Genomic DNA, 48,783 nt, shown 5'->3' with positions numbered 1-48,783 from the left:
CGGCGAAGCCGCGCCCCGCCTCGCCGGCGCGCGCCGCCTCGATCGCCGCGTTGAGCGCCAGCAGGTTGGTCTGCTCGGCGATGGCGCGGATCACGTCGAGCACGCCGACGATGCCCTGCACATCCTGCTGCAGCCCCTCCAGCGACTCGCCGCTGTCGCGCAGCTCGCCCACCAGCCCGTGGATCTGCTCGATGCTGCGGTCCACCACCTGCTTGGCGGCTAGCCCCTGCTGATCGGTTTCCCGTGCGGCTTCGGCGGCACGCTGGGCACTCATCGCCACCTCGTTGGCGGCGGCGGACATCTCGTTGATCGCGGTGGCGACCTGGTCGGTCTCGTGGCGCTGGTCGGCCATGGCCTGTTCGGAACGCTGTGCCTGGCTGGCCACCGCGCCGACCAGCCCGGTGAGCTGGGTAGTGGTGCCGGCGACCTGCTGTACCAGCGAATGGATCTTCTCGACGAAACGGTTGAACGAGCCGGCCAGCTCGCCCAGCTCGTCCTGGCTGGTGACCGGCAGGCGCTGGGTCAGGTCGCCGTCGCCCTCGGCCATGTCGTCGAGGTTGTGCTTGATCCGCAGCAACGGACGCAGGATGGCGTTGCTGAACAACACGGCGAGGCCGGCCATGATCAGCAGCAACAACAGCGCGGCGCCGAGCATGATCATGGCCAGGCCGTCGATGCGCTGCTGGAAGACCACGCGGGCCGCCTGCACATCGCGCTCGACGTCGTCCAGGTTCAGCGAGGTGCCGAACGCCAGGCTCCACTTCGGCAGGTACTCGGCATAACCGACCTTGGGCACCAGCGCGTCGCTGCCGGGCACGGCGAAGCTGTAGTCGACGAAATGGCTGCCGTTCTGCCCCGCCTTGACCAGCTCGCGGATCGCGTAGACGCCCTCGGGGTCGCGGAAGTCGGCGAAGCTTTCGCCGATCCGCTCACGGCTATCGCCCTGGAACACGCGCACCGACCTGTCGTCATAGCCCCAGAAATAACCCTCGCGTCCATAGGCCAGGCGCTCGAGAATCCCCACCGCCTCGTCGCGGGCCTCCCTGTCGTTGGCTGCGGAGCGCTCGTAGATGGGGGCAATCGCGTTGCGTGCCAGTTCGACGTAGTGCGCGAGCTCCGCGCGCCGGTCCTGGATCAGGCTTGCCCGTGTCTGCGCTTCCTGCTGGTCGGCCAGGTCCTGCAACTCGACGACCGCAACGCTGCTGAGCACGATGGCCAACAAGAGAATCGGCCCGAGAGCAAGCAGCAGCAGCTTCACGCGCAGACGTAAGGAGGACAACATGATGGACATAACCCCTATTAATGCATGGATAAGTAGTGCCATTGTGCCATTGACTACATGATCCTAGAAGGCTATGCACCACTGACGAAAGTCTGGTGCGAAGCGCGCTCCAGCCGCTCGGCACCATGAACTCGACACCACGAAAAAGCCCCGCCGAAGCGGGGCTTTTCGCATGCGGTACGAACCCGGGTGGCTTACGACTTGTGGCCCAGCTTGCGCAGCTCTTCGTCACGCAGCTCGCGCCGCAGGATCTTGCCGACGTTGGTGGTCGGCAGGCTGTCGCGAAATTCGACGGTTTTCGGTCGCTTGTAGCCGGTCAGGTTGTCATGCATGTGCTGCATCACCTGTTCCTTGGTCAGGCTCTCGCCCGGCTTGACCACCACGAACAGCTTGATCGCCTCACCGGACTTCTCGTCGGGGATGCCGATGGCCGCGCACTGCAACACGCCGGGCAGCGTGGCGAGCACGTCTTCCAGCTCGTTCGGGTAAACATTGAAGCCGGAGACCAGGATCATGTCCTTCTTGCGATCGACGATGCGCAGGTAGCCATCCTCCTGAATCACCCCGATGTCGCCGGTCTTCAGCCAGCCATCGGCGCTGAGGATCTCGTCGGTGGCTTCCGGGCGCTGCCAGTAGCCTTTCATCACCTGCGGGCCACGCACGCACAGCTCGCCGATAGAGCCGATCGGCAGATCGTTGCCGTCATCGTCGATGACCTTGCAGTCGGTGGAAGGCAGCGGGATGCCGATGGTGCCGATCTGGATCCTGCCGACGGGGTTCACCGAGACCACCGGGCTGGTTTCGGTCATACCGAACCCTTCACAGATGTCGCACCCGGTGACGGCCTTCCAGCGCTCGGCGGTGGCCAGCTGCAACGCCATACCACCGGAAACGGTGAGCTTCAGCGCGGAGAAGTCCAGCTTGCGGAAGCCCTCGTTGTTGCACAGGGCGACGAACAGGGTGTTGAGGCCTACGAAGCCGGTGAAGCGGTACTTGCCCAGGTCCTTGATGAAGGCCGGCAGGTCGCGCGGGTTGCTGATCAGTACGTTATGCGCGCCGATCAGCATCATCGCCATGCAGTGAAAGGTGAAGGCGTAGATGTGGTACAGCGGCAGCGGCGCCACCATCACCTCGGAGCCTTCGCTCAGGGTGCTGCCCATCAACGCACGATTCTGCAGCATGTTGGCGACGATGTTGCGGTGGGTCAGCATGGCGCCCTTGGCCACGCCGGTGGTGCCGCCGGTGTATTGCAGCACGGCGACGTCGCTGCCGTTCGGCGCCGCCTCCCGTACCGCCTTGCCACGCCCCAGGGCCATGGCATCGTTGAAGCCGACGGCTTTCGGCAGGCTATAGGCCGGCACCATCTTCTTCACGTGCTTGACCACGGCGTTGACCAGCATGCGCTTGAGCGGCGGCAGCATGTCGCCGACCTCGGTGACCACCACGTGCCGGATGCCGGTCCTGGGCAGCACATCCTCGGCCAGGTGCGCCATGTTGGCCAGGCAGACCAGCGCCTTGGCGCCGGCATCGTTGAACTGGTGCTCCATCTCCCGCGCGGTGTACAGCGGGTTGGTGTTGACCACGATGAGCCCGGCACGCATGGCGCCGAAGACCACGATCGGGTACTGGATCAGGTTGGGCAGTTGCACGGCGATACGGTCGCCGGGCTGAAGATCGGTGTTGTGCTGCAGGTAGGCCGCGAAATCGCCGGAAAGCTTGTACAGCTCACCGTAGGTCAGGGTCTTGCCGAGATTGCTGAAGGCCGGCTTGTCCGCGAAACGCTCGCAGGATTGTTTCAGCACAGCCTGGATGTTCTGGTATTCGTCGGGATCGATCTCGCGTGCGACCCCCACAGGATATTTATCCTTCCAGAAGTTATCGGTCATGAACCCCACTCCTAAACGACAGCTTTTACTGCGCAAATGGCAGCTGTTTTGTTGTGATTTGTTAATTTTTGTACTGCTATCCGGGCAGAAAGCGATCCGAGGTTAGCAGCTTTGCATCGGAGCGAATAGAGTCCGAACAGGCAATAATCGACATAAAGTGACCGGAATAAAACTTGCGGTCACCACATACCTTCACCCGGCCGAGGCCCACGCGACGGCGCCATCAGGCGATGTCGCGCAACTCTCGACGCAGGATCTTGCCGACCGGGGTCATGGGCAGCGAATCCCTGAACACGTAGTGCCTGGGCATCTTGTAGCCGGTGAAATTCTCCCGGCAGTAGGCCTGCAGCTCTTCCTGGGTCAGACTCGGGTCACGCGCGACGACGAAGAGCTTGACCGCCTCGCCGGACCTCTCGTCCGCCACGCCGATGGCCGCGCAACTGGCGACCTTCGGATGCGCCATCACGACGTCCTCGATCTCGTTGGGATAGACGTTGAAACCCGAGACGATGATCAGGTCCTTCTTGCGATCGACGATCCGCACGAAGCCGTCCTCGTCGATCACCGCGATGTCGCCGGTCTTCAGCCAGCCATCCTCGTCCAGCACCTCGACAGTGGCCTCGGGACGCTGCCAGTAGCCCTTCATCACCTGCGGCCCCTTGACGCACAGCTCGCCGCGCTCGCCGATCGGCAAGGCGTTGCCGGCGTCGTCGACGACCTTCACCGTGGTGCCCGGCACCGGCAGGCCGACGGTGCCCAGGCGCGAATGCTCGCCATGCGGGTTGGCGCAGACCACCGGCGAGGTTTCGGTCAAGCCATAACCCTCCACCACCGTGCAACCGGTCATGCTCTTCCAGCGCTCGGCCACCGCCGAGACCAGCGCCGTGCCGCCGGAGTTGGTGCCCTTGAGCCGGGAAAAATCGATTTTCCTGAAGTCCGGGTGCGACATCAGCGCGACGAACAGGGTGTTGAGGCCGAGGAAGGTGGAGAACTGCCAGCGCTGCAGCTCCTTGACGAAACCGTCGATGTCACGCGGGTTGGTGATCAGCACGTTGTGGTTGCCGGTGGCCAGCATGCACATGCAGTTCACCGTGAAGGCGTAGATGTGATACAGCGGCAGCGGCGCAATCATCACCTCCTGCCCTTCGCGGATGATCGGATGGCCGTGCTCGTCGAGCTGCTGCATGTTGGCGCGGACCTGCAGCATGTTCGCCACCAGGTTGCCGTGGGTCAGCATCGCGCCCTTGGCCACGCCAGTGGTGCCGCCGGTGTACTGCAGCACCGCCACGTTATCGAGCCCCAGCGGGGCGGGCCGGTGGCTGAAACGCGCGCCCTCGCGCAGCAGGTCCCTGAAGGCGGTCGCCTGCGGCAGACTGTACGATGGGACCATCTTCTTCACGTGCTTGATGGCCGCATTCACCAGCAGCCCCTTGAGCGACGGCAGCATGTCACCGATGCGGGCCTCGATCAGGTGTTCGATCTCGGTATCGGCCAGTACCTGCTGCACGTGATGCCCGAAGGTATTGAGGTAGACCAGCGCGCGGCGCCCGAATCCTGGAACTGGTGACGCATCTCCCGGGCGGTGTACAGCGGGTTGGTGTTGACCACGACGAGGCCGGCACGCAGCGCGCCGAACACCGCGATGGGGTACTGCAGCAGATTGGGCATCTGGATCGCGATGCGATCGCCCGGCTGCAGGTCGGTATGATGCTGCAGCCAGGCGGCGAACGCCGCGGAGTAGCGTTCCAGGTCAGCGTAGCTGAGGGTGACCCCCATGTTGCTGAAGGCGGGCCGGTCCGCGTGGGTCTTGCAGGCGCGCTCGAACACCTCGATCACCGAGCGATACGCGCCCAGGTCGATATCGTTGGGCACGCCGGCGGGGCGTTTGTCGTTCCAGAATTCAGGCTGCATTGTTATTGGCCTCGTTTACCTGAGAGTGGCGGGCTGTCACGAACTTATCAGTTCGGCGTTACCGCGCAACAGCGAGGCGGCGTAATCACTGACGTGAATCTTCCACCACGCCTGCCCGCGTCCGCCGTCGGGGCTCGCCGCCCGCATGCGCTCGCAGTGAAACGGCAACAGCCCCTACAATGCAGCGCAACGCGCAGGCAAAGCGATACGGATGTCCGCGCACCACGCATTCGAACCAGCCGGGCGCACAGCCCAGCGATCCGGCACCAGCCCCGAGGAAACTCCATGAGCACCATCAGCAATACGCCCTACTCCGCACTGGAAGTCGGCCAGAAAGCGAGCTTCGAGAAGACCGTCGGCGAGCGCGACATCCAGCTTTTCGCAGCGATGTCCGGCGACCGCAACCCGGTGCACCTGGATGCCGAGTTCGCCGCCGGCACCCTGTTCAAGGAGCGTATCGCCCACGGCATGTTCAGCGGAGCCCTGATAAGCGCCGCCGTGGCCTGCACCCTGCCGGGCCCGGGCACCATCTACCTGGGGCAGACCATGAAGTTCACCCGCCCGGTCAAGATCGGCGACACCCTCACCGTACGCCTGGAAATCCTCGAGAAGCTGCCGAAGAATCGCCTGCGCATCGCCACGCAGGTGTTCAACCAGAACGATGAGCAAGTGGTCGATGGCGAGGCGGAAGTGCTCGCCCCGCGCAAGCAGGAAACCGTGGAACTGAAGGAATTGCCGCCGATCAGCATCGGCTGAGTTCATCAGGCATGCTCGCCATGCCTTGCGGCATGGCGGTCCGAGGAAGGGACAAGGCCGAACAGCTGCAGGAGAGGGCCATGCCCGCGAAGTATCCGCATGCTGAATGTTCGCGGGCACGGCCCGCTCCTACGGGAGCCGTGCATCCGCAACATTGCAAAAGCAAAAAAAAGGCGACCAGAGGTCGCCCAAATGCCTTGCGTGCTCTTTGTATCTGTCGGGATCAACCCTTCTTCTTGTGCGAATCCCGCCAGATGAAATAACCGACACCACCGAAGAAGGCGATCATCAGGCCGACCGTGACCACCCCAGCGAGCACTACACTATCGACAAACATGAGACCTACCTCCGTAACCATTTCAATGTCCGATGGCTGCAAGTTAAACCTGCTCGGCCCTGAAAAAATTGACCGGGGTCAATGGCCGGAAAATGCCGGCTGCAAGGGCATCCAACGACTGATCTGGATCAAGGAAACAGGGCTGTTCGGGGCAGTTTGACGCAGGCGGGCCGGCCTGCTCAGAAGCAGAACGCTTCACGGGGAAAGAAAACAATCGCGAAAAGGAATGAAGCGGCGCCGCAAGGGTGCTCCGCTCACCGCGATAAGGCCTGGATTCAGCGCTTCTTGGACTTGCCCTTGCCTTTCTTCTTCGGCTTGCCCAATGGCAACGCCTGCTCGAAGGCCTGGCGCATCTCGTCGAGGCGCTTGTCGTTCAGGTCGTGGATGCGCTTGCTGCGTTCGGCGTTGAAGTCGATCAGCTTTTCGTCACTGCTCATGGTTCGGACTCGGATGGATCAGGCGAAAGGTCAGGTTCAGCCGCGGCGTCAGCACCTGGCGCGTGCGGGCGATCTGGTGCTGCCAATGATGCTGGGTCGCCCCGCCCATGACCAGCAGCGAACCATGGCCGAGTGCGAGGGAATGCTCGATGCGGCTGCTGCCCTTGCGCCGCAGATCGAAACGCCGCACCGCCCCCAGGCTCAGCGAGGCCAGCAACGGTTCGCACCCCAGCTCCGGCTCGTCATCGCTGTGCCAGCCCATGGCATCCTGCCCGTCACGGTACAGATTGAGCAACGCGCCATTGAACCGTCCGTCGACTTCGGCCTGCAGGCGCCGGCGGATTTCCTCCAGCAGCGGCGTCCACGGCAGCGGCTCGTGCAGCAGGCCGGAATAGCGATAACGGGCCTCGGCATCGCCATACCAGGCCACCAGCCGCGGCACCGCCAGGGTACGGCCGTAGACCCGCACCTGCGGCTGCTCCCAGGGGGTTTCGGCGATCAGGCGGTGCAGCCAGGCGTCGGCCGTTGCGCGATCCAGCCAGTGCGGCAGGTAACGCAGGCAGGCATCGGGCAGGTCGATCGCAACGGGTTGCGCGGTGAGCCTGGAGGGCAACGACGACTCAGACTTCGACATCCACCCAAAGCCCCTGGCGCGGCAGCTCGTCCAACTCTGCCTGATCGTCCTCGGCCGTCTCGCCCGTGGCCAGCTCCTCGGGCGTATAGCCGCGACGCTGCCGCCGCCGCTGCTCGTCGCGCAGCATCTGCTCGGCCTCCTGCGGGTGGCGTCGATCGAGGCTGACGGCACTTTCGCCGGAGCTCGGCTGCACCGGCGTCACGGGGGCGATGTCCGGGCGCGGCTTGACCACGTCCTGCTGGGCAGTGACCTGGATAACGCCTGATGGAATGGGTGGCAGCATGCGCGTTTCCCTCTTGAGCGCTTGATCGGCCGGACACCGTTCAACTTTAGCAGGGCCGCTACACTTCAAGCGGGCCCGTATCGGACGTCGCTCTCGCCACGACGTTCCGTTAACATAGCCGGCTTTTTTCACAGCGGGAGGCAGCATGGCGCAGCAGTATCTACCGGGGCAACGCTGGATCAGCGACAGCGAGGCGGAACTCGGCCTCGGAACCATCCTGACCCAGGATGGGCGAATGCTCACCGTGCTCTATCCCGCCACCGGTGAAACCCGCCAATACGCGACGCGCAGCGCCCCGCTGACCCGCGTACGTTTCGTCCCCGGCGACGAGATCGCCCACTTCGAAGGCTGGAAGATGACCGTACGCGAGGTCGAGGACGTCGACGGCCTGCTGGTCTACCACGGCCTGGCCGCGCAGAACGAAGCCCGCAGCCTGCCGGAAACCCAGCTGTCCAACTTCATCCAGTTCCGCCTGGCCAGCGACCGTCTGTTCGCCGGGCAGATCGATCCGCTCAACTGGTTCAGCCTGCGCTACTACACCCTGCAGCACCAGAGCGCCCAGCTGCAGTCCATGCTGTGGGGCCTGGGCGGGGCGCGGGCGCAACCGATCTCCCATCAATTGCACATCGCCAAGGAAGTCGCCGACCGCATCGCCCCGCGCGTGCTGCTGGCCGACGAAGTGGGCCTGGGCAAGACCATCGAGGCCGGCCTGATCATCCACCGCCAGCTGCTTTCCGGCCGTGCCAGCCGCGTGCTGATCCTGGTCCCGGAGAATCTCCAGCACCAGTGGCTGGTGGAGATGCGCCGCCGTTTCAACCTGCAGGTGGCGCTGTTCGACGATGAACGCTTCATCGAGAGCGACGCCAGCAACCCCTTCGAGGATGCCCAGCTCGCCCTGGTCTCGCTGGACTGGCTGAAGGACGACGAGCGCGCCCAGGACGCCGCCTTCGCCGCCGGCTGGGACCTGCTGGTGGTGGACGAGGCGCATCATCTGGTCTGGCACCCGGAAAACGCCAGTGCCGAATACCGGCTGGTCGAGCAACTGGCCGAGGTCATCCCCGGCGTGCTGCTGCTCACCGCCACGCCCGAGCAACTCGGCCAGGACAGCCACTTCGCCCGCCTGCGCCTGCTCGATCCCAACCGTTTCCATGACCTGGAAGCCTTCCGTGCCGAGAGCAGCAGCTACCAGCCGGTGGCCCGCGCGGTGCAGGAGCTGCTCGACGACGGCCGCCTGTCGCAGGAAGCGCACCAGATCATCCACGGCTTCCTCGGCGCCGAAGGCGAAGCCCTGCTCGCCGCCGCCACCGACGGCGACACCGCGGCCAGCGGCCGGCTGATCCGCGAGCTGCTCGACCGCCATGGCACCGGGCGCCTGCTGTTCCGCAACACCCGCGCCGCCGTGCAGGGCTTCCCCGAGCGCCAGTTGCATCCCTACCCGCTGCCCTGCCCGGCCGAATACCTCGAGCTGCCGCTGGGCGAGCACGCCGAGCTGTACCCGGAGGTGGCCTTCCAGAGCCAGCAGGACGACGGCGAGGCGGGCAACCGCTGGTGGCAGTTCGACCCACGCGTCGAATGGCTGATCGACACCCTGAAGATGCTGAAGAAGTACAAGGTGCTGGTGATCTGCGCCCACGCCGAGACCGCGCTGGACCTCGAGGACGCCCTGCGCGTGCGCTCCGGCATCCCTGCCACGGTGTTCCACGAAGGCATGAGCATCCTCGAGCGCGACCGCGCCGCCGCCTATTTCGCCGACGAGGAATTCGGCGCCCAGGTGCTGATCTGCTCCGAGATCGGCAGCGAGGGCCGCAACTTCCAGTTCAGCCATCATCTGGTCCTGTTCGACCTGCCGGCCCACCCGGACCTGCTCGAACAGCGCATCGGCCGCCTCGACCGCATCGGCCAGCAGCACCGCATCCAGCTGCACGTACCGTATCTGGAAACCAGCCCGCAGGAACGCCTGTTCCAGTGGTACCACCAGGCGCTGAATGCCTTCCTCGCCACCTGCCCCACCGGCAATGCCTTGCAGCACCAGTTCGGCCCACGCCTGCTGGCGCAGCTGGAAGAAGGCGACGACGATGCATTCCAGGGCCTGATCGACGAAGCCCGCGCCGAGCGCGAGCGCCTGGAGAGCGAGTTGCACAGCGGCCGCGACCGTTTGCTGGAGCTCAATTCCGGCGGTGGCGAGCAGGGCAAGGCGCTGGTGGACGCCATCGAGGAGCAGGACGACCAGTTCGCCCTGCCGATCTACATGGAACAGCTGTTCGACGCCTTCGGCATCGACAGCGAGGACCATTCGGAAAACGCCCTGGTGCTGCGCCCCAGCGAAAAGATGCTGGACGCCAGCTTCCCGCTGGGCGACGACGAGGCGGTGACCATCACCTATGACCGCGAGCAGGCCCTGGCCCGCGAGGACATGCAGTTCCTCACCTGGGAACACCCCATGGTGCAGGGCGGCATGGACCTGGTGCTGTCCGGCTCGATGGGCAACACCGCGGTGGCGCTGATCAAGAACAAGGCGCTCAAACCCGGCACCGTGCTACTGGAACTGTTGTTCGTCAGCGAGGTGGTGGCGCCGCGCGCCCTGCAGTTGAGCCGCTTCCTGCCGCCGCTGGCGCTGCGTTGCCTGCTGGACGGCAACGGCAACGACCTGGCCGCCAAGGTCGCCTTCGAGACCCTCAACGACCAGCTCGAAAGCGTGCCGCGCGCCAGCGCCAACAAGTTCGTCCAGGCCCAGCGTGACGTGCTGGCGGCGCAGATTGCCGCCGCCGAAGCCAAGATCGCGCCGCGCCATGCCCAGCGTGTCGCCGAGGCCCAGCGCCGGCTCGAAGCCGACCTGGACGAAGAACTGGCGCGCCTGGTGGCCCTGCAGGCGGTCAACCCGAGCGTGCGCGACAGCGAGATCGACGCCCTGCGCAAACAGCGCGAGGAAGGCCTGGCGGCGCTGGACAAGGCGGCCCTGCGCCTGGAAGCAATCCGGGTGCTGGTCGCCGGCTGACACCAAAAAGCCCAAAAGCATCGCCCCGAGGTCGGGCCTCCCACAAAAGCGGCAGGTGCACACCGAACCCAGTGGGCACGCCCCCGCGGCGATGCAGGCCGAAGGACTGCTAGCTTGAAGCCTGAAGCTCAAAAAGCATCGCCCCGGGAGCGAGCCTCCCACAAAAGCAGCGCCTGCATACCGCCCCTCCTGTGGGAGGCGCGCCCTCGCGGCGATTGCAGGCCGAAGGACTGCCCGAAGCCCGGAGCTTAAAAGCAGCCCCGCTCGGCGCGGGCGATGCGCCAGTAGGCCTCGATACGCGCCACCAGCGCCTTCGGCGACTCGGCATAGAGCCGCCAGCCGCCGGCGAAGGCGGACGCCTGCAGCTCGGCGCGACGCGCCTCGATCAGCGACGCGATCCGTTCGCACGTCGCCGGCTCGCCGAACAGTGCCGGCTCGGTTTCGAGCAGCCGGTGCATCATCGCCAGGTCGTGATCGTCGCCCAGGTCGTCGGCCAGGCGCTTGAGCAGCCTGCAGCGGCAGTCGAACATCCCCGGCCAGCACGGCGCGAGCAACTGGCTGTGATACCACTGGTCCTTCACCCGCTTGCGCCATTCGTGCAGGCATTCGTCGCTGGGCTCGCGCTGTGCTCGGGCGAGATCCCGGCGCCCCTCGCGATAGCTGCGCCCGAGCCCTGCCTCCAGCAGCGCGAAACCCTTGCCATCGAGCGGCCAGTCGTCTACCCGCACGGCCAGTTCGCGCAGTCGTAGCAGCACCTGCTCGATGTCCGTTTCGAGCGAGCCGCCCACGACCGGCTCGGCTCGCTGGGCCAGACGCTGGCGCGCCTGCTGTAGCGGATCGCGGGCGAAGAAGCGTGGTGCGCCTCGGCCAGCGCATCCCAGCTCTCCAGCATGGCAGCGGCTTCGCGCGATTCGGCCAGCGCACGGCCAAGATCGCGCACGCAGCGGTTCTCGCGCGCGAAGGTAGCGCCCAGCGGCTCGCGCACCAGCCGCAAGAGCGCACGCAGTTCCTTGAAGCGTTTGCGCGCCTGATGCACACCCTCGGCCCGCTCCGCAGCCGGTAGCGCCAGGGCCCGCATCGCTTCACTGATGCGGTCCAGCGCCGCCTTGCGCACCTCCTTGGCGGCGTTGCGACGGGGACGAATTCGATAGGCCATGATGACTCCCTGCACGAAGGTCGCTGCGGCCCGGGATTCACAGGCTAAGCCCGCCTTCGACGGGACAATGTGAAGTCTGTGTGACAGCGGATTTCGCCGCTGGCCGTCTCAACCGTAGCGCTTGCGCGCCTCGATGGCCAGGCCGCTACCGATGCTGCCGAAGCGGTTGCCCTCGACATGCCGCGCCCGTGGCAACAGCCTGGCGACACTCTGACGCAGCGCCGGGATGGCGCTCGAGCCGCCGGTGAAGAACACCGTGTCGACCGCGTCGTGGCGCACGCCGGCATCGACCAGCAGTTGTCCGACGCTGATCCCGATGCGCTCGAGCAGCGGCGCGATGGCGCCCTCGAAGGCGCTGCGGCTCAGCTCGACGCGCAGTCCCGGCTCGATGCGCTGGAAGTCGATGGGATAGCACGCCTGCTCGGTCAACTCGATCTTGCCCTGCTCCACCTGCATCGCCAGCCAGTGCCCGGCGCGCTGCTCGATCAGGCGGAACAGCCGGTCGATGCCGGTGGGATCGACGATGTCGTAGCGCATGCTCTGCAGCGCCCGCTGCGAAGCCGGTGCGTAGACCGCGTTGATGGTGTGCCAGGTGGCCAGGTTGAGGTGGGTGCTGGTGGGCATCGGCGCATCGCTCTTCATCCGGCTGCCGTAGCCGAACAGCGGCATCACGCCCTGCAGGCTGAGCTGCTTGTCGAAATCGGTACCGCCGATGTGCACGCCGGTGGTCGCGAGGATGTCCGCCTGGCGGTCGTCGACGCTGCGCCGCTCGGGCGACAGCCGCACCAACGAGAAATCCGAGGTACCGCCGCCGATGTCGACGATCAGCACCCGCTCTTCCCGCTCGATGCGCGACTCGTAGTCGAACGCCGCGGCGATCGGTTCGAACTGGAAGGAGACGTCCTGGAAGCCGATCTTGCGCGCCGCGGCAGCCAGAGTATCGGCCGCCTCGCGGTCGGCCTGCGGGTCGTCGTCGACGAAGAACACCGGCCGTCCCAACACCACCTCCTCGAACGGTCGCCCGGCCGCGGCCTCGGCGCGTTGCTTGAGGGTGCCGAGGAACAGCCCGAGGATGTCCTTGAACGGCATGGCGCTGCCGAGCACGGTGGTCTCGCTCTTCAGCAGCTTGGAACCCAGCAGGCTCTTGAGCGAGCGCATCAGCCGGCCTTCGTAGCCCTCCAGATATTCGTCCAGCGCCTGGCGGCCATAGACCGGCCGGCGCTCCTCAGTATTGAAGAACACCACCGAGGGCAACGTCGGCTGTTCGCCTTCCAGCACGATCAGCGGATCGACGCCCGGCCGCCACCAGCCGACCGTGGAATTGGAGGTGCCGAAGTCGATGCCGCAGGCGCGGGCGGGAGAGGCGTTTTGCATGGAGGGTACCGGACTGCCGAAAAACGGCCGCGCAGTGTAATGGAGGTCGCGCGCGGATGCAGGCCGATCGTCGTGTGGGCTGCGAGATAGATGGACCCGGGGCCTCGCAGCCATAGGGATTTGAAAGCGCCCCCGACAACGCCCTAGGCCGGCACCGCCTCCGCCGCTGGAGCATCCGCCGCCATGCCGGCGGTCATCCGCTGCGAATCCCGGCAGAACGTCCGCGATGCCTGGAACAGGAACACCATGGTCAGCAGCAACGACGCCGGGATCAGGTACATCGCGCCATGCAGCCCTTCGGCGCGGAAGGCTTCGCTCATCTCGCCGGCGCCGGCCGCGAGCATCGCCGCCTCGGCGAAATGGTCCGAGAGCAGCCCCACCACCACCGTGCCCATGCCGCCGCCGAGCAGGTACAGCCCGGCGAAGAACAGCGCCATGGCCGTGGCCCGCAGGCGCGGCTCGACCACGTCCTGGATCGCGGTGTAGACGCAGGTGTAGAAGTTGTACGAGAACAGCCAGCCGATGCTGAACACCGCGACGAAGATGCCGACCTCGATACGCCCCGCCAGCAGCGCATAACCGGTGGCGAGCGTGGCGATCAGCATGCTCGCCGCGGCGAACACCAGCCGGCCGCGGGCGAAACGCTGATGAATCCGGTCCGCCACCCAGCCGCCCAGCGTCAGCCCGACCAGCCCGGTGAGCCCGACGATCACGCCGGTGGCCACCGAGGCCTCCACCAGCGGCACCGCGTGATAGCGCATCAGCAGGGGCACCATGAAGGCATTGCAGGCATAAGTGGCGAAGTTGAAGGCCAGCCCGGCCAGCACCAGCCACCAGAAGGTACGGATCGCCAGGACCTTGCGCACCGGCTGGCTGACCGGCGCCTGGGATACCTTGACCGCCTCGGCGGCGCCGCGCTGCGGTTCCCTGACCAGGAAGATGAACAACGCCAGCACCAGCCCCGGTACCGCGGCGATGAAGAACGGCGCGCGCCAGCTGCCGAATGCCTCGACCATCGAGCCGATGCTGAAGAACGCCAGCAACAGGCCCAGCGGCAGGCCCAGCATGAAGATGCCCATCGCCCGGGCGCGCTTGTGCGCCGGGAACAGGTCGCCGATCAGCGAGTTGGCCGCCGGCGCGTAGCTGGCCTCGCCGATACCGATGCCCATGCGCACCAGCAGGAAGCTCCAGAAGTTCCAGGCCAGCCCGTTGATCGCGGTCAGGCCGCTCCAGGCGGTCAGGCCCCAGCCCATGATCCTGCGCCGCGAACCGAGGTCGGCCATGCGTCCCAGCGGTACCCCGGCCAGGGCGTAGACGATGGTGAACGCGGTGCCGATCAAGCCCAGCTGGAAGTCGTTGAGCCGCCACTCCAGGCGAATCGGCTCGGCGATGATCGCCGGGATGGTGCGGTCGAAGAAGTTGAACAGGTTGGCCAGAAACAGCAGGAACAGCACGCGCCAGGCGTTCGGGGCTTGGGTGGAAGGCTGCATGACGTCGGTCTCGATTGTTCTTATATGCCGGCCGCAGACCAGCCGGGACTTGCCTGAACTCTAGAACCAGCGCTGCCCGCCGTCTGCGAATATCAACCTGGCTTATGCCGCGCGATGGCTCTCAGCGCGCCTGCCATGCCGGCAGCCAGCCTAGGCTGGCCTGGGTGCCCGCATCTCCTGGCCGGTATTCGGCGCCCAGCCAGCCCGGGTAGCCGCTCGCCTGCAGAGCCTGCAGCGCCGCCGCGAAATCCACTTCGCCGCTGCCCGGTTCGCCACGCCCCGGGCAATCGGCGAACTGCACGTGGCCGATGCGCCCGGCCAGCCGTTCGATGCAGGCCGGGATATCCAGCCCCTGGCGGGCCATGTGGTAGAAATCCAGCTGCGCCAGGCAGTTGGGATGATCGACCCGTTCCAGCAGCACCGCGAGTTCCTCGGCGCTGTTGACCAGGAAGCCGGGCATGTCCAGCGGGTTGATCGCCTCGCAGAGCACTCGGATGCCGAGCATCTCGAAGGCCTCCGCGGCCTTCCACAGATTGCGTTCGAGGGTGGTCAGCGCTTCTTCGCGCCCGATGCCCTCGGCCAGCCGCCCCGGCAGCACGTTGACACAGGCCGGGCGGGCCATCAGCGCATAGGTCAGTGCCTCCTGCAGCGCGGCGTCGAACGTCTCCTGGCACTGGGGTACGGCTGCCAGCCCCGGCCCGCCCTGCATCAGGTCGCCGGCCGGCAGGTTGATCAGTACCAGCGGCAGGCCGGCACGCTCGAGCAGCTCCTTCAGGCGGATGGCCGGCAGCTCGTAGGGGAACTGGATTTCCACGCCATCGAAACCGGCCGTGCGGGCGGCGAGAATACGCTCGGCGAGCGGCAGTTCGCTGAATAGCAGCGACAGATTGGCGGCGATCTTCACAGGCTGCCCTCCCGATACAGTTGCACCAGCGTCGCCGGATCGCACTCCAGGTTGCCCTGGCTGCCGTGCAGGCGCATCAGTTGCGCCGCCAGCCCGCTCAGCGGGGTTGCCGAACCCTGTTCGCGGGACAGCTTCACCGCCGTATCCAGGTCCTTGAGCAGGGTGCGCACATGCCATTTCACCGGTTCGAACTCGCTCGCCGCCATCTGCGGGGCGAGGATCTGCAGCGGCCTGGAATCGGCGAAACCACCGGCCAGTGCCGGCGCCAGCAGGCTGGCGTCGACCCCGGCGCGCTCGGCCAGGGCCACCACTTCGGCGATCACCAGGGCGTTGCAAGCGACGATCATCTGGTTGCAGACCTTGCTCACCTGCCCGGCGCCGACATCGCCCATGCGGGTCAGGCGCTGGCCCAGGTGCATCAGCACCGGACGCACCCGCTCGATGTCCTCGACCCGGCCGCCGGCCATGATCGCCAGCGTGCCGGCCTCGGCACCCGCGGTGCCACCGGACACCGGCGCATCCACCCAGCGCATGCCGCAGCGAAATTCCAGCTCGGCGGCCATGTCACGGGTCGCGGTCGGCTCCAGGCTGGAATGATCGACCAGCAGCTTGCCGGCCCTGCCGCCCTCGGCGATGCCCGCCTTGCCGAACAGTACCTCGCGCACCGCCGCGGTGTCGGCCAGGCACAGCAGCACGATATCCGCCTCGGCACAGAGCTCGGCCGGCGTCGCCACCACCCGGGCACCGAGTTCGACCAGCGGCCGGCATTTGCCGGGCGAGCGGTTCCACACCGCCAGACGATACCCCGCCGCCAGCAGGCGGCGGCACATCGGCAGGCCCATCAGGCCAATGCCGGCGAAGGCGAGAGTGGGCAGGTCGGACATGGGGCGGCTCCTTTGCGAACGAAGGCGCTGATTCTAGCCCTGCCGGGGCCGGCTCGGCCAAGGCGGTGGCGCTCATTCGTAACGCATCAGCCCTGGGGCAGGTCGACCAGCAGCGGCCCTAGCAGAAAGGTGGCCAAACGGGCTTCGGTGAGTACCTTTTCTGCCAGGGGCAGCACCGGCGCATGCCCCTCGACAGGCTCGGCGCACAGTATTTCGACTTCCCTGAACGAATAGCCGTCCGCCCACACGATGGCCGCGCGGCCCGATACGATGTCCTTCACGTTCGCGTCCTTTCCACTGGGGATGTCCATAAGAAATGGCACTTTGACAATATCCGGCCATTACAGAGTGCTTAGGTGTAGGCGCGAAAAAAAGTTCCGGTCATCGGCGGTGCTCGTGCGGGTATCTGCACGAGCCCGCTCGCTGGCGATCATGGGCAAACGCGCCTTGCAGACAACCCACTGGCACGACAATGGCGCGGCGCTTGCCGCAGCCTGGCCAACACCCACTATAATTCGTGCGCTTTTTCCGCTATTGAACCGGAGAACCCTCAATGCTGAAGCGCACCCTGCAGCCGTTGCCGGCCTTGCCGTATTCCTGTCCGTTGCCACCACCCAAGCAGCCGAAACGCTGCGGGTTTCCGCCATCCCCGACGAAGCGCCCACCGAACTGATCCGCAAGTTCAAGCCCCTGGGCGAGTACCTGGAACGAGAACTGGGCATGCCGGTGAAGTTCACCCCGGTTTCCGACTACGCCGCCGTGGTCGAGTCCCTGGCCTCCGATCGCCTCGACCTGGCCTGGCTGGGCGGTTTCACCTTCGTGCAGACCCGCCTGAAGACCGGCGATGCGATCCCGCTGGTGCAGCGCGAGCAGGACGAGCAGTTCACCAGCAAGTTCATCACCGCCGATCCCGACGTGCAGTCGCTGGCGGATCTGAAGGGCAAGACCTTCGCCTTCGGCTCGGTATCCTCCACCTCCGGCAGCCTGATGCCGCGCTACTTCATGCTCAAGGATGGCATCGAGCCGGAGAAATTCTTCAAGCGCATCGCCTACTCCGGCGCCCATGACGCCACGGCCGCCTGGGTCGAGGCCGGCAAGGCCGATGCCGGCGTGCTCAACGCCTCGGTGTGGGACAAGCTGGTCGCCGCCGGCAAGGTCGACACCGACAAGGTCCGCGTGATTTCCACCACGCCGCCCTACTACGACTACAACTGGACCGTGCGCGGCAATCTCGATCCGGAACTGGTCGAGAAGCTCAAGGCGGCGTTCCTTGCGCTCGATCCGGCCAACCCCGAGCACAAGGCGATCCTCGACCTGCAGGCCGCCAGCCGCTTCATCGAGACCAAGCCGGAGAACTACCAAGGCATCGAGCAGGCCGCGCGCGCCGCCGGCCTGCTCAAGTGACGTCCGGTCCTCGCCGCACATGAATGCCCTGGAAGCCGTCCCCACGGCGCAAGACCATCGCGTCGCCGGGTCCTGGCCGGCGCTGAAGCTGTCCGCCGTGGGACACAGCCACGCCGGCGGCCAGCCAGCGCTGCGCGGGATCGACCTGCAGATCATGCAGGGCGAACGGGTCGCCATCATCGGCCCCTCCGGCGCCGGCAAGACCACCCTGCTGCGCCTGCTGGCCACCAGCCTCAAGCCCGACCAGGGCCAGCTGGAGCTGCTCGGCCAGCAGCCCTGGAGGCTTTCCGCCGGCGCCCGCCAGCGGTTGCGCACGCGCATCGGCCTGATCCACCAGGCACCGCCGCTGCCGCCGCGGCAACGGGTGATCACCGCCGTGCTGGCCGGCCGCCTCGGCCAGTGGTCGCTGCCCAAAAGCCTGCTCAGCCTGATCTATCCGCTGGACCGCCAGGGCGCCGCCGAAGCGCTCGGCCGGCTGGACCTGGCCGACAAGCTGTACATGCGCTGCGACCAGCTTTCCGGTGGCCAGCTGCAGCGCGTCGGCATCGCCCGCATGCTCTACCAGGCGCCAGAGCTGATCCTCGCCGACGAGCCGGTTTCGGCCATGGACCCGGTGCTCGCCGCCTATACGCTCGGCGTGCTCAACCGCGAGACGCAACGTCGCAACGCCACGCTGCTGGCCAGCCTGCATGCGGTGGAACTCGCGCTGGAGCATTTCCCACGGATCGTCGGCGTGCGCGACGGCCGCATCCTGTTCGACAAGCCCACCGCACAAGTCAGCCCTGACGAACTCGCTGCGCTGTATGCCAACGAGCAGCTCGAACGCGAGCCGGTACAACCGGCGCTCGTGCAGCAGCTGAACATTCCACGATGCTGAACCCCGCTCTCGTCCAGCGCGACCCTGCCGCCACTTCACGCCTGCTGCTGACATTGCTGGCCGTGGCACTGCTATGGCCGGGCCTGGGCCTGAGCGAGCTGGACCTGGGCGTGCTGTTCGACGGCAGCAACGCCGACACCATGGCAGCGTTCCTCGCCGGCTTCTGGCCGCCGGAACATGGCGGCGAGTTCCTCGCTCTGCTCTGGCAGGCGACGCTGGAAACCCTGGCCATCGCCACCGCCGGCATGACCTTGGCCCTGGCCGTCGCCATGCCCTGCGCGCTGCTGGCCACCCGTGCGCTGTCGCTCTCGGCGCTCAGCCGCGGCGGCCGGCCGGCCTGGTGGGCGCAGACGCTGCGCTGGCCGGTGCGCGGGCTGCTGATCGTCTTGCGCAGCTTCCGGAAATCGTCTGGGCGCTGCTGTTCGTCCGCGCCGTGGGCCTGGGGCCGACCGCCGGCGTGCTGGCCATCGCCATCACCTATGCCGGCATGCTCGGCAAGGTCTACGCGGAGATCTTCGAGTCGGTCGACCCGCTGCCGCCCGTGCCCTGCTCGGTGCCGGCGCGTCGCGCCTGCAGGCATTCTTCTACGGCGTGCTGCCGCAGGCGACCGCCGAAATGCTTTCCTACACGGTCTATCGCTGGGAATGCGCGATCCGCGCCTCGGTGGTGATGGGCTTCGTCGGTGCCGGCGGGCTCGGCCAGCAGATGGACCTGTCGATGCGCATGTTCGCCGGCGGCGAAGTCGCCAGCATGCTGCTGACCTTCCTGCTGCTGGTGCTGCTGGCCGACCTGCTCAGCCGGCTGCTGCGCTGGAGGTTCGCATGAAGCTGCTGTCGCGCCTGCTGATCCCCGGCGCGCTGCTGGCGGCGGTCATCGCCGCCTTCGCCTTCCTGCAACTGGAGACCAGTGCCCTGCTCAGCCGCGAAGGCCTCGGGCAGATGGCTGGCTATGCCGCGGGCTTCCTCGCGCCCGACCTGTCGCTGGCGCATCTGCACGCCATCGCTTACGGCGCGCTGGAAACCCTCGCCATGTCGGCCATCGGCACGCTGCTGGCGGCATTGCTCGGCCTGCTGCTGGCACTGCCCGCCGCCGGGCGCTTCGGCGTGATCCTGCAGGCGGCCTCGCGGCTGCTGCTCAATGCGCTGCGGGCGATTCCGGAGCTGGTCTGGGCGGCGCTGATGGTGCTGGCCGCCGGGCTGGGGCCGAATGCCGGCACCCTGGCGCTGGCCCTGCATACCGCCGGCGTGCTCGGCCGGCTGTTCGCCGAAGCGCTGGAAAACACCCCGCCCGCACCCGGCGAGGCACTGCGGCTGAGCGGCGGCGGACGCATCGCCGCGTTCTGCTACGGCACCCTGCCGACGCTCTGGCCGCAGCTGGTGGCCTATACCCTGTATCGCTGGGAGAACAATATCCGCATGGCCAGCGTGCTCGGCTTCGTCGGCGCCGGCGGGCTGGGCAGATGCTCTACATGAGCCTCAGCCTGTTCCAGGAAGCCCAGGCCTCGACGGTGATCCTCGCCATGCTGGCGATGGTGCTGGCGGTGGATGCGTTCAGCGGCTGGGCCCGGATGCGCTGGGTGCGCAGCCGATAAAAGGTGCTGCACCGCCTCGCCAAGGCGGCTGTCGCGCAGGCGCCGCCAACTTCGCCGCCAACTTCGCCGCACGAGGCGCTCATCTCGTCGAGCAAAGCCCCCTCTGCATTTAGCAACTGACCGCTGCCCGAATGGCGCCGCTGCGACCATACGCCGCCGTCCCTCTTCAGTGCAGTGCCGGTTCCCCGCCGCGCCTACCAACACCATGGCTGACAGAACAACCTCGGCAACGGGCATGCAGCCGATCCGCGGCCCGAGCGGTTCGCGAGCGTTGACTTTTGTGAAACAGTTCACCGAACATCCATTGATGTCACTTTGAAATCATCAGGGATCGATCGCGTGCCAGCCTTCTTTCGCAAGTTCTCCGCGCTGGCCAGCTTCGGCGGGTTGTTCGTCATTCTTCTCGATCCCTTCGGCCTCACCAGCGCGACCGAGGCCGCGTCCGCCCGCCTGCTGAACCAGCTCCTGGCCAACGGCTACGAAACCAGCGCCAGGCAGCGGATCGCCGTGGTCCTCATCGACGATGACTACCTGCGCCAACGCGACAGCCACTGGCCGCTGCCCTATGCCGAGCAGAGCAAGCTCTTTCGCCAGCTGCTGGCCTACCGCCCCGCCGCGGTGATGGTGGATCTGATGTACAGCTACGACCATTCGCGCGGTCGCAACAACGACAGCAGCCAGTTGCTGGGCAACGTCTTCGAGCGCTACCGGGCCGCGGGGATTCCCCTGTACCTGGCCAGCACGGGGGCGGCGCAAGCCAGTACCCTGCCCGAGCTCAGCGCCGCCAGCCGCCCCGCCCTGGTGGGCTGGAGCGGCTACCAGGACCAGTACCCGTTGGCTGCGGAAACGGCCGAAGGCTGGCTGGACACCGCCGCCTTCGCGCTGTACCGCGTCCATTGCAGCCAGCATTCTTGCGACCCGCTGCCGGATACGCCGCTGCTGGCCGCCACGAAACCGCCGATCGCACTGCAGTGGGGGCGTGGCCCGGCGCAGGAGCAGCGCCACGTGAGTGACATCAGCCAATGCCCGGCGCAACCAGGCCCCTGGCGCCAGACCCTGGAGCTGATACTGCGGGCCATCTTCTGGCGAATCAGCAGCCCCAGCGAAACGCTGTGCCCCTATCACCTGACCATCACCGCCAGCACCCTGGCCACGACCGTGCCGGAAGAACAGGCGATGCTGCGCGAACTGCTGGCCGACCGCCTGGTGCTGGTTGGCGCGGCCATCGAATCGGCCGAGGACCTCGCCCTCTCTCCCGTCCACGGCCAGTTGCCGGGCGTCTATAGCCATGCCATGGCGCTGGACAACCTGATCCAGTACGGACTGGATTACTTCAGTGCGCCGCCCGAAGTCTTCGGCACCGAGATCGACGTGCTCGACCTGTTCGAGATGGCGTTCGTGCTCTTCGTCCTCTGGTTCGAATCGCACCGCACGGATACGCACGCCCGGCAGCAGCGCATCACCATTCCTCTCTGCGCGGTCGTGTTCCTGCTCGCGCTCAGCTGGCTGCTCTACACGCTGCGAATCACCCCCGTGAACGTGCTCGGCCTTCTGTTGCTGACCGTCCTGCTGCTGCCTCGGCAGCGGGAGACCAGCCATCGCGCCGCCCCGGCACCCAATTCCCTCGTGAAAGGAGTCCCCCATGCATAAACCCTTCGCCCTGCTCTGTGGGCTGTTGTTCAGCGGCATCGGCCATGCGGCCGAATTGGCCGTGGTGCAATACGTCAGCGATCCGGTCGCCCTGCTGGACGAAACCGGCCGGCTCCTGCACAAGCAGCCGCGCGCCGAGCTACCGCCCCCGCCACTGGCGGCGCTGCAGTGGAACGAGGAGCTGGAACTGGTACAGGTCGAGATCGGCGGCCAGCGCGTCTGGCTCGACGGCGTCGACGTTCGGTTGAACGAGGGCAAGACCGTTCCCATGCCGTGCGCCAGGCTGCCCAGGGGCAAGGCCGAAAGCGCCACCAACCTGTCCACCATCGGGTATGGAGCCGGCTGTGAGAAACCCTGACGTAAAGACCTTCATGCTGGCCATGCTGGTGTTCGCACTGCCCGGTTGCGCCACGCTGCAGGGCGCCCCGGAAGCACTCATCAACCTCGCCGGCAAAAGCACCCAGAGCAACTTCCAGGGCAAGTACCTGGAACAGGAGGACGTGCGCCAGCACTTCGCGCTCGATCGCCAGCACGGCCAGGATCTGCGCCTGAGCTACGACGGCCGCGGCCTGCCGGCCAACGAGATCCGCCAGCAGAACCTGGTGGTGATTCCCGCCCTGCAATCCTATTTGCAGGGCATCGTCGTGCGGCTCGGCAAGGGCTGGCCCGGCGAACTGCCGACCCTGCAGGTGAAAGTGATCGACAGCTACACCTTCGGGCCCTCGGCCGATCCCTACGGCAACCTGTTCGTGCCCCTGGGCATGCTCGAAGGCGTGGAGAGCGAAGACGAGATCGCCGCCATGCTGGCCCATGAAATGAGCCACGTGCTGCTGCGCCATCATGACCGGCGGCTGGCCTTCGACCAGCAACGCGAACTGCTCACCAATATCGCCACCACCACCGTGATCGCCGCGACGCTGGCCGACACGCGACTGCAGCGTGGTGCCTCGCAGTGGACGCTGATCAGCAAGGACCCGCTGGCGACCCAGAAGATCATCGGCGACACGGTGCTCTACACCACCCTGGCCAATACCTTCTCGGACAACGTCTGGAACACCGCCTGGGGCCGCGTCCAGGAAGACCAGGCCGACCTGCTCGGCACCGACCTGCTGGTCAAGGCCAACTACGCGCCACGGGGCGCGAGCCACAGCCTGCAGCGGCTCGAGGACTTCCAGGGCAAGCAGAAGCCGGTTCTCGGCAGCTTCCTCCAGGCCCGCAAGGGCGCCATGCAGGACTCGCTGAAGCAGCTCGACCTCAACAGCTTCACGCAGGAGATCAACACGTTCGTCAATCAAGGGCTGGCGACCACGGCCAGTGCCGTGGGCGAGCACCTGACGCGCTCGCACATGTCCGCGCAGCGCCGTGATACCGATCTGCGCCAGTACTTGCAGCGCGAGTACGACGAGCAGCGCTACAGCCGGGTCGACAAACGCAACTGGCGCAAGGTCCGCGACAACCCGACGGTGAAGGCCTCGCTGGAAGCCTACCGCAACGCCTACGGCGCCAACGAGGCCCTGGGCCAGAAGAACCTGAAGGATGCCAGGACGCTCGCCCAGCGCGCGCTTCGCTCACCGGTGGCGAACCAGCCCGGCATACGCCGCAGCCTGTTCAACGTGCACATGGCCGCCGGTGAGAAAAGCCAGGCATTGGCCCAGTTGAAAGCCATCGGCGACTGGTCGCTGGCCGGCCCCGGCGTTTACGAACAACTGATCGGCTATCACCTGGGCAGCGGCAATGCGGACGCGGCGCTCGCCGCCATCGAGCAGGCCGAACGCCACCTGGGCTCGGAGGAGCTGTTCATCGTCGAGAAGATGCTGGCCAACAAACTGAAGCGCAACGAAAACGAATTCCGTGCGCTCGGCGAGAAATGCAAGGAAATGCCCAATCGCAAGGACGTGTGCAAAAAAGTGGCATGAGCGCCGTGGGCGAAACGGCTGGCCGTAGCCAAACGCCCCGTTTCAGTGCAGAGCCGGCTTCGCGCCGCGCTCCTGCACCAGCACCCAGGGCGCGACCACCACGGCCCAAAGGTCCGGGTCGCGGGCCTGCCAGTCCTGGGCCCGTTCGACGTCCATCTTCGACAACTGCCCACTGGCCAGCCAGGCAGCGACTTTCGCCCGATCGTCCTCGGCTACCGCAAGCGCCACTTCGATCAGGTCGAAATCGTCGGCCACCTGCAACAGCGCGCCACGAGCGAAGAAAGGCTGCAATTCCTGCCAGGTTATCGCCGCGGTTTCGCCCAGCAGCTTGGCATAAAGAGTGCTTGCGTCGTCGGTCATGGGACTCACCAGAACTAAAGGGCGCCATGATACCCGCGCCCCGGATCCCATCAAACGGTTGAATCTGCCGGCTGTGCAAACGGACAAGACACTTCTACACTGTGCCGGTACAGTTGCCGGAGCGTTATCGGGGATGTTCGCTTCTTAACGGCACTCCGGCCCGCAGGATTCAAACAATAACGATGCAAGTGGAGCACTTATGAAGACCAAGCAGCGTCTTTCGAAAATCTTCCTGGCCATGGCTCTGACCGGTGCCGCCAGCTACACCCTGGCCGCCGACACCATCCGTATCGGATTGGCAGGCCCGGTGACCGGGCCGGTCGCGCAATATGGGGACATGCAATTCATCGGGGCCGAAATGGCCATCGAGCAGATCAACAAGGCCGGCGGGGTGAACGGCGCACAACTGCAGGGCGTTCGCTACGACGATGCCTGCGATCCGAAGCAGGCCGTGGCGGTGGCCAACAAGATCGTCAATGACAACGTCAAGTTCGTTGTCGGCCACCTCTGCTCCAGCTCCACTCAGCCGGCATCCGACATCTACGAGGATGAAGGCATCCTGATGATTACCGCGGCGTCCACCAGCCCGGACATCACCTCGCGCGGTTATGAGCTGATCTTCCGCACCATCGGCCTCGACAGCCTGCAGGGCCCGACCGCCGGCAACTTCATCGCCGACCACATCAAGCCGAAGAATGTCGCCGTGATCCACGACAAGCAGCAGTACGGCGAAGGCATCGCCACTGCCGTCAAGCAGACCCTGGAAGGCAAGGGCATCATGGTCGGCATGTTCGAAGGCATCAACGCCGGCGACAAGGACTTCTCCTCGCTGATCGCGCGCCTCAAGCGCGAAGGCGTGGACTTCATCTACTACGGCGGCTACCACCCGGAACTGGGCCTGCTGCTGCGCCAGTCGAAAGAGAAAGGCCTGAACGTACGCTTCATGGGCCCGGAAGGCGTCGGCAACTCGGAAATCTCCGCCATCGCCGGCCCGGCCTCCGAAGGCCTGTATGTGACCCTGCCGAAATCCTTCGACCAGGACCCGCGCAACAAGGAGCTGGTCGAGGGCTTCAAGGCGAAGAAGCAGGACCCGAGCGGTCCGTTCGTGTTCCCAGCCTACGCCGCCGTCCAGGTGATCGCCGAAGGCATCGAGAAAGCCGGCAGCACCGACACCGACAAGGTGGCCGAAGCGCTGCGCAGCAACACCTTCGACACCCCCACCGGCGTGCTGGCATTCGACGAGAAAGGCGACCTGAAGGACTTCAACTTCGTCGTCTACGAATGGCACCAGGACGGCACCAAGACCGAAGCCAAGTAATTTCCATCAGCCTGACGAAGCCCACACTCGCTTGTGGGCTTTGTTTTAGCGGGCGGCCCTGCCACAAGCACCGGGCCGCCTTGCCATACCTGTAACCTTGACGAGCGGCCTGAACAGCGGGCCCGCCTCGAACCGGAGCCGTGCGCGATCCGCAGGGCGCCGTACCGCAGTGGCGCCGCGCCAGGGTGTGCGGTGCGTTCGAAGTGGGCAGTGCAGCCGACCGGAATTGGAATTGCAGGACTTCGGAGAGCAGTGATGCCTGAGCTTTACCACTACCTACAACAGCTGATCAACGGGCTCACCGTTGGCAGCACCTATGCGCTGATCGCCATCGGCTACACGATGGTGTACGGCATCATCGGCATGATCAACTTCGCCCACGGCGAGGTGTACATGATCGGCTCGTATGTCGCCTTCATCGCCATCGTCGGCCTGTCCATGATGGGCCTCGACGCGCTGCCGATCCTGATGATCGGCGCCTTCGTCGCCGCCATGATCGTCACCAGTGCCTATGGCTACAGCATCGAGCGGGTCGCCTATCGCCCGCTGCGCGGCAGCAACCGGCTGATCCCGCTGATCTCGGCGATCGGCATGTCGATCTTCCTGCAGAACGTCGTGCTGCTGGCCCAGGACTCCAAGGACAAGGCCATCCCCAACCTGATGCCGGGCAACCTGGTCATCGGCGAGAGCACCATGAACGGGGTGACCATTTCCTACATGCAGATCCTGATCTTCGTGGTCACCTTCGCCGCCATGTACGGCCTGACCCTGTTCATCTCGCGTTCGCGCCTGGGCCGTGCCTGCCGCGCCTGTGCCGAAGACCTGAAGATGGCCAACCTGCTAGGCATCAACACCAACAGCATCATCGCCCTGACCTTCGTCATCGGCGCCGCGCTGGCCGCCGTGGCGGCGGTGCTGATCAGCATGCAGTACGGCGTGATCAACCCGCACATCGGCTTCCTCGCCGGTATCAAGGCGTTCACCGCGGCGGTGCTCGGCGGTATCGGCAGCATTCCCGGCGCCATGCTCGGTGGCCTGGTGCTGGGCGTGGCCGAAGCCTTCGGCGCCGACATCTTCGGCGACCAGTACAAGGACGTGGTGGCCTTCAGCCTGCTGGTGCTGGTGCTGCTGTTCCGCCCCACCGGCATCCTCGGCCGTCCGGAGGTGGAAAAGGTATGACCCTGCACCTGCGTACCGCCTTCTTCAGCGCCCTGCTGGTCATCGCCGTCGCGGTGCCGGTGTTCGGCCTGAAGCTCACCACCGTCGGTATCCGCGTGGAAGTCCACGGCGCCGACGCCAATACCTTCTGGATCATCGCCGCGGGCGCCGTGGCCATGTTCTTCTGGCAGTTGTTCCGCACCCGCCTGGCCGCCGGCTGGGCCGCCAGTCCGAACCTGCCGAGCATTCCGGCCGGCGCCGGCAGCTTCCTCACCCTGCCGTCGACCCAGCGCTGGGTCATCCTGGCCTTGGTCCTGATCGCCCTGGCCTGGCCGTTCTACGGCTCGCGCGGCGCGGTGGACATCGCCACGCTGATCCTGATCTACGTGATGCTCGGCCTCGGCCTGAACATCGTCGTCGGCCTCGCCGGCCTGCTGGACCTGGGCTACGTCGGCTTCTACGCCGTGGGCGCCTACACCTACGCGCTGCTGTCGCACTACTACGGTGTCGGCTTCTGGACCGCACTGCCGATCGCCGGGGCGATGGCTGCGCTGTTCGGCTTCCTGCTCGGCTTCCCGGTGCTGCGCCTGCGCGGCGACTACCTGGCCATCGTGACCCTCGGCTTCGGCGAGATCATCCGCATCCTGCTGCGCAACATGACCGAGATCACCGGCGGCCCCAACGGCATCAGCGGCATCGACAAGCCGACGCTGTTCGGCCTGTCCTTCGATCGCCGCGCGGCCGAAGGCATGCAGACCTTCCACGAGTACTTCGGCGTCGCCTACAACTCGGTGAACAAGGTGATCTTCCTCTACCTGATCGCCCTGCTGCTGGTGCTGTTGACCCTGTTCGTGATCAATCGCCTGCTGCGCATGCCCATCGGCCGTGCCTGGGAAGCGCTGCGCGAAGACGAGATCGCCTGTCGCGCCCTGGGCATGAACCCCACGGTGATCAAGCTCTCGGCCTTCACCCTCGGCGCGTCCTTCGCCGGTTTCGCCGGCAGCTTCTTCGCCGCGCGCCAGGGGCTGGTGTCGCCGGAATCCTTCACCTTCATCGAATCGGCGATCATCCTCGCCATCGTCGTGCTGGGTGGCATGGGCTCGCAGCTGGGCGTGATCCTTGCGGCTATCGTGATGATCCTGCTGCCCGAGCTGATGCGCGAGTTCAGCGAATACCGCATGTTGATGTTCGGCGCCCTGATGGTGCTGATGATGATCTGGCGTCCGCAGGGCCTGCTCCCCATGCAACGCCCCCACCTGGAGTTGAAGCAATGAGCCGCCCGATTCTCGAAGTACGCGGCCTGACGATGCGTTTTGGCGGCCTGCTGGCCGTCAACCAGGTAGGCCTGACCGTACACGACAAGCAAGTGGTCTCGATGATCGGCCCCAACGGGGCCGGCAAGACCACCGTATTCAACTGCCTGACCGGCTTCTACCAGCCGACCGCCGGGGAGATTCTCCTCGACGGCGCGCCGATCCATGGCCTGCCCGGGCACAAGATCGCCCGCCAGGGCGTGGTGCGCACCTTCCAGAACGTGCGCCTGTTCAAGGACATGACGGCGGTGGAGAACCTGCTGGTGGCGCAGCACCGGCACCTGAACACCAACTTCCTCGCCGGCCTGCTGAAGACCCCGGCGTTCCGCCAGAGCGAGCGCGAGGCCATGGACTTCGCCGCGCACTGGCTGGAGCAGGTGAACCTGACCGATATCGCCAACCGTCCAGCCGGCACCCTCGCCTATGGCCAGCAGCGCCGCCTGGAGATCGCCCGCTGCATGATGACGCGCCCGCGCATCCTCATGCTCGACGAGCCGGCAGCCGGCCTCAACCCGAGGGAAACCGAGGACCTCAAGGCGCTGATCGCGATGCTACGCGACGAGCACGGCGTCACCGTGCTGCTGATCGAACACGACATGAAGCTGGTGATGAGCATTTCCGACCACATCTACGTGATCAACCAGGGCACCCCCCTGGCCGACGGTGCGCCCGAACAGATCCGCAACAATCCGGATGTGATCAAAGCCTATCTGGGAGAGGCGTGAGCATGCTGACTTTCGAAAACGTCTCGACCTTCTACGGCAAGATCCAGGCCCTGCATGGCATCAGCATGCATGTGGAAAAGGGTGAAATCGTCACGCTGATCGGCGCCAACGGTGCCGGCAAGTCGACCCTGTTGATGACGCTTTGCGGCTCGCCGCGGGCGGCCAGCGGCAGCATCCGCTTCCAGGGCGAGGAACTGGTCGGACAACAGACCTGCGACATCATGCGCAAGGCGATCGCCGTGGTGCCCGAAGGGCGGCGGATCTTCGCCCGCCTGACGGTGGAGGAAAACCTCTCCATGGGCGGCTTTTTCACTGGCAAGACGGACTTCCAGGAGCAGTTGGACAGGGTCCTCGACCTCTTCCCGCGCCTGAAGGAACGCTACCAGCAGCGCGGCGGCACCATGTCCGGCGGCGAGCAGCAGATGCTCGCCATCGCCCGCGCGCTGATGAGCAAGCCCAAGTTGTTGCTGCTCGACGAGCCGTCGCTGGGCCTGGCGCCGATCATCATCCAGCAGATCTTCGAGATCATCGAACAACTGCGCGAGGATGGCGTGACGGTGTTCCTGGTCGAGCAGAACGCCAACCAGGCGCTCAAGCTGGCTGATCGCGGCTATGTGCTAGAAAACGGCCACATCGTCATGCAAGGCAGCGGCGAGGACCTGCTCACCGATCCGAAGGTGCGCGACGCCTACCTGGGCGGCTGAGCGAATCGTCGGCCAGCAAAAAGCCGGGCATTCGCCCGGCTTTTTTCGTTACTGCGCGCGGCTATCCGCGGGCACTCAGGCCTTGGGCAGCGTCACGCCTCGCTGGCCCTGGTACTTGCCGCCACGGTCTCGGTAGGAGACTTCGCACTCCTCGTCGGATTCGAGGAACAGCATCTGCGCCACGCCCTCATTGGCGTAGATCTTCGCCGGCAGCGTGGTGGTGTTGGAGAACTCCAGGGTCACGTGGCCTTCCCACTCCGGCTCCAGCGGCGTGACGTTGACGATGATCCCGCAACGCGCATAGGTGCTTTTGCCCAGACAGATGGTCAGCACGTTGCGCGGAATCCGGAAGTACTCGACGGTACGGGCCAGGGCAAAGGAGTTCGGCGGAATGATGCAGACATCGCTCTTGACGTCGACGAAGCTCTTTTCGTCGAAGTTCTTCGGGTCGACGGTCGCCGAATTGATGTTGGTGAACACCTTGAATTCATCGGCGCAGCGCACGTCGTAGCCGTAGCTGGAGACGCCATAGGAGATCAGCCGGTCGTTGCCTTCGGTGCGCACCTGGCGCTCGACGAAAGGCTCGATCATGCCGTGCTCCTGGGCCATGCGGCGAATCCACTTGTCCGATTTGATGCTCATGGCTGGCGTCCTGATCCGGTTGAAATGGGCGATAGAAGGTGCGCATCTTACCGAGCCTCGCACGCCGGTTCAAAGCCTGCCGCAGTATGGATGGCCGCTCGGCGAAGAAATCCAAAATAAAGCTCGCTTTGCTCCAGAAAACCGGTATTGTTACTGGGCTGCTGCTGCATGTGTCACCGTGAATCGCTACATGTTTAGATCTCGATCCAAATATCGATACGACTCCTATCTCCTTGCACACAGTGATGTACGGGCCATTTAGCTCGCACTTTATTCTTCAAAACTTGGTTCAAGGAGACATCAAATGTCCAATCGCCAAACCGGTACCGTCAAGTGGTTCAACGATGAGAAAGGCTTCGGCTTCATCACTCCGCAATCCGGTGACGACCTCTTCGTACACTTCCGTGCCATTCAGGGTGAAGGCTTCAAGAGCCTGAAGGAAGGCCAGCAGGTCTCCTTCGTCGCTACCCGCGGCCAGAAAGGCATGCAAGCTGAGGAAGTTCAGGTTATCTAACCTGAGGCTTCTCTGAAAAAGCCCCGCTTCGGCGGGGCTTTTTTGTGGCCTGCCATCCCTGGCGGCCACCCTCCGGGCCGTCGCTGCACGACGTCAAAAATGGCTCCCGGCCATTTTTGGTGGCTGGCTATCCCTCGGCCTGGCGCTCCTCCTGAACGTCGAGCCCCGGCAACCCGGCGGCCTGCATCGACGCGAGGGCGCGCCCACAGGGTCCGGTGTGCACCGATTGCTTTCGTGGGAGGCCCGCCCTCGGGGCGATTGCTTTCATGCTTTCTAGCTCAAGCCAGGCCTGCGGCCTCAATCATCCGAAACGACGATATTCGGCATCGACTGGGCGATGATCTGCCCGCTCTGGGCGATGCGCGCGCCGACGGTGCGCGCCACCTGCTGGTAGATCATCGCGATCTGGCTTTCCGGATCGGCGATCACCGTCGGGTTGCCGGCATCGGCCTGGCTGCGGATCGCCATCGACAGCGGCAGCGACGCCAGCAGATCGACGTTGTACTGCGCCGCCAGCTTCTCGCCCCCCCCTCGCCGAACAGGTGTTCGGCATGGCCGCAGTTGGAGCAGATATGGATGGCCATGTTCTCCACCACGCCCAGCACCGGGATGTTGACCTTGCGGAACATCTCAACCCCCTTCTTCGCATCGAGCAGCGCCAGGTCCTGCGGCGTGGTGACGATCACCGCGCCGGTCACCGGTACCTTCTGCGCCAGGGTCAGCTGGATGTCGCCGGTGCCCGGCGGCATGTCCACCACCAGGTAGTCGAGATCGTTCCAGGCGGTCTGGGTGATCAGCTGCAGCAGCGCGCCGGACACCATCGGCCCGCGCCAGACCATCGGCGTCTTGTCGTCGGCGAGGAAGGCCATCGACATCACCTGCACGCCGTGAGCTTCCAGCGGAATGAACGCCTTGCCATCGCGAATCTGCGGCCGCGTGCCTTCGGCGATGCCGAACATGATGCCCTGGCTCGGCCCGTAGATATCCGCATCCAGCACGCCGACCCGTGCACCTTCGCGCGCCAGTGCCAGCGCCAGATTGGCGGCGGTGGTGGACTTGCCGACACCGCCCTTGCCGGACGCCACGGCGATGATGTTCTTCACGTTGCCGAGAGCCGGCACCTGGTCCTGGGCCTTGTGCGAGCGAATCACGCAATCGACCTGCACGTCGGCACGGCTGACGCCCTCCAGGTTTTCGATGGCCATGGCCAGCATCTGCGCCCAGCCGCTGCGGAACAACCCCGCGGCATAGCCCAGTTCGAGCTGGACGCTGACGCGCTCCCCCTGGATATCGATCGCACGCACACAACCGGCGCTGACCGGGTCCTGGTTCAAATGGGGATCGGTGTACTGGCGCAGTGCGGTTTCCACAGCTTCACGGGTGACGGACATGGCTACTCCCAAGAAAGGCCGAGCAAATCAGACGGGCATCTTACCCCGCGGGCGGTCCCGAGCCCACCGATGCCTGAACCAGCCGGCACATCCCGGCGGCGCTGGTGAAAAAAACGCGCCACCCCTTTATAGTTGCAGACTTTCTTTCGCAATTCCGACCGCAGATCCCCCATGTCCGAAGCTCGCCAGATTCTCGTTACCAGCGCCCTGCCCTACGCCAACGGTTCGATCCACCTCGGCCACATGCTCGAGTACATCCAGACCGACATGTGGGTGCGCTTCCAGAAGCTGCGCGGCAATCAGTGCATCTACGTCTGCGCCGACGATGCCCATGGCTCGGCGATCATGCTGCGTGCCGAGAAGGAAGGCATCACCCCGGAACAACTGATCGCCAACGTACAGGCCGAGCACAGCGCCGACTTCGCCGACTTCCTGGTGAACTTCGACAACTTCCACTCGACCCACTCCGAGGAAAACCGCGGGCTGGCCGAACTGATCTACACCCGCCTGCGCGACGCCGGGCACATCGCCACCCGCTCGGTGACCCAGTACTTCGACCCCGAAAAGGGCATGTTCCTCGCCGACCGCTTCATCAAGGGTACCTGCCCGAAATGCGCGGCCGAGGACCAGTACGGCGACAACTGCGAGAAATGCGGCGCCACCTACGAGCCGACCGAGCTGAAGGACCCGCGCTCGGCCATCTCCGGCGCCACCCCGGTGCTCAAGGACTCCAAGCATTTCTTCTTCAAGCTGCCGGACTTCGAGGCGATGCTCAAGGAGTGGACCCGCGGCGGCGCGCTGCAGGAGTCGGTGGCCAACAAGATCGCCGAGTGGCTCGATGGCGGCCTGCAGGAATGGGACATCTCACGCGATGCGCCCTACTTCGGCTTCGAGATACCCGGTGAGCCGGGCAAGTACTTCTACGTCTGGCTCGACGCGCCGATCGGCTACATGGCCAGCTTCGAGAACCTCTGCAAACGCCGTCCCGAGCTGGATTTCGACACGTTCTGGGGGCCGGATTCCAAGGCCGAGCTGTACCACTTCATCGGCAAGGACATCATCAACTTCCACACCCTGTTCTGGCCGGCCATGCTCGAAGGCGCCGGCTTCCGCAAGCCGACCGCGGTCAACGTGCACGGCTACCTGACGGTGAACGGGCAGAAGATGTCCAAGTCGCGCGGCACCTTCATCAAGGCCCGCACCTACCTCGAGCACCTGAATCCCGAATACCTGCGCTACTACTACGCCTCCAAGCTCGGCCGCGGCGTCGACGACCTCGACCTCAACCTCGAGGACTTCGTGCAGAAGGTCAACTCCGACCTGGTCGGCAAGGTGGTCAACATCGCCAGCCGCTGCGCCGGCTTCATCCACAAGGGCAACGCCGGGGTGATGGTCGAAACCAATGCCGCACCGGAACTGACCGACGCCTTCCGTGCCGCCGCACCGTCGATCGCCGAAGCCTACGAGGCACGCGACTTCGCCCGCGCCATGCGCGAAATCATGGCCCTGGCCGACCGCGCCAACGCCTGGATCGCCGACAAGGCGCCTTGGGCGCTGAACAAGGTCGAGGGCAAGCAGGCCGAAGTGCAGGAAATCTGCGCGCTGGGCATCAACCTGTTCCGCCAGCTGGTGATCTTCCTCAAGCCGGTACTACCGAACCTCGCCGCCGCGGCCGAGCAGTTCCTCAACGTCGCGCCGCTGCGCTGGAACGACCACCAGACGCTGCTGGCCAACCACCCGCTCAACCCCTTCAGCCCTCTGCTGACCCGCATCGAGCCGGCGAAGATCGAAGCCATGGTCGAAGCCTCCAAGGAAGACCTGGCCGCCAGTGAAACCGCCGCCCCGGCGGGCAACGGCGAACTGGCGAAGGAGCCGCTGGCCGCGGAAATCAACTTCGATGCCTTCGCCGCGGTGGATCTGCGTATCGCCCTGATCGAGAAAGCCGAGTTCGTCGAGGGCGCCGACAAGCTGCTGCGCCTGACCCTGGACATCGGCGATGCCAAGCGCAACGTCTTCTCCGGCATCAAGAGCGCCTACCCGGACCCGAGCAAGCTGGAAGGCCGCCTGACCCTCTATGTCGCCAACCTGGCGCCGCGCAAGATGAAGTTCGGCCTGTCCGAAGGCATGGTCCTGGCCGCAGGCCCCGGCGGCAGCGAAATCTACCTGCTCAGCCCCGACAATGGTGCCCGGCCGGGCCAGCGCGTCATGTAACCCGCTCCGCGTGCCGGGTCCCCTGGCCCGGCGCGCCCTTTTCTACGGAAATATGCATGAGCGACCCGGTTGATTCTTCCCGCTGCCCGCTCTGCGGCCAGCCCAATCAATGCGCCCAGTGCGATCCCGGCGCGGCCCAGCCCTGCTGGTGCTTCTCGACCCGCATTCCAGCCGAACTCCGTGAAAGCATCCCGGACGCCGCACGCAACAAGGCCTGCATCTGCGCCCGCTGCGCCAGCGGCGAAGACGCGCCCGAACACTGATGCGCCTCGATCGCTTCCTCGCCAACCTGCCCCGCTTCAGTCGCCAGGACGTCCGCCACCTGCTGGCCGCAGGTCGCGTGCACGTAGATGGGCAGGTTACGCGGGCAGTTGATCATGAAATCAGGGTATTCAACCGCGTCGAACTGGATGGCGAACTGCTGCAGGCGGGAAAGGCCGCACGTTACCTCATGCTGCACAAACCGGCCGGCTGCGTGAGCGCGACCCAGGACGCCCGGCACCGCACCGTGCTCGACCTTATCGACACGCCGGACAGGGACGAGCTGCATATCGCCGGCCGCCTCGACTTCAACACCACCGGCCTGGTGCTGCTCACCAACGATGGCCTGTGGTCGCGCCGCCTGACCCAGCCGAGCAGCCTGCAGGGCAAGGTCTACCTGGTCGAAACCGAAGACGAGATCGACCCGGGCTGCGTCGGAGCCTTCGCCGAAGGCCTGTACTTTCGCTTCGAGAACCTCACCACCCTGCCCGCCCGACTGGAACTGCTCGCCCCGCGTCGCGCCCGCCTGACCCTGCACGAAGGCCGCTACCACCAAGTCAAGCGCATGTTCGGCCGCTTCGACAACAGGGTCACTGCCCTGCACCGCGAAAGCATCGGCCCCTTGCAACTGGACACGGCACTCGCCCCAGGCGAATACCGCCCGCTGACACCCCACGAAATCGCCCGGATCTGAGTCGTTTCGACCATCCCCGCGGAAAAAGCCGGCGCCACTCTTCATTTCGCCCTTGGCTTCTGGTAAAAAGGCACCCCTGAGCGGGCGTCGTATAATGGCATTACCTGAGCTTCCCAAGCTCATGACGAGGGTTCGATTCCCTTCGCCCGCTCCACTGTATCAATCTGCGGACTTCCGCAGAAGTCCAAGAGAGTCTGCAAGTCGTTGCCGCACAAAGACTTTTCCTCTCTTTGATGTTCTGCCGTAGTCCACTGCGATCCGCCTACAGCCGGGACTTTTAAGTCCACAAACAAGTCCATTTTTGCGGGCGCGGCTGATTCCGGATTGTTGATGGAGGGGCGAGGTCGACGTGACCAGCATCTGGTTCCTGACTCATGTTCAGGAGCAAGAGCATGGCACTCTCAGACCTGGCCGTTCGACAGGCCAAGGCAACAGGCAAGGCATACACCCTCCCTGACTTGGATGGCCTCTCCCTGGCCGTCACCGCTGCAGGGGGCAGGACTTGGCACTTCCGCTACTACTGGGCGGGCAAGCAGAAGCGGATGTCGCTCGGCACCTACCCGGAGGTGACGCTTCGCGAGGCCCGCAGCCTGCGCGACGAAGCGCGCGCCCTGCTGGCCAAAGGCACCAATCCTCGCGTACACCGCAAGCAGAAACGCACTGCTGTCCGGCTCGCCGACGAAAACACCTTCGAGGCGGTGTATCGCAAGTGGCTCAAGCATCGCGGGCTCAGCCTCAAGGAAGGCCGGCAGACGACCCTCTCGATACTTCCGCGCATCTTCGACAAGGATGTGCTGCCCACCTTGGGCAAACGGTCGATCTATGAGATCAAGCGTCCCGACCTCTTGGAGGTGATCGCCAAGATCGAGAAGCGCAGGGCGCTCTCCGTCGCCGAGAAAGTCAGGACGTGGTTCAACCAACTGTTCCGCTACGCGCTGGTGATCGTGCCGGGCCTGGAGCAGAACCCTGCCTCCGATCTCGATGTGGTGGCGCTGCCGCTGCCACCCGTCAACCACAACCCGTTCCTGCGCATGGCCGAGCTGCCGAAGCTGTTGCAGAGGCTGCGCAGCTATCGCGGCAGGCGGCAGACCCAGCTCGGGCTGCGGCTATTGCTGCTGACCGGCGTGCGAACCGGAGAGCTGCGGCAGGCGATGCCGGATCAATTCGATCTGGACCGAGGGCTGTGGATCATCCCGCCCGACGTCGTGAAGCAACTCCAGGTGGATATGCGCAAGAAGCGGCAGCAGCCGAAGGACATCCCGCCCTACATCGTGCCGCTGTCGATTCAGGCCATGGAGATCGTCCGGCACCTGCTCGATGAGTTCAAGCCGGCCCAGCGCTACCTGTTCCGGCACGACAGCGACCTGAAGAAGCGCATCAGCGAGAACACGCTCAATGGTGCGCTCAAACGCATGGGCTATCAGGAACGCCTGACCGGACACGGTATCCGTGGCACGATGTCCACTGCGCTCAACGAGATCGGCTACCCGAAAGTCTGGGTGGATGCACAGCTTTCGCATGTCGATCCCAACAAGGTCAGCGCGACCTACAACCATGCCGCGTACGTGGAGCAGCGTCGACGCATGATGCAGGACTGGGCCGATCGCCTCGACCTCTTCGAGCAGAACCAGGTCGAGGCGGCCAGCATGCCGCTCACCGTGCATCTGGAAGGCGTGCCCGCATTCCCCACTGAGCAAACCGCAAGCGCGCCCTCTACGCCGGTTGCCGCTTCGCCAAGCCTGCTCGTGACGAAGCCGGGTGACGCCATGCCGTTGGTTTCTGCCGCCGCACATCGGCTGCCGGCAGTGCCGCCCCAGCGATCGGCCGCGCCGCTGGTACCTTCGGACATTCAGCGCGAGAGAATGGATTTGTTCGATGTCTTCGAAGCGCCGCACAACCTTCCCGTCGCTGCGTTTGCCAAGATAGCGGGCAAATCCCGCAGGTGGATCAGCTATGAGATCCAGGCGGGCAACTTGCTGGCTTTGAACGTGGGCAACCGCGGCCAGCGCGTGCCGGACTGGCACCTCGACCCGCTCAAGCACGAGCTGATCCAGTCTGTCCTGAAGCTGACCAGGGGTGCGGACCCTTGGCAGATCTACCATGCACTGCTGCAGCCGCGCTCGATGCTGCGGGGGCGCTCGGCACTGGAGGGCGTGACTGCCAGCAATCTCGACAAGCTCGTCATGGCCGTGAGCACAGCGGTGAAGGAAAGCGAATGGACCCCGCTGCGGGTCGGGGTCGTGTAGTCAAACAACGGGCCGGTAAGGGATGGCCTGGACATTATTCATATTAGTGATACTAATATTCATTTATGGTTTATTGACTATTAGAATACAGTCAATGACCATGGAACCATAAAACATATAAATAAAGAAGCTAGATCTATGGAACTTCTCGTACTACCGAACAATCGCCGCTTGCCTTTTGATTCCGGTGCCAACCTTTTGGAAGTGCTCCGTGAGCACCGTGTGGGTATTTCCTACAGCTGTATGTCTGGACGATGCGGTACTTGCCGCTGCCGAGTTATAGATGGCAGCGTCATTAGTTCGGCGGCGAAAAGCGGTGACTCAAATCGCATCGAAGAGCATTATGTACTCGCCTGTCAGTCAGTGCTCACCAGCAATTGCGCAATTGAGATCATAGACTCAGACGACATAGTCACTCACCCGGCGCGAATCATCAAAGGCATGGTTGTCGCCGTCGAGTCGCCCACTCACGATATTCGCCGCATCCGCATTCGCCTCGCCAAGCCCTTCGAGTTCTCACCCGGACAGTACGCGATGCTACAGTTCAGTCCCGAACATGTGCGTCCATATTCAATGGCTGGTCTGCCAGATGACCAAGAAATGGAGTTCCATATCCGCAAAGTGCCGGGCGGGCGTGTCACGGAGTATATTTTCGAGCACGTCCGCGAAGGTACAAGCATTAAGTTGAGTGGGCCTCTTGGTACGGCCTATCTGCGTCAGGCTCACACCGGGCCGATGCTGTGTGTGGGCGGCGGGACCGGACTCGCACCGGTGCTGTCGATTGTTCGCGGCGCGCTGAAGTCGGGAATGACGAACCCCATCCACCTTTATTTCGGGGTGCGCAGTCAGCAAGACCTTTACGACGCAGACCGATTGAACCAACTCGCGGCTATCCACCCTCAACTGACTGTCCATACAGTGATCGCGACGGGCCCGATTAATGAGGGCCAGCGGGCCGGCCTAATTACCGATTTGATTGAAAAAGACATTCCCTCGCTGGCTGGGTGGAGAGCCTACCTGTGCGGCGCACCAGCGATGGTTGACGCTCTATGCACCGTCGCCAAAGATCTTGGAATATCGCCCGAGCATATTTATGCCGACGCCTTCTATCCCAGCGGGGTCTGAATTGCCCCGACCCTGCACCTCTGTACATCGAGAATTCATCAGGAAGACACTTAAATGAGCATCACTAACAACAGCCGCGTCTGAATATTTAGGACAGCTGGATGATCTCTAACTCCATCATTACCCCATTTGAAGATAGCTTTATGACAGAAAAATGGATTGACGCAGTCGCTCTTTATGAAATCCCTGAAGGTGACGTCCTCGGCGTGACAGTCGAAGGCAAGGAACTAGCGCTGTATGAAGTGGAAGGCGAAATCTACGCTACCGACAACCTGTGCACACATGGTGCCGCCCGTATGAGCGATGGTTTTCTAGAAGGCAGAGAAATTGAATGTCCTTTGCATCAAGGTAAATTTGATGTTTGCACAGGCAGGGCCTTGTGCGCCCCTGTGACACAGAACATCAAAACATACCCGGTGAAGATTGAGGGCCAGCGTGTGATGATTGATTTGAGCTGAGAATTTTAATAGGAGGCACCCCGGACCCTAGAGCGTAATCCCCCCCATTCGATCTTTTTAGGTGAAAATATGAATTACAAAAATAAAACCTTGGTGACTGAATCTGGGCTGACCCAAAAACACCTGATTCATGGCGACGAAGAACTTTTCCAGCGCGAACTGGAAACCATTTTTGCTCGGAACTGGCTTTTCCTGACTCATGACAGCCTGATTCCATCCCCTGGCGACTATGTTACGGCAAAATGGGGGTTGATGAGGTTATCGTCTCCAGGCAGAACGACGGTTCGATTCGTGCTTTTCTGAACGTTTGCCGTCACCGTGGCAAGACGCTGGTACACGCAGAAGCAGGTAATGCTAAAGGTTTCGTTTGCAGCTATCACGGCTGGGGCTTCGGCGCTAACGGTGAACTGCAGAGCGTCCCGTTTGAAAAAGAACTGTATGGCGAGGCGCTCGACAAGAAATGTATGGGATTGAAAGAAGTCGCTCGTGTAGAGAACTTCCATGGCTTCATCTATGGTTGCTTCGATGAGGAAGCCCCTTCTCTCAAAGACTACATGGGGGACGCTGGCTGGTACCTGGAGCCTATGTTTAAGCATTCCGGAGGGCTAGAACTGATCGGTCCTCCAGGCAAGGTCATAATCAAGGCTAACTGGAAAGCGCCCGCGGAAAACTTTGTGGGGGATGCGTACCACGTGGGTTGGACGCATGCGTCTTCGCTTCGCTCAGGGCAGTCGGTCTTCTCGTCGTTAGCTGGCAACGCAGCTTTGCCCCCAGAAGGTGCAGGTCTGCAAATGACCTCCAAATACGGCAGCGGCATGGGTGTGTTGTGGGACGGATATTCAGGCGTGCACAGCGCAGACCTGGTTCCGGAATTGATGGCCTTCGGCGGTGCTAAGCAGGAACGGCTGAACAAAGAAATTGGCGAGGTTCGCGCACGAATCTATCGTAGCCACCTCAACGGCACCGTTTTCCCGAACAACAGTTTTCTGACCTGCTCGGGTGTCTTCAAGGTATGGCACCCGATCGACGCAAATACCACTGAGGTATGGACCTACGCCATGGTCGAAAAAGACATGCCCGAGGATCTCAAGCGCCGCTTGGTCGACGCGGTTCAGAGAACGTTTGGGCCTGCTGGCTTCTGGGAAAGCGATGACAATGACAATATGGAAACGGAATCGCAAAACGCCAAGAAATATCAGTCCAGAGATGGCGATCTGGTTTCCAACCTGGGTTTCGGCGGGGACGTATACGGCGACGAGGTTTATCCTGGCATCGTCGGCAAATCGGCGATTGGCGAGACCAGTTATCGTGGCTTCTATCGGGCTTACGGCGCGCACATCAGCAGCTCTAGCTGGGCTGAATTCGAGGATGTCTCTAAAAATTGGCATACCGAACTGACAAAGACTACTGATCGCTAACAGACGAGAGGGACCATGATGATTAATATTCAGGAAGACAAGCTTGTCTCCGCCCACGACGCCGAAGAGTTTCTTCGTTTCTTCAATTCCGGCGACGAGGCTTTGCAACAAGAAGCTACCACGTTGCTAACCCGGGAAGCGCATCTTTTAGACATTCAGGCTTACCGCGCCTGGTTAGAGCACTGCGTGGACTCAGAGGTGAAATATCAGATTATCTCACGCGAACTGCGCTCAGCTTCCGAGCGCCGTTACCAGCTCAATGAAACCTTGAACATTTTCAACGAGAATTATGAACAACTGGAAGTTCGCGTAGCGCATCAACTGGATCCGCAAAACTGGGGCAATAGTCCAAAGGTGCGCTTTACTCGTTTCATCACAAATATCCAGGCTGCAATGGACGAAAATGAAGATTTGCTTCACATTCGCTCCAACCTCATTGTTCACCGAGCACGACGCGGCAATCAAGTCGATGTCTTCTATGCCACTCGGGAGGATAAATGGAAGCGCGGCGAAGATGGAGCGCGTAAGTTGGTTCAACGATTGATTGATTATCCAGAGCGCACATTCCAGACGCACAATGTGATGGTCTTTATGTGACCCAATAATCGCCTTTACAAATGGTGACTGCTACAAGCGGTCCCATTGTTAAAAAGGAAATTTGTGTGTATGAGCAATCAACAAGTCGTTTCGATAACCGGTGCTGGCTCAGGAATTGGTCTCGAACTGGTTCGATCCTTTAAGTCCGCCGGTTATTGCGTATCCGCTCTCGTACAAAACGAGGAGCAAAAGGCGAGCCTTTGCAATGAGTTCAAGGACGCACTCGAGATCGTCGTGGGCGATGTCCGGGACCACGCAACAAATGAGAAGCTGATAAAGCAAACAACCGATAGATTCGGCCATCTCGATTGTTTCATTGCAAATGCCGGTATTTGGGATTACATGCTTGGCATCGAAGAGCCTTGGGAGAAAATATCGAGCAGTTTTGATGAGATATTCAACATCAATGTCAAGAGCTATTTCAGCGGTATCAGGGCCGCCCTGCAGGAACTGAAAAAGACTAGCGGATCAGTGGTGATGACCGCTTCAGTGTCGTCCCATGCGGTCGGTGGTGGTGGTTCTTGCTACATCGCCAGCAAGCATGCGGTCCTGGGCATGATGAAAGCTTTGGCTTACGAATTGGCTCCCCACATTCGCGTCAACGCCGTAGCACCGGGCGGCACTGTGACGTCTCTGAGCGGTCCCGCAAGCGCCGGCTTCGACAAAACTCACATGGAAAACATGCCCGGTATCGAGGACATGATCAAGGGTCTAACGCCTCTTGGATTTGCAGCCAAGGCCGAAGACGTAGTGGCACCCTATTTGTTGTTGGCGTCGCGAGATCAAGGGAAATTCATTACCGGGACTGTCATTAATATAGATGGAGGGATGGCGCTCGGTCGCAAGTAGGTTTGTCGCCTATCTTGAAATAATAACTAAATTTCTGGTCAAACCGCATGAATACAAAATTGTTTATCAACAATGTCTGGGTCAATTCCAGTGACCAACAGACCTTCGAGCGAAAGCACCCCGTCAGTGGTGAGGTGATGACGGAGTGTGCAAACTCCACGGTGATGGATGCGTTAAAGGCCGCGCAAGCTGCCCAAGAGGCTTTCCAGACCTGGAAGACTGTTGGACCTTCGGAGCGTCGCCGCCTTCTGCTGAGGGTCGCTGAGGTTATGGAAAGTAAAACACCCGAGTTTATCGAAGTGATGGCCAAGGAGGTGGGAGCCTCCGCTCTTTGGGCCGGCTTCAATGTCCAGATGTCAGCCAATGTGTTCCGTGAAGCGGCATCGCTGGCTACACAAATTCAGGGGGAAACTATTCCGACAGACAAGTCTGACACGCTCTCAATGACGCTACGTCAGCCGGTCGGTCCGATCCTGAGCATCGTGCCGTGGAACGGCACCGCAGTGCTGGCGGCACGAGCCATCGCTTATCCGCTGGTCTGCGGCAACGCGGTGGTATTCAAAGGTTCTGAGTTTAGTCCCGCGACGCATGCCCTGATCACCCAGTGCGTGCAGGAAGCCGGGCTGCCTGCTGGCGTGCTCAACTATCTCAACTCTTCGCCTGACCGTTCGCCCGAGATCGCCGACGCACTGATCTCAGCCAAGGAGATCCGACGCATCAACTTCACGGGCTCCACCCGCGTGGGCAGTATTATCGCGCAGAAGGCCGCGCAACACCTCAAGCGCTGCCTGCTGGAGCTCGGTGGCAAGTCCCCACTTATTGTTCTGGATGACGCGGACATCGACGCAGCTGTCAAGGCAGCGGTGTTCGGTAGCTTCCTGTTCCAAGGTCAGATCTGCATGTCCACTGAGCGCTTGGTGGTTGATGAGAAGATCGCCGACGAATTTGTCGCCAAGTTTGCCGAAAAGGCCAAGCGTTTGAGCGCGGGCGACCCATGCGTAACTGGCGACTGCATCATCGGCCCAATGGTCTCGCCAAATTCAGGCGAGCGGATCAATGGTTTGTTCAAGGACGCGATCGACAAAGGAGCCACAGTTGCCTGCGGCGGCATGGCCCAAGGTGCGGTCATGCCGGCCACGATCCTGGATCACGTCAAATCCAACATGCGGATCTACGATGAGGAGACCTTCGGTCCCATCACTGTGGTGATCCGTTGCAACGGCGAAGCAGAGGCCATTCGCATTGCCAACGACAGCGCCTATGGCCTGTCGTCGGGCGTATTTGGCCGCGACATCAACCGTGCTTTGCGCGTGGGCATGTCCATCGAATATGGTTCAGTGCACATTAACGGATCGACTGTCCAAAACGAGGCGCAGGCTCCATACGGAGGGACTAAGAAAACCGGCTACGGGCGCTTCGACGGCCGTGCTGTGATCGATGAGTTCACAGAGCTCAAGTGGCTGACCATCGAGCCTTTCGAGCAGCAGTATCCCTTCTAATAAGCACTAACTCCAAGGAATCAAACTATGAGTAAGCAAACTGCAGTTATTGAACTCGGATACATGGGCATCTCGGTCAAGGATCCTGATGCGTGGAAATCATTCGCCACGAATATGCTGGGCCTGCAAGTTTTTGATGAAGGTGAGAAGGACCGTTTCTATCTACGTATGGATTACTGGCATCATCGAATCGTGGTCCATCATAACGGCCAGGACGACCTGGAATACCTGGGTTGGCGTGTGTCCGGAAAACCGGAGTTCGAGGCTCTCGGTCAAAAACTCATTGACGCCGGTTACGATGTTCGCGTCTGCGATAAAGCCGAGGCTCAGGAACGAATGGTGTTGGGCCTGATGAAGACAGTAGATCCAGGCGGCAACCCGACCGAGATATTCTGGGGGCCGCGGATCGACATGAGCAACCCGTTCCATCCCGGCCGCCCCCTGCACGGCAAGTTTGTGACTGGTGACCAAGGCCTGGGTCATTGCATCGTTCGCCAGACCGATGTCGAAGCTGCTCACAAGTTCTATAGTCTTCTGGGGTTGCGTGGGGACGTCGAATACCGGATCCCGCTGCCCAACGGCATGACTGGCGAACTAACGTTCATGCATTGCAATGGTCGGGACCACTCCATTGGGTTTGGTGCCATGCCCGCTGAAAAGAGGCTCAATCATGTGATGCTTGAGTACACCGACATAGAGGATCTGGGATACACCCATCAACAGTTTGTAAAGAACGACATTGACATTGCCTTGCAACTTGGCATTCATGCTAACGACAAGGCGCTGACGTTCTATGGCGCAACACCTTCCGGCTGGCTCATTGAGCCCGGCTGGCGAGGTGCCAAGGCCATAGACGAAGCGGAGTACTACGTTGGAGACATCTTTGGCCATGGTATCGAGACCACTGGCTACGGCATGGATGTAAAATTGAGTTAAAACTACAACCAAAGTTACAGGCGCAGGCTCTCTTCCAGATATGCGTTGGGGAAAATTACTTATGCTCCTGCAGTATTAATTTTCCCGATTTTGCTCCGGTTCACCCTCACATCGGGGCTGTAATAGATTATGCAAGGATCGTGGCGAATGAGGATGCTAGTCTCAGTCGTTCGATGCAGATCATGCATGGGGCCCAGCACTGCAAGTTCATGTTGACTTAACGAGCGACTGGCTCGTTAGTATTGATATCCGGAAGCTGTTCCTTAAACCGAACGTATAAAGGTGATTGGGCTCCAAGAGGCTACAGCTACGGTAACTCTAGATCCGTAATTTGGAGTCGGTCGCGATTGGACAACGATTCTGACTAACCTAGTTCCAGCTTTTTTACCTAACCAAGAGTGTCTCCATGTCGAATAAAACTATGAAACCAGCGCGTCTTACTGCCGAGGATATCCATGGTGTCTGGGCTATTATGCCAACGCCGGCTACTCCGGATGCTTCTAACTGGCGCAGCACTAACACAGTTGACTTAAACGAGACTGCTCGCATAGTTGAAGAACTGATTGCGGCTGGTGTCAACGGAATTTTAAGTATGGGCACTTTTGGCGAGTGCGCTACGTTGACCTGGGAGGAAAAACGTGACTATGTTTCGACGGTTGTCGAAACCATTCGTGGTCGCGTGCCTTATTTCTGCGGCACCACGGCCTTGAATACCCGCGAAGTCATCCGCCAAACTCGTGAGTTTATGGATATGGGCGCCAGCGGTACCATGCTCGGTGTCCCAATGTGGGTGAAGATGGACCTGCCCACAGCGGTCCAGTTCTATCGTGATGTTGCAGAGGCGGTACCGGAGGCTGCCATTGCGATTTACGCTAACCCTGAAGCCTTCAAGTTCGACTTCCCTCGCCCCTTCTGGCAGAAATGTCCAAAATTCCGCAGGTAGTAACTGCCAAGTATCTAGGCATCGGAATGCTTGACTTGGACCTGAAATTGGCACCCAACATCCGCTTCCTTCCACACGAGGACGACTATTACGCGGCCGCACGCATCAATCCTGAGCGCATGACCGCGTTCTGGTCAAGCGGCTCCATGTGCGGCCCGGCTACCGCCATCATGTTGCGTGATGCAGTGGATCAGGCCAAGAGCAGCGGTGACTGGATCAAGGCCAAAGCCATCTCCGATGACATGCGCGCAGCCGATTCGACATTGTTTCCGCGTGGCGACTTTTCGGAGTTCTCGAAATACAACATCGGACTTGAAAAAGCACGCATGGATGCAGCTGGCTGGCTCACAGCTGGACCATGCCGTCCGCCCTATAACATCGTCCCAGAAGACTATATTGCTGGCGCCCTTAAGTCAGGCAAAGCTTGGGCCGCACTGCATGCTAAATACAGCAAGGAATTGAAGTAGTCCAACTCGATTGGTCTGGCGAAATGCTGGAAAAGACGCTGAACGATTTGAAATATATTAGATTAATCATATTTCTTGCGCTACTAGTAGGCGTCGCCAGTTCGGCAAATTTAGCTAAGACTGCTAGTCTCGCAGACTCGGGTGTGAAGTCAGGCTTTAGGAATACCGAATGAAGCCAGCATATCAAGCCTACGATGGGTGCCATCCTTGATGAGGCAACCCACTGTTGGTTGGCTTAGTTTTTTGGAGTGTTTGATTGTGATTGTTGATTTCTATTTCGACTTTTTGAGCCCTTTTTCTTACTTGGCTAACCATCGCTTGTCGAAGCTAGCCCACGATTATAGCTTTTCCATTCGCTATCACTCGATTGATTTGGCGCGAGCCAAAATCGCCATCGGAAACGTAGGCCCCTCCAATCGCGATCTGAAAGTCAAACTTGCCTATTTGATGGTGGATTTAAAACGCTGGGCCGAGCTGTACGGATTACCGTTTTTATTTCCTGCCAATTACAATAGCCAACGGATGAATGCTGGGCTCTATTACTCGGGTGCCGAAACGCAGACTGCTGCTTACGTGAATACAGTATTCAATGCAGTTTGGGGGGAAGGTATAGCTCTGGACTCGGAAAGCCTGCTTGCCCTAGTGTGCGGGACTCTAGGGTGGGATCGCGCTGCTTTCGAGGAGTTTCTCAGCAGCGACGCTGCAACAAATGCGTATGATGAGCATACCCAGGCCGCCATCGAACGTAAAGTATTCGGTGTACCAACGATGTTTTTGGGCGATCAAATGTGGTGGGGCAACGACCGTCTATTTATGCTCGAGAACACACTGAGGTGCGGCTGTAGTGCTGGAATAGCCGCCGCGGGGGAAACCGGAGTAAAACCGGTAACAGAATGAGATGGAAATCAAAGCGGCAATAGTCCGTAAAAAAACGGCCCATTCTTATTCGGGCATGTAGCTCTTAATGAGCTGCAGAAGATCAAGTTCTCGTTATATTGGTTGCGACCGGGTTGTGTCATACGGATCTGATTTGTCGCGATCAGCATTATCCGGTTCCGCTCCCGATGGTTTTAGGGCATGAAGGGCCTGGTGTAGTTCCTGCTATTCAATCGTAAGCTTCGTGGAATCGTCGAAGATCAGTCGATTTCAGATATTTTTATTCCGAGGTTGGTGGAACTTTATCGCCAGGGGAAGTTTCTATTTGACAAGCTAATTAAGTTTTATCCTTTTGAGGAAATCAATCGAGCCGCCGAAGACTCGGAAGAAGGGGTCACGCTCAAGCCGGTGCTCCATATTGGTTGAAACGTGCTGGTAGAATTACGCGGCTCGTGTGGGCTTTTCTAAGGTTGCGGGCAGTTTGCTTTTAGTGATGTTGTATCCCAAAAACAAAATTAATAAACGGTGGAACATATGATTAAAAAAACAAATTTACTCAATAAAACAATTAGTGCTGCGATCTTGGGTATTGCGTCAAGCCATGCGGTAGCGACGGATGGTGTGTTGTTGGAGGGCTTTGGCGCGGTTTCCAGAAGCATGGGCGGTACGGCTGTTGCTCATTATGTCGGGCCCGCGTCAATGATGGTCAACCCAGCGACAATGGACTTGTCTGATGCGACAGGTGAAATACTGCTAGGGCTAGATCTGATTACCACAGATATCAGCGCCACTAATCTTGGTACAGGCGAGAAAGCGTCATCAAGTCGGCATTCTAATAATAGAGGCCCCTATGTTGCCCCTCAGCTTGCTTTTATCCGTAAAGTTTCTAACTGGACCTTTGGCGCGGGCATATTCGCACAAGCGGGGATAGGGGTCGAGTATGGGAAGGACAGTTTTTTGTCCCGCGGCGATATTGGCGGAATGGGCTATGCCGCCGATGCTGATACCGGCCTTGAGAACGCCAGTCGCTTGTTTATACTTGACATACCTTTTGCCGTGAGTTTTAAGATTAACGATCGTCTTGTTATCGGTGGATCGCTAGATGCAAAATGGAGTGGTTTGAATCTCGATTATTTGCTGGGAACGAACCAGTTGGGTAGTCTCGCCGGTGATGGGCGTGTGTCCGGTTCGCTGTTGGGCTTGATCGGCACTTTACCCGACCCGCGGGGTGTGCATTTGAGCGTTAGCCAAAACAAGGAACTTGCGAGTGGTGTCGATGGTTGGGGATACTCGGGTAGGTTAGGTTTGCTATATAAGATTACGCCAACGACCAAGTTGGGTATCTCCTACATGCTCAAAAGCCATATGAACGATTTGAAAGGGAAGGGGACTGTTACCGCGGTAGATGGCCTCATCGGTAATGTGCCTATCGAGGGCGAGGTTCGTGTTTTAGACTTTAATACCCCTGCCAAACTTGACGTGGGTCTGAGCCACCAAGTTACGGACAAATTACTCGTTGCTGTTGATGTGTCTCGCGTTTTTTGGAAGGATGCCTGGAAGGATATAAAGGTAGGGTTTTCTAGTGATGTTGGTGATGTCGACTTAAGACTTCCTCAAAATGCCAAGGATCAAACAATAGTGGCGATTGGGGCTTCGTATGCAGCTACCCCGAATTTAACAGTGCGAGCAGGTTACCGTCAGGCGACGCAGCCCTTTAATGATGAGGGATTGTTGGCGCTAGTTCCGGGTATTTTGCGGAAACACGCTTCCTTGGGATTCAGCTACCAAGTATCAAAATCGGGTAGGTTCGATGCTGCGTATTCGCATGCCTTCGAGCAAAGTATGACCAATCGATCGGCTTACAACACCTCGTCGCCCGTGAGATCGTCCATGTCGCAAGATAATTTCGTCTTAGCCTATAATTATTCATTCTGATTAAATCGCTATCGTGAGCATCTGAAGTTCGTACTAATTAATTTTAGCCGCTGTCTTTGTTGGCTCGATCTTCGGGGGCAATAGCGATCTGGTTGACTAGGATGGTCTGAAGTAGTCACGTATTTCTGGCTGACTTCAGCCCTGCCAATTTTAAAAGCGGCGATTCGTCTAAAAAACGATCGAATCATCCATTCTTTCTGGATTTTTAGCCGCCGCGAGCACCTCGCGGCGGCCATTTCCCGCATTACAGGCGCACCTCTCCTGTATTCGCCAGTAAATGTCGGCGCGCCATCCACAGGTTCGACAGGGCGAACAGCGTCACCAACTGCGCCGTGTTCTTCACCAGCCCTCGAAAGCGAACTTTGGTGTAACCAAA

The 48,783-nt window shown here is 62.1% G+C and carries 39 protein-coding genes, 1 tRNA gene and 10 pseudogenes; 32 read left to right on the top strand and 18 right to left on the bottom strand.

Going from position 1 to position 48,783, the window contains the following annotated elements; genetic code table 11:
* The 4 genes and pseudogenes from BAY1663_RS25940 to fadD2 form a co-directional block, all read right to left on the bottom strand.
* Positions 1-112, bottom strand: a pseudogene (locus BAY1663_RS25940) (methyl-accepting chemotaxis protein); the annotation flags it as partial.
* A 390-nt stretch (positions 113-502) separates the two neighbouring features.
* A pseudogene (locus tag BAY1663_RS25935) lies at positions 503-1,282 on the bottom strand (cache domain-containing protein); the annotation flags it as partial.
* Positions 1,283-1,476: 194 nt separating this feature from the next.
* Positions 1,477-3,168, bottom strand: a complete 1,692-nt coding sequence (fadD1, locus tag BAY1663_RS10655; protein ID WP_037040404.1) for a long-chain-fatty-acid--CoA ligase FadD1 — start codon at positions 3,166-3,168, stop codon at positions 1,477-1,479.
* 223 nt (positions 3,169-3,391) lie between these two features.
* Positions 3,392-5,079: pseudogene (gene fadD2 / locus BAY1663_RS10650) on the bottom strand (long-chain-fatty-acid--CoA ligase FadD2).
* Between the two features lie 285 nt (positions 5,080-5,364).
* Here fadD2 and BAY1663_RS10645 point away from each other — a divergent pair.
* Complete coding sequence (locus BAY1663_RS10645) at positions 5,365-5,835, top strand: MaoC family dehydratase (RefSeq protein WP_037040401.1); 471 nt, start codon at positions 5,365-5,367, stop codon at positions 5,833-5,835.
* A 223-nt stretch (positions 5,836-6,058) separates the two neighbouring features.
* Here the strand turns inward: BAY1663_RS10645 and ccoM are convergent, their stop codons facing one another.
* From ccoM to BAY1663_RS10630, 4 genes are all read right to left on the bottom strand, one after another.
* Positions 6,059-6,172 carry a cytochrome c oxidase subunit CcoM gene (gene ccoM, locus BAY1663_RS25725; RefSeq protein WP_037040421.1) on the bottom strand — a complete coding sequence of 38 codons (114 nt, stop codon included), beginning with the start codon at positions 6,170-6,172 and terminating at the stop codon, positions 6,059-6,061.
* A 275-nt stretch (positions 6,173-6,447) separates the two neighbouring features.
* Positions 6,448-6,609: a hypothetical protein gene (locus tag BAY1663_RS24465; RefSeq protein ID WP_164838448.1), complete on the bottom strand. Its 162-nt coding sequence runs from the start codon at positions 6,607-6,609 to the stop codon at positions 6,448-6,450.
* Positions 6,599-7,243, bottom strand: coding sequence for an alpha-ketoglutarate-dependent dioxygenase AlkB (locus BAY1663_RS10635; protein ID WP_051497124.1), 645 nt, complete (start codon positions 7,241-7,243; stop codon positions 6,599-6,601). The genes BAY1663_RS24465 and BAY1663_RS10635 overlap by 11 nt, the downstream gene beginning before the upstream one ends.
* On the bottom strand, positions 7,230-7,526 hold the full coding sequence (locus BAY1663_RS10630) for a hypothetical protein (protein ID WP_037040395.1): 297 nt from the start codon (positions 7,524-7,526) through the stop codon (positions 7,230-7,232). Before BAY1663_RS10630 ends, BAY1663_RS10635 begins: the two co-directional genes overlap by 14 nt.
* Before the next feature lie 145 nt (positions 7,527-7,671).
* On the opposite strand from BAY1663_RS10630, the gene rapA reads away from it, so the two are divergent.
* The gene (rapA, locus tag BAY1663_RS10625; RefSeq protein WP_037040393.1) at positions 7,672-10,521 is read left to right on the top strand and encodes an RNA polymerase-associated protein RapA; all 2,850 of its coding nucleotides are present in this window, start codon (positions 7,672-7,674) and stop codon (positions 10,519-10,521) included.
* Positions 10,522-10,769: 248 nt separating this feature from the next.
* Here rapA and BAY1663_RS10620 read toward each other — a convergent pair.
* The 6 genes and pseudogenes from BAY1663_RS10620 to BAY1663_RS10595 all read right to left on the bottom strand — a co-directional run bounded on the left by BAY1663_RS10620 (position 10,770) and on the right by BAY1663_RS10595 (position 16,610).
* Positions 10,770-11,677, bottom strand: a pseudogene (locus BAY1663_RS10620) (CHAD domain-containing protein).
* A gap of 108 nt (positions 11,678-11,785) precedes the next feature.
* Entirely contained in the window at positions 11,786-13,051 is a 1,266-nt protein-coding gene (locus BAY1663_RS10615) for an Hsp70 family protein (protein WP_037040391.1), read from the bottom strand.
* Positions 13,052-13,194: 143 nt separating this feature from the next.
* Complete coding sequence (locus tag BAY1663_RS10610) at positions 13,195-14,541, bottom strand: MFS transporter (protein WP_037040389.1); 1,347 nt, start codon at positions 14,539-14,541, stop codon at positions 13,195-13,197.
* A 121-nt stretch (positions 14,542-14,662) separates the two neighbouring features.
* Positions 14,663-15,445 carry a hydroxypyruvate isomerase family protein gene (locus tag BAY1663_RS10605; RefSeq protein WP_037040387.1) on the bottom strand — a complete coding sequence of 261 codons (783 nt, stop codon included), beginning with the start codon at positions 15,443-15,445 and terminating at the stop codon, positions 14,663-14,665.
* On the bottom strand, positions 15,442-16,329 hold the full coding sequence (locus BAY1663_RS10600) for an NAD(P)-dependent oxidoreductase (protein WP_037040385.1): 888 nt from the start codon (positions 16,327-16,329) through the stop codon (positions 15,442-15,444). Before BAY1663_RS10600 ends, BAY1663_RS10605 begins: the two co-directional genes overlap by 4 nt.
* An 86-nt stretch (positions 16,330-16,415) precedes the next feature.
* Positions 16,416-16,610, bottom strand: coding sequence for a hypothetical protein (locus BAY1663_RS10595; protein WP_256206674.1), 195 nt, complete (start codon positions 16,608-16,610; stop codon positions 16,416-16,418).
* A gap of 272 nt (positions 16,611-16,882) precedes the next feature.
* Here BAY1663_RS10595 and BAY1663_RS10590 point away from each other — a divergent pair.
* The 7 genes and pseudogenes from BAY1663_RS10590 to BAY1663_RS10560 all read left to right on the top strand — a co-directional run bounded on the left by BAY1663_RS10590 (position 16,883) and on the right by BAY1663_RS10560 (position 23,767).
* A pseudogene (locus tag BAY1663_RS10590) lies at positions 16,883-17,733 on the top strand (putative selenate ABC transporter substrate-binding protein).
* A gap of 19 nt (positions 17,734-17,752) precedes the next feature.
* A complete protein-coding gene (locus BAY1663_RS10585; protein WP_051497122.1) occupies positions 17,753-18,610 on the top strand; it encodes a phosphonate ABC transporter ATP-binding protein in 858 nt (285 codons plus the stop codon).
* Positions 18,604-19,435, top strand: a pseudogene (locus BAY1663_RS10580) (PhnE/PtxC family ABC transporter permease). Before BAY1663_RS10585 ends, BAY1663_RS10580 begins: the two are co-directional and overlap by 7 nt.
* Positions 19,432-20,201 (top strand): annotated as a pseudogene (phnE, locus tag BAY1663_RS10575) (phosphonate ABC transporter, permease protein PhnE). Before BAY1663_RS10580 ends, phnE begins: the two co-directional pseudogenes overlap by 4 nt.
* A gap of 339 nt (positions 20,202-20,540) precedes the next feature.
* On the top strand, positions 20,541-21,851 hold the full coding sequence (locus BAY1663_RS10570; RefSeq protein ID WP_128576238.1) for a CHASE2 domain-containing protein: 1,311 nt from the start codon (positions 20,541-20,543) through the stop codon (positions 21,849-21,851).
* Positions 21,844-22,209, top strand: coding sequence for a hypothetical protein (locus BAY1663_RS10565; RefSeq protein ID WP_037040379.1), 366 nt, complete (start codon positions 21,844-21,846; stop codon positions 22,207-22,209). Before BAY1663_RS10570 ends, BAY1663_RS10565 begins: the two co-directional genes overlap by 8 nt.
* Before the next feature lie 13 nt (positions 22,210-22,222).
* Positions 22,223-23,767, top strand: a complete 1,545-nt coding sequence (locus BAY1663_RS10560; protein WP_037040377.1) for a M48 family metallopeptidase — start codon at positions 22,223-22,225, stop codon at positions 23,765-23,767.
* A gap of 42 nt (positions 23,768-23,809) precedes the next feature.
* Here BAY1663_RS10560 and BAY1663_RS10555 read toward each other — a convergent pair whose 3' ends face one another.
* Positions 23,810-24,127 carry a DUF2288 domain-containing protein gene (locus BAY1663_RS10555; protein ID WP_037040376.1) on the bottom strand — a complete coding sequence of 106 codons (318 nt, stop codon included), beginning with the start codon at positions 24,125-24,127 and terminating at the stop codon, positions 23,810-23,812.
* Positions 24,128-24,326: 199 nt separating this feature from the next.
* Between BAY1663_RS10555 and BAY1663_RS10550 the strand changes: the two genes are divergently transcribed.
* From BAY1663_RS10550 to BAY1663_RS10530, 5 genes are all read left to right on the top strand, one after another.
* Positions 24,327-25,445 carry a branched-chain amino acid ABC transporter substrate-binding protein gene (locus BAY1663_RS10550; protein WP_037040375.1) on the top strand — a complete coding sequence of 373 codons (1,119 nt, stop codon included), beginning with the start codon at positions 24,327-24,329 and terminating at the stop codon, positions 25,443-25,445.
* A gap of 255 nt (positions 25,446-25,700) precedes the next feature.
* On the top strand, positions 25,701-26,624 hold the full coding sequence (gene livH, locus BAY1663_RS10545) for a high-affinity branched-chain amino acid ABC transporter permease LivH (protein WP_037040374.1): 924 nt from the start codon (positions 25,701-25,703) through the stop codon (positions 26,622-26,624).
* Positions 26,621-27,877: a high-affinity branched-chain amino acid ABC transporter permease LivM gene (locus BAY1663_RS10540; protein WP_037040373.1), complete on the top strand. Its 1,257-nt coding sequence runs from the start codon at positions 26,621-26,623 to the stop codon at positions 27,875-27,877. The genes livH and BAY1663_RS10540 overlap by 4 nt, the downstream gene beginning before the upstream one ends.
* Entirely contained in the window at positions 27,874-28,641 is a 768-nt protein-coding gene (gene livG, locus BAY1663_RS10535) for a high-affinity branched-chain amino acid ABC transporter ATP-binding protein LivG (protein ID WP_037040371.1), read from the top strand. The genes BAY1663_RS10540 and livG overlap by 4 nt, the downstream gene beginning before the upstream one ends.
* A gap of 2 nt (positions 28,642-28,643) precedes the next feature.
* Positions 28,644-29,345 carry an ABC transporter ATP-binding protein gene (locus BAY1663_RS10530; protein WP_037040369.1) on the top strand — a complete coding sequence of 234 codons (702 nt, stop codon included), beginning with the start codon at positions 28,644-28,646 and terminating at the stop codon, positions 29,343-29,345.
* A gap of 75 nt (positions 29,346-29,420) precedes the next feature.
* Here the strand turns inward: BAY1663_RS10530 and dcd are convergent, their stop codons facing one another.
* On the bottom strand, positions 29,421-29,987 hold the full coding sequence (gene dcd / locus BAY1663_RS10525; protein WP_037040367.1) for a dCTP deaminase: 567 nt from the start codon (positions 29,985-29,987) through the stop codon (positions 29,421-29,423).
* A gap of 304 nt (positions 29,988-30,291) precedes the next feature.
* Between dcd and BAY1663_RS10520 the strand changes: the two genes are divergently transcribed.
* Complete coding sequence (locus tag BAY1663_RS10520; RefSeq protein ID WP_037040365.1) at positions 30,292-30,501, top strand: cold-shock protein; 210 nt, start codon at positions 30,292-30,294, stop codon at positions 30,499-30,501.
* 297 nt (positions 30,502-30,798) lie between these two features.
* Here the strand turns inward: BAY1663_RS10520 and apbC are convergent.
* Positions 30,799-31,892 (bottom strand): annotated as a pseudogene (apbC, locus tag BAY1663_RS10515) (iron-sulfur cluster carrier protein ApbC).
* Between the two features lie 171 nt (positions 31,893-32,063).
* Here apbC and metG point away from each other — a divergent pair.
* The 17 genes and pseudogenes from metG (at position 32,064) to BAY1663_RS23695 (ending at position 48,407) form a co-directional block, all read left to right on the top strand.
* Positions 32,064-34,103: a methionine--tRNA ligase gene (metG, locus tag BAY1663_RS10510; RefSeq protein WP_037040362.1), complete on the top strand. Its 2,040-nt coding sequence runs from the start codon at positions 32,064-32,066 to the stop codon at positions 34,101-34,103.
* 56 nt (positions 34,104-34,159) lie between these two features.
* A complete protein-coding gene (locus tag BAY1663_RS10505; protein WP_037040358.1) occupies positions 34,160-34,366 on the top strand; it encodes a cysteine-rich CWC family protein in 207 nt (68 codons plus the stop codon).
* Entirely contained in the window at positions 34,366-35,058 is a 693-nt protein-coding gene (locus BAY1663_RS10500; protein WP_037040348.1) for a pseudouridine synthase, read from the top strand. Before BAY1663_RS10505 ends, BAY1663_RS10500 begins: the two co-directional genes overlap by 1 nt.
* A gap of 80 nt (positions 35,059-35,138) precedes the next feature.
* A tRNA-Gly gene (locus BAY1663_RS10495) sits at positions 35,139-35,212 on the top strand.
* Positions 35,213-35,450: 238 nt separating this feature from the next.
* A complete protein-coding gene (locus tag BAY1663_RS10490; RefSeq protein ID WP_037040346.1) occupies positions 35,451-37,304 on the top strand; it encodes an integrase arm-type DNA-binding domain-containing protein in 1,854 nt (617 codons plus the stop codon).
* Between the two features lie 138 nt (positions 37,305-37,442).
* Positions 37,443-38,429 carry a 2Fe-2S iron-sulfur cluster-binding protein gene (locus BAY1663_RS10485; protein WP_009399900.1) on the top strand — a complete coding sequence of 329 codons (987 nt, stop codon included), beginning with the start codon at positions 37,443-37,445 and terminating at the stop codon, positions 38,427-38,429.
* Between the two features lie 143 nt (positions 38,430-38,572).
* Positions 38,573-38,887 (top strand): non-heme iron oxygenase ferredoxin subunit, encoded by a 315-nt coding sequence (locus BAY1663_RS10480; RefSeq protein WP_037040406.1) that lies wholly within the window; start codon positions 38,573-38,575, stop codon positions 38,885-38,887.
* Positions 38,888-38,956: 69 nt separating this feature from the next.
* Positions 38,957-40,305, top strand: a pseudogene (locus BAY1663_RS23715) (aromatic ring-hydroxylating dioxygenase subunit alpha).
* Positions 40,306-40,320: 15 nt separating this feature from the next.
* Entirely contained in the window at positions 40,321-40,902 is a 582-nt protein-coding gene (locus BAY1663_RS10465; RefSeq protein WP_009399904.1) for an aromatic-ring-hydroxylating dioxygenase subunit beta, read from the top strand.
* 69 nt (positions 40,903-40,971) lie between these two features.
* A complete protein-coding gene (hcaB, locus tag BAY1663_RS10460; RefSeq protein ID WP_037040338.1) occupies positions 40,972-41,751 on the top strand; it encodes a 3-(cis-5,6-dihydroxycyclohexa-1,3-dien-1-yl)propanoate dehydrogenase in 780 nt (259 codons plus the stop codon).
* Positions 41,752-41,798: 47 nt separating this feature from the next.
* Positions 41,799-43,250 carry an aldehyde dehydrogenase gene (locus tag BAY1663_RS10455; protein WP_037040336.1) on the top strand — a complete coding sequence of 484 codons (1,452 nt, stop codon included), beginning with the start codon at positions 41,799-41,801 and terminating at the stop codon, positions 43,248-43,250.
* A 27-nt stretch (positions 43,251-43,277) separates the two neighbouring features.
* Entirely contained in the window at positions 43,278-44,186 is a 909-nt protein-coding gene (gene nahC / locus BAY1663_RS10450) for a 1,2-dihydroxynaphthalene dioxygenase (protein WP_037040334.1), read from the top strand.
* A gap of 406 nt (positions 44,187-44,592) precedes the next feature.
* Positions 44,593-45,129 carry a dihydrodipicolinate synthase family protein gene (locus tag BAY1663_RS25175; RefSeq protein ID WP_256206667.1) on the top strand — a complete coding sequence of 179 codons (537 nt, stop codon included), beginning with the start codon at positions 44,593-44,595 and terminating at the stop codon, positions 45,127-45,129.
* 35 nt (positions 45,130-45,164) lie between these two features.
* On the top strand, positions 45,165-45,596 hold the full coding sequence (locus BAY1663_RS25170) for a hypothetical protein (protein WP_256206666.1): 432 nt from the start codon (positions 45,165-45,167) through the stop codon (positions 45,594-45,596).
* A gap of 258 nt (positions 45,597-45,854) precedes the next feature.
* Entirely contained in the window at positions 45,855-46,493 is a 639-nt protein-coding gene (locus BAY1663_RS23710) for a 2-hydroxychromene-2-carboxylate isomerase (RefSeq protein WP_009399909.1), read from the top strand.
* Between the two features lie 98 nt (positions 46,494-46,591).
* Entirely contained in the window at positions 46,592-46,711 is a 120-nt protein-coding gene (locus BAY1663_RS25930; protein ID WP_157763227.1) for an alcohol dehydrogenase catalytic domain-containing protein, read from the top strand.
* A gap of 295 nt (positions 46,712-47,006) precedes the next feature.
* Complete coding sequence (locus BAY1663_RS23695; protein ID WP_128576236.1) at positions 47,007-48,407, top strand: OmpP1/FadL family transporter; 1,401 nt, start codon at positions 47,007-47,009, stop codon at positions 48,405-48,407.
* Positions 48,408-48,651: 244 nt separating this feature from the next.
* On the opposite strand, the pseudogene BAY1663_RS10440 reads toward BAY1663_RS23695, so the two are convergent.
* Positions 48,652-48,783 (bottom strand): annotated as a pseudogene (locus BAY1663_RS10440) (IS5/IS1182 family transposase); the annotation flags it as partial.

It is taken from the genome of Pseudomonas sp. BAY1663, assembly GCF_000582595.1.
Lineage (GTDB): Bacteria > Pseudomonadota > Gammaproteobacteria > Pseudomonadales > Pseudomonadaceae > Stutzerimonas > Stutzerimonas stutzeri_AF.
This window is presented reverse-complemented; position numbering and strand designations above follow the sequence as displayed.

Coding starts and splice junctions, on each gene's coding strand:
- fadD1 (WP_037040404.1), bottom strand. CDS start 3,168: ATGACCGATAACTTCTGGAAGGATAAATATCCTGTGGGGGTCGCACGC.
- BAY1663_RS10645 (WP_037040401.1), top strand. CDS start 5,365: ATGAGCACCATCAGCAATACGCCCTACTCCGCACTGGAAGTCGGCCAG.
- ccoM (WP_037040421.1), bottom strand. CDS start 6,172: ATGTTTGTCGATAGTGTAGTGCTCGCTGGGGTGGTCACGGTCGGCCTG.
- BAY1663_RS24465 (WP_164838448.1), bottom strand. CDS start 6,609: ATGAGCAGTGACGAAAAGCTGATCGACTTCAACGCCGAACGCAGCAAG.
- BAY1663_RS10635 (WP_051497124.1), bottom strand. CDS start 7,243: ATGTCGAAGTCTGAGTCGTCGTTGCCCTCCAGGCTCACCGCGCAACCC.
- BAY1663_RS10630 (WP_037040395.1), bottom strand. CDS start 7,526: ATGCTGCCACCCATTCCATCAGGCGTTATCCAGGTCACTGCCCAGCAG.
- rapA (WP_037040393.1), top strand. CDS start 7,672: ATGGCGCAGCAGTATCTACCGGGGCAACGCTGGATCAGCGACAGCGAG.
- BAY1663_RS10615 (WP_037040391.1), bottom strand. CDS start 13,051: ATGCAAAACGCCTCTCCCGCCCGCGCCTGCGGCATCGACTTCGGCACC.
- BAY1663_RS10610 (WP_037040389.1), bottom strand. CDS start 14,541: ATGCAGCCTTCCACCCAAGCCCCGAACGCCTGGCGCGTGCTGTTCCTG.
- BAY1663_RS10600 (WP_037040385.1), bottom strand. CDS start 16,329: ATGTCCGACCTGCCCACTCTCGCCTTCGCCGGCATTGGCCTGATGGGC.
- BAY1663_RS10585 (WP_051497122.1), top strand. CDS start 17,753: ATGAATGCCCTGGAAGCCGTCCCCACGGCGCAAGACCATCGCGTCGCC.
- BAY1663_RS10565 (WP_037040379.1), top strand. CDS start 21,844: ATGCATAAACCCTTCGCCCTGCTCTGTGGGCTGTTGTTCAGCGGCATC.
- BAY1663_RS10560 (WP_037040377.1), top strand. CDS start 22,223: ATGCTGGCCATGCTGGTGTTCGCACTGCCCGGTTGCGCCACGCTGCAG.
- BAY1663_RS10555 (WP_037040376.1), bottom strand. CDS start 24,127: ATGACCGACGACGCAAGCACTCTTTATGCCAAGCTGCTGGGCGAAACC.
- BAY1663_RS10550 (WP_037040375.1), top strand. CDS start 24,327: ATGAAGACCAAGCAGCGTCTTTCGAAAATCTTCCTGGCCATGGCTCTG.
- livH (WP_037040374.1), top strand. CDS start 25,701: ATGCCTGAGCTTTACCACTACCTACAACAGCTGATCAACGGGCTCACC.
- BAY1663_RS10540 (WP_037040373.1), top strand. CDS start 26,621: ATGACCCTGCACCTGCGTACCGCCTTCTTCAGCGCCCTGCTGGTCATC.
- livG (WP_037040371.1), top strand. CDS start 27,874: ATGAGCCGCCCGATTCTCGAAGTACGCGGCCTGACGATGCGTTTTGGC.
- BAY1663_RS10530 (WP_037040369.1), top strand. CDS start 28,644: ATGCTGACTTTCGAAAACGTCTCGACCTTCTACGGCAAGATCCAGGCC.
- dcd (WP_037040367.1), bottom strand. CDS start 29,987: ATGAGCATCAAATCGGACAAGTGGATTCGCCGCATGGCCCAGGAGCAC.
- BAY1663_RS10520 (WP_037040365.1), top strand. CDS start 30,292: ATGTCCAATCGCCAAACCGGTACCGTCAAGTGGTTCAACGATGAGAAA.
- metG (WP_037040362.1), top strand. CDS start 32,064: ATGTCCGAAGCTCGCCAGATTCTCGTTACCAGCGCCCTGCCCTACGCC.
- BAY1663_RS10505 (WP_037040358.1), top strand. CDS start 34,160: ATGAGCGACCCGGTTGATTCTTCCCGCTGCCCGCTCTGCGGCCAGCCC.
- BAY1663_RS10500 (WP_037040348.1), top strand. CDS start 34,366: ATGCGCCTCGATCGCTTCCTCGCCAACCTGCCCCGCTTCAGTCGCCAG.
- BAY1663_RS10490 (WP_037040346.1), top strand. CDS start 35,451: ATGGCACTCTCAGACCTGGCCGTTCGACAGGCCAAGGCAACAGGCAAG.
- BAY1663_RS10485 (WP_009399900.1), top strand. CDS start 37,443: ATGGAACTTCTCGTACTACCGAACAATCGCCGCTTGCCTTTTGATTCC.
- BAY1663_RS10480 (WP_037040406.1), top strand. CDS start 38,573: ATGACAGAAAAATGGATTGACGCAGTCGCTCTTTATGAAATCCCTGAA.
- BAY1663_RS10465 (WP_009399904.1), top strand. CDS start 40,321: ATGATGATTAATATTCAGGAAGACAAGCTTGTCTCCGCCCACGACGCC.
- hcaB (WP_037040338.1), top strand. CDS start 40,972: ATGAGCAATCAACAAGTCGTTTCGATAACCGGTGCTGGCTCAGGAATT.
- BAY1663_RS10455 (WP_037040336.1), top strand. CDS start 41,799: ATGAATACAAAATTGTTTATCAACAATGTCTGGGTCAATTCCAGTGAC.
- nahC (WP_037040334.1), top strand. CDS start 43,278: ATGAGTAAGCAAACTGCAGTTATTGAACTCGGATACATGGGCATCTCG.
- BAY1663_RS25175 (WP_256206667.1), top strand. CDS start 44,593: ATGTCGAATAAAACTATGAAACCAGCGCGTCTTACTGCCGAGGATATC.
- BAY1663_RS23695 (WP_128576236.1), top strand. CDS start 47,007: ATGATTAAAAAAACAAATTTACTCAATAAAACAATTAGTGCTGCGATC.